At 69.6% G+C, this 57671-nt stretch carries 48 protein-coding genes and 6 pseudogenes; 27 read left to right on the plus strand and 27 right to left on the minus strand.

Annotation, left to right across the window (positions count from 1 at the left end; genetic code table 11):
* Positions 1-111: 111 nt before the first annotated feature.
* From mhpA to STRBO_RS0122905, 11 genes and pseudogenes are all read left to right on the plus strand, one after another.
* Positions 112-1668, plus strand: coding sequence for a bifunctional 3-(3-hydroxy-phenyl)propionate/3-hydroxycinnamic acid hydroxylase MhpA (gene mhpA, locus STRBO_RS0122840; protein ID WP_005473376.1), 1557 nt, complete (start codon positions 112-114; stop codon positions 1666-1668).
* Positions 1665-2753 carry an alpha/beta hydrolase family protein gene (locus tag STRBO_RS0122845; RefSeq protein ID WP_005473375.1) on the plus strand — a complete coding sequence of 363 codons (1089 nt, stop codon included), beginning with the start codon at positions 1665-1667 and terminating at the stop codon, positions 2751-2753. The genes mhpA and STRBO_RS0122845 overlap by 4 nt, the downstream gene beginning before the upstream one ends.
* Positions 2754-2762: 9 nt before the next feature.
* A complete protein-coding gene (locus STRBO_RS0122850; RefSeq protein ID WP_005473374.1) occupies positions 2763-3632 on the plus strand; it encodes a dioxygenase family protein in 870 nt (289 codons plus the stop codon).
* Positions 3629-4699: a maleylacetate reductase gene (locus tag STRBO_RS0122855; protein ID WP_005473373.1), complete on the plus strand. Its 1071-nt coding sequence runs from the start codon at positions 3629-3631 to the stop codon at positions 4697-4699. The genes STRBO_RS0122850 and STRBO_RS0122855 overlap by 4 nt, the downstream gene beginning before the upstream one ends.
* A gap of 316 nt (positions 4700-5015) precedes the next feature.
* The gene (locus STRBO_RS0122860; RefSeq protein WP_037627500.1) at positions 5016-5825 is read left to right on the plus strand and encodes an IclR family transcriptional regulator; all 810 of its coding nucleotides are present in this window, start codon (positions 5016-5018) and stop codon (positions 5823-5825) included.
* 100 nt (positions 5826-5925) lie between these two features.
* Positions 5926-6933: a PDR/VanB family oxidoreductase gene (locus tag STRBO_RS0122865; RefSeq protein WP_005473371.1), complete on the plus strand. Its 1008-nt coding sequence runs from the start codon at positions 5926-5928 to the stop codon at positions 6931-6933.
* A 61-nt stretch (positions 6934-6994) separates the two neighbouring features.
* Positions 6995-8206, plus strand: coding sequence for a cytochrome P450 (locus STRBO_RS0122870; RefSeq protein WP_005473370.1), 1212 nt, complete (start codon positions 6995-6997; stop codon positions 8204-8206).
* An 18-nt stretch (positions 8207-8224) separates the two neighbouring features.
* Positions 8225-9191 (plus strand): annotated as a pseudogene (locus STRBO_RS40365) (alcohol dehydrogenase catalytic domain-containing protein).
* A 619-nt stretch (positions 9192-9810) separates the two neighbouring features.
* The gene (locus tag STRBO_RS0122890; protein ID WP_245170602.1) at positions 9811-10536 is read left to right on the plus strand and encodes a TetR/AcrR family transcriptional regulator; all 726 of its coding nucleotides are present in this window, start codon (positions 9811-9813) and stop codon (positions 10534-10536) included.
* Between the two features lie 513 nt (positions 10537-11049).
* Entirely contained in the window at positions 11050-11796 is a 747-nt protein-coding gene (locus tag STRBO_RS0122895) for an SDR family NAD(P)-dependent oxidoreductase (protein ID WP_028796805.1), read from the plus strand.
* A 623-nt stretch (positions 11797-12419) separates the two neighbouring features.
* Positions 12420-13145 carry a TetR/AcrR family transcriptional regulator gene (locus STRBO_RS0122905; protein ID WP_245170602.1) on the plus strand — a complete coding sequence of 242 codons (726 nt, stop codon included), beginning with the start codon at positions 12420-12422 and terminating at the stop codon, positions 13143-13145.
* 253 nt (positions 13146-13398) lie between these two features.
* On the opposite strand, the gene STRBO_RS0122910 is transcribed toward STRBO_RS0122905, so the two are convergent.
* The 10 genes and pseudogenes from STRBO_RS0122910 to STRBO_RS0122960 form a co-directional block, all read right to left on the minus strand.
* Positions 13399-14349, minus strand: a complete 951-nt coding sequence (locus STRBO_RS0122910; protein WP_005476084.1) for a PDR/VanB family oxidoreductase — start codon at positions 14347-14349, stop codon at positions 13399-13401.
* A 13-nt stretch (positions 14350-14362) separates the two neighbouring features.
* A complete protein-coding gene (locus tag STRBO_RS0122915; RefSeq protein ID WP_020114825.1) occupies positions 14363-15655 on the minus strand; it encodes a Rieske 2Fe-2S domain-containing protein in 1293 nt (430 codons plus the stop codon).
* Between the two features lie 957 nt (positions 15656-16612).
* Positions 16613-17488 carry an oxidoreductase gene (locus tag STRBO_RS0122925; RefSeq protein ID WP_005476093.1) on the minus strand — a complete coding sequence of 292 codons (876 nt, stop codon included), beginning with the start codon at positions 17486-17488 and terminating at the stop codon, positions 16613-16615.
* 87 nt (positions 17489-17575) lie between these two features.
* Positions 17576-18334, minus strand: a complete 759-nt coding sequence (locus STRBO_RS0122930) for an IclR family transcriptional regulator (protein WP_237547631.1) — start codon at positions 18332-18334, stop codon at positions 17576-17578.
* A gap of 18 nt (positions 18335-18352) precedes the next feature.
* Positions 18353-18736 (minus strand): hypothetical protein, encoded by a 384-nt coding sequence (locus STRBO_RS0122935; protein WP_237547632.1) that lies wholly within the window; start codon positions 18734-18736, stop codon positions 18353-18355.
* 121 nt (positions 18737-18857) lie between these two features.
* Entirely contained in the window at positions 18858-20048 is a 1191-nt protein-coding gene (locus STRBO_RS0122940; protein WP_020114826.1) for a cytochrome P450, read from the minus strand.
* Between the two features lie 10 nt (positions 20049-20058).
* Positions 20059-21201: an NAD(P)/FAD-dependent oxidoreductase gene (locus tag STRBO_RS0122945; RefSeq protein ID WP_005476097.1), complete on the minus strand. Its 1143-nt coding sequence runs from the start codon at positions 21199-21201 to the stop codon at positions 20059-20061.
* Positions 21198-21392: a ferredoxin gene (locus tag STRBO_RS0122950; RefSeq protein WP_028796807.1), complete on the minus strand. Its 195-nt coding sequence runs from the start codon at positions 21390-21392 to the stop codon at positions 21198-21200. Before STRBO_RS0122950 ends, STRBO_RS0122945 begins: the two co-directional genes overlap by 4 nt.
* Before the next feature lie 767 nt (positions 21393-22159).
* Positions 22160-22352 (minus strand): annotated as a pseudogene (locus tag STRBO_RS45480) (hypothetical protein); the annotation flags it as partial.
* Positions 22339-22518: a hypothetical protein gene (locus STRBO_RS0122960; RefSeq protein WP_005476100.1), complete on the minus strand. Its 180-nt coding sequence runs from the start codon at positions 22516-22518 to the stop codon at positions 22339-22341. The pseudogene STRBO_RS45480 and the gene STRBO_RS0122960, both read right to left, overlap by 14 nt.
* 405 nt (positions 22519-22923) lie before the next feature.
* Between STRBO_RS0122960 and STRBO_RS0122965 the strand changes: the two genes are divergently transcribed.
* The 3 genes from STRBO_RS0122965 (at position 22924) to STRBO_RS0122975 (ending at position 25789) form a co-directional block, all read left to right on the plus strand.
* Positions 22924-23379 carry a GlcG/HbpS family heme-binding protein gene (locus STRBO_RS0122965; RefSeq protein ID WP_245170604.1) on the plus strand — a complete coding sequence of 152 codons (456 nt, stop codon included), beginning with the start codon at positions 22924-22926 and terminating at the stop codon, positions 23377-23379.
* Between the two features lie 102 nt (positions 23380-23481).
* The gene (locus STRBO_RS0122970; RefSeq protein ID WP_005476103.1) at positions 23482-24711 is read left to right on the plus strand and encodes an alpha-hydroxy acid oxidase; all 1230 of its coding nucleotides are present in this window, start codon (positions 23482-23484) and stop codon (positions 24709-24711) included.
* 325 nt (positions 24712-25036) lie between these two features.
* Complete coding sequence (locus STRBO_RS0122975) at positions 25037-25789, plus strand: dienelactone hydrolase family protein (protein ID WP_005476105.1); 753 nt, start codon at positions 25037-25039, stop codon at positions 25787-25789.
* Between the two features lie 274 nt (positions 25790-26063).
* Here the strand turns inward: STRBO_RS0122975 and STRBO_RS0122980 are convergent, their stop codons facing one another.
* The 5 genes from STRBO_RS0122980 to STRBO_RS0123005 form a co-directional block, all read right to left on the minus strand.
* Positions 26064-27230, minus strand: a complete 1167-nt coding sequence (locus tag STRBO_RS0122980) for a cytochrome P450 (RefSeq protein ID WP_245170605.1) — start codon at positions 27228-27230, stop codon at positions 26064-26066.
* Between the two features lie 463 nt (positions 27231-27693).
* Positions 27694-28470, minus strand: coding sequence for an SDR family NAD(P)-dependent oxidoreductase (locus STRBO_RS0122990; RefSeq protein ID WP_005476108.1), 777 nt, complete (start codon positions 28468-28470; stop codon positions 27694-27696).
* A 101-nt stretch (positions 28471-28571) separates the two neighbouring features.
* On the minus strand, positions 28572-29435 hold the full coding sequence (locus tag STRBO_RS0122995; protein ID WP_005476109.1) for a fumarylacetoacetate hydrolase family protein: 864 nt from the start codon (positions 29433-29435) through the stop codon (positions 28572-28574).
* The gene (locus STRBO_RS0123000) at positions 29432-30304 is read right to left on the minus strand and encodes a fumarylacetoacetate hydrolase family protein (protein ID WP_005476110.1); all 873 of its coding nucleotides are present in this window, start codon (positions 30302-30304) and stop codon (positions 29432-29434) included. Before STRBO_RS0123000 ends, STRBO_RS0122995 begins: the two co-directional genes overlap by 4 nt.
* 82 nt (positions 30305-30386) lie before the next feature.
* Positions 30387-31001, minus strand: coding sequence for a carboxymuconolactone decarboxylase family protein (locus STRBO_RS0123005; RefSeq protein ID WP_005476112.1), 615 nt, complete (start codon positions 30999-31001; stop codon positions 30387-30389).
* 118 nt (positions 31002-31119) lie between these two features.
* Between STRBO_RS0123005 and STRBO_RS0123010 the strand changes: the two genes are divergently transcribed.
* Positions 31120-31941 (plus strand): IclR family transcriptional regulator, encoded by an 822-nt coding sequence (locus tag STRBO_RS0123010; RefSeq protein ID WP_005476114.1) that lies wholly within the window; start codon positions 31120-31122, stop codon positions 31939-31941.
* Between the two features lie 46 nt (positions 31942-31987).
* On the opposite strand, the gene STRBO_RS0123015 is transcribed toward STRBO_RS0123010, so the two are convergent.
* Positions 31988-32743: an SDR family NAD(P)-dependent oxidoreductase gene (locus tag STRBO_RS0123015; RefSeq protein WP_237547633.1), complete on the minus strand. Its 756-nt coding sequence runs from the start codon at positions 32741-32743 to the stop codon at positions 31988-31990.
* 226 nt (positions 32744-32969) lie between these two features.
* A complete protein-coding gene (locus STRBO_RS0123020) occupies positions 32970-34331 on the minus strand; it encodes an FAD-binding oxidoreductase (RefSeq protein WP_005476118.1) in 1362 nt (453 codons plus the stop codon).
* Between the two features lie 616 nt (positions 34332-34947).
* On the opposite strand from STRBO_RS0123020, the gene STRBO_RS0123025 reads away from it, so the two are divergent.
* A complete protein-coding gene (locus tag STRBO_RS0123025) occupies positions 34948-35490 on the plus strand; it encodes a hypothetical protein (RefSeq protein ID WP_005476121.1) in 543 nt (180 codons plus the stop codon).
* Positions 35491-35526: 36 nt separating this feature from the next.
* On the opposite strand, the gene STRBO_RS0123030 is transcribed toward STRBO_RS0123025, so the two are convergent.
* The gene (locus STRBO_RS0123030; RefSeq protein WP_005476122.1) at positions 35527-35970 is read right to left on the minus strand and encodes a hypothetical protein; all 444 of its coding nucleotides are present in this window, start codon (positions 35968-35970) and stop codon (positions 35527-35529) included.
* A gap of 581 nt (positions 35971-36551) precedes the next feature.
* On the opposite strand from STRBO_RS0123030, the gene STRBO_RS0123040 reads away from it, so the two are divergent.
* Complete coding sequence (locus STRBO_RS0123040; RefSeq protein WP_005476127.1) at positions 36552-37634, plus strand: saccharopine dehydrogenase family protein; 1083 nt, start codon at positions 36552-36554, stop codon at positions 37632-37634.
* Positions 37631-38260, plus strand: coding sequence for a TetR/AcrR family transcriptional regulator (locus STRBO_RS0123045; RefSeq protein WP_005476128.1), 630 nt, complete (start codon positions 37631-37633; stop codon positions 38258-38260). The genes STRBO_RS0123040 and STRBO_RS0123045 overlap by 4 nt, the downstream gene beginning before the upstream one ends.
* A gap of 712 nt (positions 38261-38972) precedes the next feature.
* Here the strand turns inward: STRBO_RS0123045 and STRBO_RS0123050 are convergent.
* From STRBO_RS0123050 to STRBO_RS0123060, 3 genes are all read right to left on the minus strand, one after another.
* Positions 38973-39452 carry a MarR family winged helix-turn-helix transcriptional regulator gene (locus STRBO_RS0123050; RefSeq protein WP_005476129.1) on the minus strand — a complete coding sequence of 160 codons (480 nt, stop codon included), beginning with the start codon at positions 39450-39452 and terminating at the stop codon, positions 38973-38975.
* A gap of 11 nt (positions 39453-39463) precedes the next feature.
* Positions 39464-40525: an alkene reductase gene (locus tag STRBO_RS0123055; protein WP_005476130.1), complete on the minus strand. Its 1062-nt coding sequence runs from the start codon at positions 40523-40525 to the stop codon at positions 39464-39466.
* Positions 40526-40603: 78 nt separating this feature from the next.
* Entirely contained in the window at positions 40604-41509 is a 906-nt protein-coding gene (locus STRBO_RS0123060; protein WP_005476131.1) for an NADP-dependent oxidoreductase, read from the minus strand.
* Positions 41510-41752: 243 nt separating this feature from the next.
* On the opposite strand from STRBO_RS0123060, the pseudogene STRBO_RS41910 reads away from it, so the two are divergent.
* The 3 genes and pseudogenes from STRBO_RS41910 to STRBO_RS41915 all read left to right on the plus strand — a co-directional run.
* Positions 41753-42160: pseudogene (locus tag STRBO_RS41910) on the plus strand (helix-turn-helix domain-containing protein); the annotation flags it as partial.
* A gap of 203 nt (positions 42161-42363) precedes the next feature.
* Entirely contained in the window at positions 42364-42768 is a 405-nt protein-coding gene (locus tag STRBO_RS0123065) for a hypothetical protein (protein ID WP_245170606.1), read from the plus strand.
* A 52-nt stretch (positions 42769-42820) separates the two neighbouring features.
* Positions 42821-43787: pseudogene (locus tag STRBO_RS41915) on the plus strand (IS701 family transposase); the annotation flags it as partial.
* Between the two features lie 774 nt (positions 43788-44561).
* Here the strand turns inward: STRBO_RS41915 and STRBO_RS40375 are convergent.
* A complete protein-coding gene (locus STRBO_RS40375; protein WP_237547634.1) occupies positions 44562-45164 on the minus strand; it encodes an NUDIX hydrolase in 603 nt (200 codons plus the stop codon).
* Positions 45165-45824: 660 nt separating this feature from the next.
* Between STRBO_RS40375 and STRBO_RS0123080 the strand changes: the two genes are divergently transcribed.
* The 5 genes from STRBO_RS0123080 (at position 45825) to STRBO_RS0123100 (ending at position 49719) form a co-directional block, all read left to right on the plus strand.
* Positions 45825-46298 carry a carboxymuconolactone decarboxylase family protein gene (locus tag STRBO_RS0123080; protein ID WP_028796810.1) on the plus strand — a complete coding sequence of 158 codons (474 nt, stop codon included), beginning with the start codon at positions 45825-45827 and terminating at the stop codon, positions 46296-46298.
* A gap of 178 nt (positions 46299-46476) precedes the next feature.
* Positions 46477-47388, plus strand: a complete 912-nt coding sequence (locus tag STRBO_RS0123085) for an RNA polymerase sigma-70 factor (RefSeq protein ID WP_005476139.1) — start codon at positions 46477-46479, stop codon at positions 47386-47388.
* 176 nt (positions 47389-47564) lie between these two features.
* Complete coding sequence (locus STRBO_RS0123090; RefSeq protein WP_005476140.1) at positions 47565-48398, plus strand: NAD(P)H-binding protein; 834 nt, start codon at positions 47565-47567, stop codon at positions 48396-48398.
* Complete coding sequence (locus STRBO_RS0123095; protein ID WP_005476141.1) at positions 48395-49063, plus strand: NAD(P)-dependent oxidoreductase; 669 nt, start codon at positions 48395-48397, stop codon at positions 49061-49063. Before STRBO_RS0123090 ends, STRBO_RS0123095 begins: the two co-directional genes overlap by 4 nt.
* 146 nt (positions 49064-49209) lie before the next feature.
* Complete coding sequence (locus STRBO_RS0123100; RefSeq protein ID WP_202499914.1) at positions 49210-49719, plus strand: anthrone oxygenase family protein; 510 nt, start codon at positions 49210-49212, stop codon at positions 49717-49719.
* A gap of 801 nt (positions 49720-50520) precedes the next feature.
* On the opposite strand, the gene STRBO_RS0123110 is transcribed toward STRBO_RS0123100, so the two are convergent.
* From STRBO_RS0123110 to STRBO_RS0123130, 4 genes are all read right to left on the minus strand, one after another.
* Positions 50521-50991: a hypothetical protein gene (locus tag STRBO_RS0123110; protein ID WP_005476144.1), complete on the minus strand. Its 471-nt coding sequence runs from the start codon at positions 50989-50991 to the stop codon at positions 50521-50523.
* 320 nt (positions 50992-51311) lie between these two features.
* A complete protein-coding gene (locus STRBO_RS0123120) occupies positions 51312-52523 on the minus strand; it encodes an ROK family transcriptional regulator (protein ID WP_005476145.1) in 1212 nt (403 codons plus the stop codon).
* A gap of 269 nt (positions 52524-52792) precedes the next feature.
* Positions 52793-53266: a hypothetical protein gene (locus tag STRBO_RS0123125; RefSeq protein WP_005476147.1), complete on the minus strand. Its 474-nt coding sequence runs from the start codon at positions 53264-53266 to the stop codon at positions 52793-52795.
* Positions 53267-54031: 765 nt separating this feature from the next.
* Positions 54032-54928 carry an SGNH/GDSL hydrolase family protein gene (locus STRBO_RS0123130; RefSeq protein WP_237547635.1) on the minus strand — a complete coding sequence of 299 codons (897 nt, stop codon included), beginning with the start codon at positions 54926-54928 and terminating at the stop codon, positions 54032-54034.
* 144 nt (positions 54929-55072) lie between these two features.
* Between STRBO_RS0123130 and STRBO_RS40380 the strand changes: the two are divergent.
* Positions 55073-55347: pseudogene (locus STRBO_RS40380) on the plus strand (hypothetical protein); the annotation flags it as partial.
* Here the strand turns inward: STRBO_RS40380 and dacB are convergent.
* Positions 55271-56549, minus strand: a pseudogene (gene dacB / locus STRBO_RS0123140) (D-alanyl-D-alanine carboxypeptidase/D-alanyl-D-alanine endopeptidase). The pseudogenes STRBO_RS40380 and dacB overlap by 77 nt on opposite strands.
* Positions 56550-57671: the final 1122 nt, after the last annotated feature.

The raw sequence follows: 57671 nt of genomic DNA on the forward strand, positions 1-57671 counted from the left end.
TGAATCCTGATTCACGCAAGTTGCGGCGTGCACCGCACGGTCGAGCCGCACCTCCTTCCTTCCCGCCACGACCCCTCGCAACGACGCGGGGGCTGTTTCTGGAGGCGTCTGATGGCTCCCCTCTACGACATCGCCGTCGTCGGCTACGGACCGACCGGCCTCACCGCGGCGTCCCTGCTCGGCCGGCTCGGCCACCGGGTGGTGGTCTGCGAACGCTGGCCGGCCCTGTACGGACTGCCCCGGCTCACCCACATCGACGACGAGACCGCCCGCACCGTCCAGGCGGCGGGCGATGTCGACGAGGCGTTGCGCGACTCGTCGATGTGTCAGTACCTGTGGGTCAACGGCAAGGGTGAGACCCTGGTGAACATCCCGGCGAACCCCAGTGGCCCGATGGGGTACCCGGATCACATCTCCATGTACCAGCCGGATGTGGAGAGCTCGATCGACAAGCGGCTGCGCGGCTACGGCACGGTCGACCTGCGTCAGGGTTGGGCGGTCACCGGCCTCGATCAGGACGACGACGGCGTGACCTTGCGCCTGCGCGGCTGGAACGCCGACGCGTACGCCGCCGACGGACCGCACGCAGATGTCCGGGCCCGCTATGTGATCGCCGCCGACGGCAGCCGCAGCGGGGTACGCGAACTGCTCGGCGTGGAGCGCCAGGACTTCGGCTTCAACGAGCAGTGGGTCAACGTCGACGCCGAGTGGCTGCGCCCCCAGCCGCCGGAGTTCGCGTACGGCACCCAGTACTGCGATCCCGCCCGCGGGCACATGACCATCAACATCGGTCACACCCGTCAGCGCTTCGAATTCGCCCTGCTGCCGGGCGAGACCCGCGAGGAGATGATGGAACCGGAGGCCGCCTGGCGACTCCTACGGGACTACCACGACCTGGGTCCGGAGGACGTGCGGATCACCCGCCGGCTGGTCTACGGCTTCGAGGCGCGCATCGCCACTCGCTGGCGGACCGGCCGGGTCTTCCTGGCCGGCGACGCCGCCCACACCATGCCCCCCTACCTCGGCCAGGGAGCCTGCAGCGGCCTGCGCGACGCCACCAACCTCGCGTGGAAGCTGCACCTGGTACTCGGCGGCCTGGCACCGGACACGCTTCTGGACACCTACGAGAGCGAGCGCCGCCCGCACGTCACGATCCTCACCCACGCGGCGATCGGCCTCGGCAAGGTCGCCAATATGCATGACGTCGAGGCAGCGGCGGCCCGGGACGCGGCCTTCTTCGCCGGTAAGGTGCCCCCTCCGCCCCCATTCCCGCCCCTTGCCCACGGAGTGCTGCGGCCGGGCACGGACGCGCCGGTCGGCACCCTCACACCGCAGGGCCGCATCCGTCTGCCCGACGGGCGCACCGGGCGCTTCGACGACCTGACCGGATACGGCTTCGCCCTGGTCACGGCCGAGGATCCCACCGCCGCCCTCGGGCCGGAGCGGCTCGCCCTGCTGGAGCGCCTGGGTTGCGCCGTGGTCGTCCTCGACACGGTCGACGACCTCGACGGACGTCACCGGGAGTACCTCCAACTGCTCGGCGCGGTCGCGTATCTGGCGCGCCCGGACTTCGTCCTGTTCGGCACCGCCGTCGACAGCACCGGCATCGGCGCGCTCGTCGACGCCCTCGACACCGCGCTGACCGCGCCCGTGAAGGTGATGGCATGACCGAGAAGCAGGAAACGCCCACGCTGCCGCCTCTGGTCGCCGCCCAGCACCGGGCCATGCCCTTCACCCGGCTCACCGACTGCGGCATGGATCCCGCCGATGCCCGCCGCCTGCTCGCCGACACCGCGGCCGGGACACCGTGGCCGGACGCCGCTGCGACCCTTGCTGAGCAACAGCTCGAACGGGCCCGGCGCGCGCAGGAGTCGGGACACCGCACGACCGCCCGGCAGGCATACCGGTTCGCCGCCGCGGCCCTGATGTTCGCGCAGATGGCGTACCAGACCGACACCCCGGAGAAACGGGAGCTGTACGCCCGGCACACGGCCGTGGTCGCCGCTCTCGCACCCTGGGTGGAGCGTGTGGAGATCCCGCACCGCGACGGCGTTCTCGGCGGCTGGCTGTGCCTGCCGACCGGCACGCCCCGCGCCACCGTGATCGTGTGGGGTGGGCTCAGCAGCTGGGGGGCCGCGTATCTGCCGGTAGCCGAGGCCTACACCGCGCGCGGCCTGGCCTGTCTGCTGGTGGAAGGGCCTGGCCAGGGCGAGTCACGGCTGCGCCACGGGCTGTACGTCGATGCACGCGTCATCGACGGCTTCGCCGGCTTCGTCGACGTGGTCGAGGTCGATCCTCGCCTCGGCGGCCCCATCGGTGTCCAGGGCATCAGTTTCGGCGGTCTGTTCGCCGCCCATCTGGCCGCGGCGGACTCGCGCGTCGCCGCGGTGGTCGTCAACGGTGCTCCGGCGGCACCCGCCGTCCCCGAATTCCGTACCGCCCGCGAGCAGATGTCAGCCGTGGTCGGCACGGACGAGCCGGGCCAGGTGACCGAGGTCATGGACAGCCTGCGCTTCGACCCGGACAAGCACCGCATCACCTGCCCGCTGCTCCTGCTGCACGGCGGCCAGGACCCCCTGGTTCGCTACGAGGAGCAGGAGCCGTTCCTGCGAGCCGCCGACCCCGCCACCTCCACGGTGCGGATCTGGCCCGACGGCGAGCACACCCTCTACAACCACGCGGCCGAACGCGACGCGCTCACCGGAGACTGGTTGACCGACCATCTCGTCGGCCGGGGCACCCCCGAGAGTTAGGGACACCAGGTGGACTTCACCGTCGAGACCGCCACCGACGCCGTGGTGAGCAGCTTCCGGGAGACCAAGGACCAGCGCCTGCGGCAGGTCATGGAGAGCCTGACCCGCCACCTCCACGACTTCGTGCGGGACATCGAACCCACGATGGCGGAATGGGAAGCCGCGATCGAGTTCCTCACCGCCGTCGGCCACAAGTGCGACGACACCCGCCAGGAGTTCGTCCTGCTCTCCGACGTCCTGGGCGTCTCCATGCTCGTCGAGACCCTGAACGGAGCCGAACACGGAACCGAGAGCACCGTCCTGGGTCCCTTCCACATGACCGTCTCGCCGCACCGCGAACTCGGCGACACCATCGACCTGTTGGGCACCGGCCCCCCGTGCGTCATCTCCGGCCGGGTCACGAGCGCCGACGGCACATCCCTGCCCGATGCCGAACTCGACGTCTGGCAGTGCACCGAGGAAGGCTTCTACGACGTGCAGCAGCCCGACGTGCAGCCACCGGGCAACGGGCGCGGTCTGTTCCGTACGGACGAGGAGGGCCGCTTCTGGTTCCGCGGCGTCGTCCCCTCGCACTACCCGATCCCGACCGACGGCCCGGTCGGCGGCCTGCTCCGCGCCACCGGCCGGCATCCCTACCGGCCCGCCCATGTGCACTTCATCGCGCGTGCCGACGGCCATCGGCCTGTCACCACCCACGCGTTCGTGGCGGGCAGCCCGTACATCGATTCCGACGCGGTCTTCGCCGTGAAACACGGCCTCATCACCGACTTCACCGAGTCGCATGACGAGCGGGACGCCGAACGCTTCGCCGTGACGGCGCCCTTCACCCACGCCACGTTCGACGTCGTCCTGGCCACAGCACCGGAGGCCGCACCGTGACCACCCAGCAGCCGAGTTTCACCTACGAAGCCTTGCCCATGAGAGTGGTCTTCGGCGCCGGCAGCCTTGCCCGCATCCCGCAGGAGGCGGAGCAACTCGGCCTGCGCCGGCTGCTGGTGCTGTCCACCCCGGTGCAGGAGAAGCTCGCCGAGCAAGCCGAGACGCTGCTCGGAAAAGCCTGCGTCGGACGCTTCACCGAAGCCCGGATGCATGTGCCCGCCGACGTCGTCGCGGCGGCCGTCAAGGCCGCGCGTGAGGTCGGCGCGGACGGGTGTCTGGCCATCGGCGGCGGTTCCACGATCGGCTTGGGCAAGGCCATCGCCCTGGAGACGGGGCTGCCCGTGATCAGTGTCCCGACCACCTACGCGGGCTCCGAGATGACCCCCATCTGGGGCCTTACCGAGAACGGCCGCAAACGGACCGGCCGCGACCGCTCGGTCCTGCCGCGCAGCGTGGTCTACGACCCCGAACTCACCCTCGGTCTCCCCATCGGCATGTCGGTGACCAGCGGCTTCAACGCCGTCGCCCACGCCGTCGAAGCCCTGTACGCCCCCGACGTCTCACCGATCATCTCCTTGATGGCCGAGGAAGGTGTCCGTTCTCTGGCCACGGCCCTGCCTGTCATCGTCGAGGACCCGCTGGGCCTTCAGGCGCGGTCGGACGCACTGCGGGGGGCCTGGCTGTGCGGATCCTGCCTGGGGGCCACCACGATGTCGCTGCACCACAAGCTCTGCCACATCCTCGGCGGCACCTTCGACCTGCCCCACGCCGAAACCCACACGGTCCTGCTCCCGTACGTCGCCGCCTTCAACCTCCCGTCGGCACCGGCAGCCGAACGCGCGCTGAGCCGTGCCCTGTCCACCGACGACGTGCCGGGGTACCTGGCCCGGACGAGCGTCGAACTCGGTGCCCCACGCTCCCTCGCCGACATCGGCCTGACCCAGGACGACGTGGACGAGGTCATCGGCCAGGCAGTGGACCGGCCGTATGCCAACCCGCGCCCGGTCACGTCCGATGCCCTTCGCCCTCTGCTCACGGCAGCGTTGAACGGCGCCCTCGCGCGCTGAGGGAAGCTTCAGGTCCGTCTCCCGCACGGTGGCACCCCTGGCCGCACACGCACAGGCCGAAAGAACCGAGCACCACCTCCCGGGGTACGACCTGCCGTACGGCGGCCTCTGCGTCGTTTCGCCTGCTCAGGAGGCGGTCCCACGGGACCGGCAAGGCCCGGCGGAGACGCCGGGGCTGTTCACTCTGTTGTGGGGCCGTCGCTGCCATGACGATGATCGCGCCGAGTGTGACGTGCGGCTGCAGCGCCGGTGCAGGTCTGTTCATTCTATGAACCATGGGGTTACACCGGCCTGGAAGGAGCCCGATGATGGCCAGGTGAGGACACAAGACGGCGAGTCGGTTCTGGCGAGGGTCGTGCGGATCTTCGAGGCGTTCACGCCGGAGGAGCCCGCCCTGACCGTCTCGGAGGTCTCCCGGCGTGCGGGGCTGCACGTGGCGACTGCCTCGCGCCTGGTGGCCGAGCTGGTCTCCTACGGGTTCCTCACTCGGGACGCCGACCGCCGGGTGCGAAGCGGAGTGCGCCTGTGGGAACTGGCCACACGAGCCTCGCCCACCCTGTCGCTGCGCAACGCGGCCATGCCGTTCATGGAGGGCGTCCACGACGTCGTCGGCCACCATGTGCAGCTCGGGGTGCTGGACGGCGACGAGGCGCTGTTCCTGGAGCGGCTGACGGCGCCGCGCGCCGTCATCAACTACACCCGCATCGCGGGCCGCCTGCCGCTGCACGCCTCCTCCAGCGGCCTGGTCCTCCTCGCCCACGGACCTGCTGACCTCCGTCGACGCGTGCTCGATGGACGCCTGCACCGCTACACCCCGAACACCCCCGCCACCACCGCGCGGCTGCGGGCCGTTCTGGCCGGTGTGCGGCAGCAGGGGTACGTGTACTGCCCGGGATATGTGCATCAGGACGCCCTGGGCGTGGCAGCGCCGGTGCGTGACGCGAGCGGTGAGGTGGTGGCCGCACTGGCGGTGATCGTCCCCAACGAGGCGGGGGCCTCGTCCGTCGTGCCCGTGGTGCGGGCGGCGGCACGCGGTATCTCCCGTGCGCTCGGGGCACCGGATGCTCCGAGGTGGGGCGGCCGAGAGCCTGGTGACTCACCTGACGGTGGGGCAACGGCCGTATGACAGCCGGCGGATGTTCGTCTCTCACTGATTGAGAATGCCGTCGCGCCCGCCCGTCGTCGCCGCGCATCCTGCGTGCAATCCAACGACGGGAGGCGGCAACATGGTCGGAACCAGCGTGGTCACGGATGCCGGAAGCGGCGGCGGTCCGGGACGGCCGGCGCCGAGGAGCGCGGCGACTCTGACCGTCTCCGCCAAGGAGGCCATCGCCGAGGGCGTCGTGTCACTCACCCTCACCCACGCGGACGGTTCCCGGCTCCCGGACTGGACACCGGGGTCCCACATCGACCTGCTGCTGCCCGAGGGGACGACCCGGCAGTACTCCCTGTGCGGCGACCGATGGGACCCGGGCACTTACAGGATCGCCGTGCTGCGGGAGCCCGCGGGCCGGGGAGGCTCCGCTTACATACACGACCGGTTGTGCCCGGGGGACCGCGTCGGGGTCGGCGGCCCACGCAATCACTTCCCCCTCGTACCGTCGGAGAAATACCTCTTCATCGCAGGCGGCATCGGCATCACGCCGTTGCTGCCCATGGTCCGGCAGGCCGAACTGCTCGGGGCGGACTGGCAGTTGCTCTACGGAGGGCGTACGCGGTCGTCCATGGCCTTTGGCGAGGAGCTGACGGCCGCCCACAGCGAACGGGTGCACATCGTGCCGCAGGACGAACTCGGGATGCTGGACCTGGCGGCCTGGCTGGGCACCCCGCGGCCGGACACCAAGGTGTACTCCTGCGGCCCGGCCCCGCTGCTCGCCGCCGTCGAAGCGGCCTGCGTGGCGTGGCCGCCGTACGCCCTGCGCACCGAGCGTTTCACCACCGCCGCGCGGACCCCGCCGGTCCGCAAGGCGTCCTTCGAGGTGGAACTGCGGCGCACCGGACGCACGACCACGGTCACCCCGGACGTGTCCGTGCTGGAGGCGGTGCGCCGGACAGGGGCGGACGTGCTGTCCTCCTGCGAGCAGGGCACCTGTGGCACGTGTCTGACACCGGTGCTGGAGGGACAGCCGGACCACCGGGACTCGATTCTCGCCGACCACGAAAGGGCCGCGAACGACTGCATGTTCGTGTGCGTGTCGCGGTCCTGCGGCGACCGTCTCGTCCTCGATCTCTGAGGCCGCTGGCCGCTGGCCGCTCTCTGACCTCTGAGACCTCTCCACTTCCCAAGGAGCCCTGATGACCGAGGCACTGGAGCGGGCCGTCGTGCCGCCTGTCAGTGACGTCGACCCGTTCGCCCACGAGGTCCTGGTGGACCCCGAACCGCTGCACCGGGCGCTGCGCGAGGCCGGTCCGGTGGTCTACCTCTCCCGCCATGACGCGTACGCGCTGGCCCGCTACGAGCAGGTGCGTGCCGCACTGGTGGACTGGCAGCACTTCGAGTCGGGCTCGGGTGTGGGTCTGGCCAACTTCCGGCACGAGGAGCCGTGGCGCCCGCCGAGCCTGTTGCTGGAGGCGGACCCGCCCCGCCATGACGCTCCGCGCCGGGTGCTGCGGGAGATCCTCGCCCCACCCGCCCTGCGTCGCCTGCGGGAGAACTGGCAATCCGTGGCGGAGGAAGTCGTCACGCAAGTCCTCGCACAGGGAGACGAGTTCGACGGTTTCACGGCGCTGGCAGAGGCGTTCCCCCTGCGGGCCTTCCCGGACGCGGTGGGCCTCGGGCCGGACGGCCGGGAGAACCTCCTGCCGTACGGCAACATGGTCTTCAATGCCTTCGGCCCTCGCAACGACCTCGTCAAGCGGGACGCGCACCAGCTGGCCGAACTGTCGGCATGGGTCAACGCCCAGTGCCGGCGCGAGGCGTTGAGCGAGGACGGTTTCGGGGCTGCCATCTGGGCGGCCGTCGACCGTGGAGATCTCACGCACGAGCAGGCGCCGCTGGTGGTGCGCTCCCTGCTCTCGGCCGGTGTCGACACTACCGTGCACGGACTCGCGGCCTGCCTGTACGCCTTCGCCACCCACCCCGGGGAATGGCAACGGCTCCGGGAAAGGCCGGAGTTGGCGCGAGCCGCGTTCGACGAGGCGGTGCGCTGGCAGTCGCCGGTGCAGACCTTCTTCCGCACCGCCACCACCGACGTCACCGTCGCCGGCACGGTCATCCCCGCGGACACGAAGATCCTCATGTTCCTCGGCGCGGCCAACCGGGACCCGGACCGCTGGAACGACCCCGACCGCTTCGACCCGACCCGGGATCCCTCGGGCCACGTCGGCTTCGGCATGGGCATCCATCAGTGCATCGGCCAGCACGTGGCCCGGCTGGAGGCCGAAGCGCTGCTGACCGCGCTGGCCCGACGCGTCGAGCGGTTCGAGCTGACCGGCACTCCGCGCCGCCACCCCAACAACACCCTGCGCTCATGGGCGTCCCTGCCCCTGCGCGTCCAGCCCGTGTGAGCAGGAGGGGATCCAGCAATGTCCCAGCAGGTACGAGGCGTCGTCGCGAGGGCGCAGGGCGAGCCGGTCGCCATCGAGACGATCGTGATCCCCGATCCGGGGCCGGCGGAGGCGGTGGTAAGCATCCAGGCGTGCGGGGTGTGTCACACCGACCTCCACTACCGGGAGGGCGGCATCAACGACGAGTTCCCGTTCCTGCTCGGCCACGAGGCGGCCGGGATCGTCGAGTCGATCGGTGAGGGCGTCACGGACGTGACGCCCGGCGACTTCGTGATCCTCAACTGGCGTGCCGTGTGCGGCCAGTGCCGGGCGTGTCTGCGCGGCAGGCCCTGGTACTGCTTCGACACCCACAACGCCGGGCAGAAGATGACTCTGCTGGACGGCACGGAGCTGTCTGCGGCGCTGGGCATCGGCGCGTTCGCGGAGAAGACGCTGGTGGCGGCCGGGCAGTGCACCAAGGTCGACCCGGCCGCGTCGCCGGCCGCAGCAGGCCTGCTGGGCTGTGGCGTGATGGCGGGCATCGGCGCGGCGATCAACACCGGCGACGTCGGGCGTGGTGACAGCGTGGCGGTCATCGGCTGCGGCGGCGTCGGTGACGCTGCGATCGCCGGGTCCCGGCTGGCGGGCGGCGCGAAGATCATCGCGGTGGACATCGACTCATCGAGGCGGTCGGCAGCCCGGAGACGTACCGGCCTTCTACGCCCGCGACCTGGCCGGGACGGTCGTCCTCGTCGGCGTACCCACGCCCGAAATGGCACTCGAACTGCCGCTGCTGGAAGTCTTCGGCCGCGGCGGGGTGCTGAAGTCCTCCTGGTACGGCGACTGCCTGCCCGGCCGCGACTTCCCCATGCTCATCGACCTCTATCTGCAGGGCCGTCTCGACCTGGACGCCTTCGTCACCGAGACCATCGCACTGGACGATGTGGAGAAGGCCGTGGAGCGGATGCACGGTGGCGAGGTGCTGCGCTCGGTGGTGGTGCTGTGATGGCCGGTGCCCGCGTCGAACGTCTCGTCACCTCGGGGACGTTTCCCTGGACGGCGGTACCTGGGACGTCGACGACAACGTCTGGATCGCACGCCGAGGCCGGCCGGGAGCGGCTACGGGCCCGGGGCGGAGGAGGCCGGGGAACCGTGGCGGGACCGGGGTCCCCAGCTGCTCAGGACGGCGTCCTTCGCAAGTGCGCGAGCCCGGCTGCGGCTCACGCCCGGGCCCGCGACGAAGCGGTGCCGGGCGTCGCCCTGATCGTGCTGCACCGGCTGACCCCGGCTCCCTGCCACCGCCCGGCAGCCATCCGGACGCCTTCATGCGCCTTCCATCCCCGTGCGCCGGCCTCAGGCAGCCGGGGAGGATCGGTGTGGAAACACACGCGGAGCGCACCGGAGGCTGTCCGCGCGGCGCACGCGGCTGAGCCCAGTTCGGATACTGCAAAGCGACGGCCCTCGGTCCATCGTCGTGACGTTCGTGCTCCTGCGGCAGCGGGCCACGGCCGCCAGATGACCCGGCAGTCGAGGGCGATTGGGCCCGTGCGGGACCGGGCGCCCGCTGTCTGCCCATGTCGTGGTGGGCGGGTCGGGGGATCGGGGTGGGCGGTTATATTCGGAGGGTGATCGACAGGGATGGGCATGGTTCTGGGTCGGCGGGGCGGCGGCGTCATCGGCGCTCGGCTGATCCCAGTCGTCGACATGATCCGGAGCTGACGCGTCAGAGCATCATGGATGCGGCGAACGAGGAGTTCGGGGAGCACGGTTTCAAGGGGGCCCGTGTGGAGCGGATCGCTGCGGCGGCTGGTGTGAACCATTCGTTGATCACTTACCACTTCGGTGGCAAGCAGGGTCTTTATGATGCTGTGGCCGAGCGGTGGATCACCAGGGGCGCGACGATGATGAGCGGTGCGGAGCCGTTCGCTGAGATCGTCCGGGATTTCGTGCGCTGGGAGCATGAGGAGAAGGTGTCGATCATCCGCACGCTGGTCCGTGGGGAGCTCGACGGCGGGCCTCCGCCTCCCGAGGCGTGGGCGGCCCGGCTGCTCGATGTCGTCGACGAAACCCGCAGACGGCAGGCTCGGGGTGAGATCCGGGCCGATCTGGATGTCGGCGCGTTGACGCTGGCGTTCTTCACCGCGGCGATGGCGCCGGAGATCCTGCCGCAGTTGGCCGCGACCGTCACGGGTGCGGATCCGGCCTCCGCGGAGTTCATCGACCGTTACGCCGAACAGCTGGCCCGCCTGGTCCACATACTCGCCGAAGTTCCCCAGGACGGACCGGGGAGCCGGACGGTGCCCCGGCCGGGTGCCGGCGAGACCCAGGACGAGGATCACCCCGACAACTGACGGCGCCCCAGCTCAGCGGGTGTCACAAGCGCGCACCGCACTGGTCCGCAAGGGGTCTCTGCTCTCCAGGGGGTCACTGCTCCGCAGGGGTTCGCATCGCCGTAGACCAGCACCCGGCTCGGCCGGCGCTTCCCGCCAGATGGTTCGCCTCACTTGCGCCTTGGTTCAGGCATCCTCGCTCCCTCTGATGCGTCCTTTCTTGAAGGGACGGCGACAGGGACAGCGCCTGGCGTGGGCGTCATCCGAACGGGTCGTACGAAACGCTTTCCGTTGAACGGAATCCGCCGTGTCGCCGCCAGCGGAAGCCACGCATCATGACTGCAAGGGGCTGCGTCGCCCGTCTGGCGGCCGGGGTGAGGTGCGTCGTTCGTCGAGGACACGGCGCTCGGGCTCTTCTCTCCCGCCGATCGAGCCGGGGACTGCACGCAGGGCCACTGTTCTTGAGGGGCCGCGCGGATGGCTGTGTGGGCAACGCTCACGGAACCTCCGGCCCCACGGAAAGGGAGTTGTGTCATGGCGGGACGTCTGGCGGGAAGAATTGCCGTGGTGACCGGCGGCAGCGCCGGGATCGGTCAGGAGATCGCCCGGAAGCTGTCGCTCGAAGGCGCCGACATCGCGGTCGCCGATGTCGACGCGACGGACGATACGCAGGGGTCTGTCGAGGGGAACGGCCGGCGGTTCTTCAGCGCGAAGGTCGATGTCTCCGACGAGGCCCAGGTGAACGCCTTCGCCGCAGAGGTCCGGGACGCGCTCGGCCCAGTCGACATCCTCGTGAACAACGCGGGCATCGTGCCCTTCGCCGGCATCGACGACGTGACGCTCGAGCAGTGGAGCCGGACCTTCGCGGTCAACGTGACCGGAGCCTTCTTGACGGCCAAGGCGTTCCTCGAGGACCTCAAGCAGTCCAGCGCCGGTCGAGTGATCAACATAACGTCCGGAAGCTACTGGGTGAGCCCGCCACCGTTTGTCGCGTACATCTCCTCCAAGGGTGCCCTCAACGGGTTCACCAACGTGCTGGCGGCCAACCTGGCGGAACACGATGTCACGGTCAACGCGGTCTCTCCCAGCCTGGTCCCCACAGCCGCAGCGCTCCGGAGCGCGGGCGAGGCGTTCTTCGACATGACCGTACAGATGCAGGATCTGAAACGACGACAGAGTCCGACGGACGTCGCCAACACGGTGGCGTTTCTCGCCTCCGACGAAGCCGCGTTCATCACCGGCCAGATCCTCGCCGTCGACGGAGGGCTCACGCGTCGCTGACAGCGCGCCGTCGTAGCGCGCGTCTCCGCTGTCGGCACCGGCCTGGTCCGCTGCGGCACGAGCGCGGTCGGCCAGATCGGCCGGCACATGGATCGAGACCTCTCCGAACCGGTGGGCGATCGGCAGCGGTGCGGTGGCTGAGTCGGTCAGTCGGCGGAGCTGCGGCTCGCGATGAGGAAGGCCCACGTGGCACCGGTGCGGTCGACCGTGGCGGCCGGAGTCGTGCGGACAGTTGCCCGTGGAGCAACGACACGTGTGGTGCAAGCGTCCGATGGCGCCGTGAGATGGTGTCCGCGGCTCGTCGCACGGCGGGTGCCAGCCGGTCCACCTGTTCCGCTTCCGGTGCGAGAACGCCGAGTGCCGCGACGAACCGGTGCTCGGCGTCGAGGACCGGAGCGGCGACCGATGCCCTTCCGGCTGTGAGTTCACCTTGTGAGCAGCCGATCCGTGCGTCCAGCACCTTGGTCAGCTCGGCTTCCGGTCTGCCGGGGCCGGCGAAACGTCCACATGGTGTACCGGCGAGCGACGCGGACCGCGGGAGGCCGCGGACGCCGGGGCCGTGGGCACGTCCTGGGCGCCGTAGCCCTGGATCCAGCTGCTGCTCGGGCGGTTATATTCGGAGGGTGATCGACAGGGATGGGCATGGTTCTGGGTCGGCGGGGCGGCGGCGTCATCGGCGCTCGGCTGATCCCAGTCGTCGACATGATCCGGAGCTGACGCGTCAGAGCATCATGGATGCGGCGAACGAGGAGTTCGGGGAGCACGGTTTCAAGGGGGCCCGTGTGGAGCGGATCGCTGCGGCGGCTGGTGTGAACCATTCGTTGATCACTTACCACTTCGGTGGCAAGCAGGGTCTTTATGATGCTGTGGCCGAGCGGTGGATCACCAGGGGCGCGACGATGATGAGCGGTGCGGAGCCGTTCGCTGAGATCGTCCGGGATTTCGTGCGCTGGGAGCATGAGGAGAAGGTGTCGATCATCCGCACGCTGGTCCGTGGGGAGCTCGACGGCGGGCCTCCGCCTCCCGAGGCGTGGGCGGCCCGGCTGCTCGATGTCGTCGACGAAACCCGCAGACGGCAGGCTCGGGGTGAGATCCGGGCCGATCTGGATGTCGGCGCGTTGACGCTGGCGTTCTTCACCGCGGCGATGGCGCCGGAGATCCTGCCGCAGTTGGCCGCGACCGTCACGGGTGCGGATCCGGCCTCCGCGGAGTTCATCGACCGTTACGCCGAACAGCTGGCCCGCCTGGTCCACATACTCGCCGAAGTTCCCCAGGACGGACCGGGGAGCCGGACGGTGCCCCGGCCGGGTGCCGGCGAGACCCAGGACGAGGATCACCCCGACAACTGACGGCGCCCCAACCGCACTTGGACCAGCTCCTGCCCGGCCTCGTTGAGCACGCAGACCCGCGTAGTGGCGTCCTGGACGGCGAACGCCGCGCGCTCGGGGAAGCAGGCGATGCCGCAGAACGGCCTGCTGCGGCGTGCATCAGACGGCGCAGCAGGGCATATCGGCGCTCACGGCTGCGAGTGACGCGGCTTCAGTCCGTTCGACGGCGGCGACACTCTGTCCGATGCGGTCGGCGGGATGATGGGTGACTCGTTCACAGGTCCAGCTCCAGGATGGGCGAGAGCGCCCGGGACGAGCAGGTCGCGAACATGCCTTCGGCCTGCTCGTCGGCGGTGAGCACGTCGTCGCGGTGGTCGGGGTCGCCCGCCAGCACCCGCACGACGCAATCCCCGCAGATGCCCTGCTGGCATGAGTACGGCGCGTCCACGCCCTTCTCCAGCAGCACATCGAGCACGCTGCGCCCCTCGGGGACGAGGTACTCGGCCCCCGTCGAGGCCAGGCGTACGGTGAAGCCGCCCGAGCCGGCTGCACCGGGTTCCGAGACGGGCCGGGCGCTGCTGAACCGCTCCTTGTGCAGGACATGCGGTGGCCAGCCCAGCGCTTCGGCCTTGGCCAGCACGTAATCCATGAACCCTGCCGGGCCACAGACGTAGGCCGCCGTGTCCTGGTGGGGATCGCCGAGGTCACGCTCCATGTCCAGCATCTGCTCCGGGCGCTCGTCATCGAAGTGAAAGGCGACACGGGGGTTGCCTGTCAGCTCCGAAACGAAGGCCGCGCGAGTGCGGCTGCGCGCACAGTAGTGCAGCGCGTAGTCGCCGCCGGCCTGTTCGAGGTGGCGCACCATCGCCAGCAGCGGGGTGATGCCGATGCCACCTGCGATCAGCAGATGCCGTTGGGCCGTGACGAGGGGGAAGCGGTTGCGCGGCGCCGAGATCCGCAGCCGGTCGCCCACCCTGAGCGCGTGCATGGCCCGCGAACCACCGCGGGACCGGGGCTCGTTCAACACTGCCAGGCGGTACCGTCCGGTCCCGGGCGGCCCGCACAGCGAGTACTGGCGGACCAGTCCGGAGTCGGTCAGCACATCGATGTGCGCGCCCGCGGTGTAGGCCGGGAACTCGGCCTCCTCGCCCGGGGCGAGGTCGATCACCGCGACATCCTGGGTCGCGAGGAAGTGGGAGACCACCACCGCTTCCGTCCACGTCACAGCCAGTCTCTCCTCAGGCTCCGGCCACGGGCACAGCCGCCGCGGTGTCTTCCCCTGTCCCCGTGGGCACCGTGTACACCCCGGAGTCGACATGGCGCGGCGGCTCCTCGGCCATGCTCACGTTCAGCGGGTCGCGTCCGGCCTCCACGTCGTCGATCATGGTCTTCAGCATCCTGCGGAGCATCACCACGCCGCGGTCGGTTGTCGCCAGGGTCTCCTCGGAATGCATCGGGATCGCTCCCTGAGAGCCCTGTGCCTCACCGTCGCCGGGGAACCGCTGGCGTTCCTCCTCGGTCAGTTCCCACGGGTTCTTGCCGTTCTGCGTGAGGCCGAAGGCGAACCGGACCACTCGCTCCGGATCGCTGGACCGGATGGAGAAGAACACCCGGTGGTGGGTGTCGTCCATCGGGACGACCCACATGATGTGGTCGGGTCGCTTGTCGGTGGGCAGGTCCACGTAGTCCGGCAGCCCGAAGACGTTCGGCATGTGAAGTTCCACGCGGAAGGTCCGCAGTCGCGGGTCGCCGTTCTCCGCCTTGTCCCGGATGAGCTCGTCGTACTTGGCTCCGTACTGGGTCCTGGTGTACGTGATGCTGTCCTGGAAGGCGTCGGGCTCGTAGAAGTTCTCGGGGAGGCCGGTGGTGCCCGTCCCCAGGGCCTGGTAGCCGCTGTGCGTGGAGTGCAGCCAGCTGACGTGCGACGGATCGAGCGCGTTCTCGTACATGTTCAGCCAGCTGAAGTCGGACACCAGGCCGGTCGGGGACAGCCCGGGAATCGGCCACGCGGCGTAGTACTGATCGCCCTCTTCCAGGGGTTCCAGGGCGGTGTATCGGGGGAGGGCGGGCTTGCGCTCGGGCGGTCCCATGTAGACGAACACGAGGCCGTACCGCTCCTCGACCGGGTACCACGGCTGGCGCGCGGCGTCGCGGCGGCGGCCACGGTCGGGTTCGAGGGCCTGCTCCAGGCAGTTCCCCCGGACGTCGAACTTCCATCCGTGGTAACAGCAGCGGATGCCGTCCTGCTCGACACGGCCGTAGAACAGGCTGCTGCCGCGGTGCGCGCACCGCTCGAAGACGACGCCGGGGCGGCCCTGCCCGTCACGGAAGACGACCAGGTCCTCGCCCAGGACGCGCGTACGGTGCGGAACGTCGCTGGTGAGCGTCGCCGACGTCGCGATCGGGTGCCAGTACCGCCGCAGCAGCTCACCCATCGGCGTGCCCGGACCGACTTCGGCCAGTCGTGCGTCGTATGACGGTGTCGTGCGGCCGTAACCGGTACCGGTGTCCGCAGGGGTTGTCTCAGTCATGTCGATCTCCTCGACGTTGAGGGCAGCGAAATAGCCGACGGAATGTCGTCACCGTCGCCTTCGAGGGCCACGGTGAGTAGTCCTCTGGCGAGTGCGAGGTTCTTCAGGTGTTCCGCCCGTCGGTGTGCACGTCGACGAGCCGGGTTCGGATGGGGATCGGTCGCCGGCACGATGCCCCCGCTCAGACGTACGCGCTTCGGGGAAGGTGAGGCATACCAGCGGTCTTTGCGCAGGTGCCGGTCGGAGAACAGGCCGGGAGTACGGGCAACGCCCCGTCCCACGGCGGCCGTTGCATCACGCGACGACCACGTGCGCGCGATGTCGTGACTGAGCGGTTCCCTCATGGCGTTACCTCTCCTCGGGCGGAATCGCGGAGTCCCGGCCGGGTCGCACTCGCGTGCTGCTGATCAGGCTCACTTGGGGTTTCGGGCCTTGCGCGGCTCCACGCTGTCGAACTCGCGACACCTGTGACCACAGGGGGATGGACAGCGGCGACGCGGCGCTGTCGGGCAGGTCCTGGACGACAGCCCTACCTCTGCTCGAACGGCAACGTAGCACCGCGAAGCTCCTGTGATTAATACTTCTGACAAAAGTTTGTCAGAAAATCCGACATGGCGTGCGGCACGCGTCCGCAGAGCGATGGGACGCCGCTGACGCCACCCACGTGGAGGGTGACCTCATGCAGATTCGCGGTCGAAGCCGTGTGTGTGCGGACCGGGCCCGTGCTCCCGCTTCAGCCGCTCCCAGCGGGCAGGGGTCAGCCGTTATGCCGACGCCCGCACTGCCGAGCGCGACGCGTCCGCTACTCCAGACGCACGCGCTCCCGAGACGACGCACTTCCGCTTCTCCTCCCGGGGCGTCAGTGCGTCCCTGCGTGGATACGGCTCGACGACGTCCTACCGCACGTATCGAGAACCGTCGTTCCCTGACTGACAGACAGCGGCCGCGAGTTCGACTTCAGCGACGACTCATGACGAAGCTCGTACCGGTCAGTTCCTCGGACAGCGCCCAGAGGCGCTTCGCCGCCGCCGGATCGCTGGCGGCCGCGGTCGGGCTGACCAGTGCCGGGCCGCCGCGCATCCCGGAGATGCCGTCCGGCCCGACGTAACTCGCACCGGGAAGGTCCTCGGTCGCGGCGAAGAGCGTCGGCAGGGCACCGGCCGAGGCATCTTGCGCGATCACCCGGATGAACATGCGCAGCATCGGGTTCGGGGTGCGCAGCAGATCTGTCGCCGCGAGGCCGGGATGCGCGGCGAGCGCACGCACGGGTGATCCGATCTCGCTGAGCCGTCGCTGCAGTTCCAGCGTGAAGAGCAGGTTTGCCAGCTTGGACTGGCCGTACGCCTTCCGGGCGTTGTAGGCGCCGGTGAGGTTCGGGTTGTCGAAGTCGATTCCGCTCACCCACCGGTGCGCGGCGGCGGAGACCGTCACGACGCGGTCGGTGATGTGCGGCAGCAGCAGATTGGTGAGCGCGAAGTGGCCGAGATGGTTGGTGCCGAGGTGCGTCTCGAAGCCGTCCTCGGTGCGCCCCTCCGGCGCCATCATCACGCCCGCGTTGTTGATCAGCAGGTCGAGGTCGCCGTCCCAGGAGGCGGCGAACTGCCGCACTGACGCGAGGTCGGCGAGATCGAGGCGGCGGACCTCGTGGCTGCCTGGGACCGCGGCTGCGGCCTCCCTGCCCTTGTCGAGGTCGCGCACGGCGAGGACCACGTGCGCGCCGGCTCTGCCCAGCGCCTGCGCCGTAGGTATGCCCAGGCCACTGTTCGCGCCGGTGACGACCGCGGTGCGGCCGGTCAGGTCAGGCATGTCGCTGATCTTCCAAGTGGCGGACATGGACTGCTCTTTTCGCTTCGGTGGTGGGGGCTCGCGGGCTGACGCCGGTGAGCCATTCGCTCATGGGAATCAGACTCAAGGAATGCGTCAGGGGCTGGTGGGAAGGCGCCGTGATATGGCGTCCGCGGCTCGTCGCACGGCGGGTGCCAGCCGGTCCACCTGCTCCGCTTCCGGTGCCAGCACGCCGAGTGCCGCGACGAACCGGCCCTCGGCGTCGAAGACCGGAGCGGCGACCGACGCTGTCCCCGCTGTGAGTTCGCCTTGTGAGTATCCGATCCGTGCGTCCCGCACCTTGACCAGCTCGGCTTCCAGTCTGCCGCAGCCGGCGATCGTCCGCGTGGTGTACCGGCGCAGCGATGCGGACTGCAGGACGGCGCGGACGCCTGGGTCGTCGGAGTAGGCCAGGATCACCTTTCCCACCCCGGTCGCGTGCAGGGGGAGTCCGCGAGCCACCTCCGCGACGTTGGCGACCGCCCGGGGACCAGTGACCTTGTCGACGCACACGGCCTGGTGGTGGCCTGCGACGGCAAGGTGAACGACGGTGTGGGTACGGCCTGCGAGTGACTGCATGACGGGGTGTGCCGCGTGGCGCAGGCCACGCTGTCGTGGTGCCGCGGAGCCGAGTTCCCACAGTGCGGTTCCGATCTGGAGGGTGCCGTCGTCGTTCCGCTCCAGGGCGCCTTCGGCTATCAGTTCGCGCGTCAGCCGGTGGGCGGTCGCCACCGGGATCCGTGACCGGCGTGCGAGGTCCGTGAGCGTCACCGGGGCGTTTCCGTGCCGACAGGCGTGCAGAATCGCGAAGACACGGCTTGTGCTGCTACGACCCGGCTCATTGGAGATGGGCATCGTTGCGCCGATGACGGCTCAGAGGACCGCTCGAAGGCGGAGGAGGCGCTGATCGGCCTTGGAGGTCACAGTCGCGACGGTGGCCCGAATACGCCTCTCAGGATCACCGGGGTGTCTCCAGCCGAGGGTGACCTCGGTGCGGGGCTCGGCGTACCGGGCGAACACGCCGGGTACTTCTCGTCCCACGAACTCGTGCCTGGAACGGCTCACCTCGCCCAACCCGGCCTCGACCGGGCAGCGGTGGTAACCGGAGATCGCGGTCCGGACACCCATCTTGCGCATCCCGAACTCGGCGTCGGCGTCGAGGATCGCGGCATGGACCTCGCCCGCGATCGTTCGGGGCTTTTGGATCTCACAGCAGATTTCGCCCGACATGTTCTGCCGCAGCGTAGTTTCAGTCATGTCCATCTCCTCGACGTTGAGGGAGAGTGAAATGCAGGCGGATGTCACAGCCTTCGGAGTTCTTCGAAGAAGTTCGTCAGCGGAGTCCGTCAGGAGCGGAGCCGGGGCGCTGCGGTGAACCTCAGAGCACGACGTCGAGTCGAGCCGGGCGGCGGACCATGACCAGGCCAGGAGCGGGCTCACGGCGATAGCCGGGAGCGAGCCGCAGTTCGGGGAAGCGCTCCAGCAACTGCTCCAGGACGACGCGGGACTGCAACCGGGCCAGTGGAGCGCCGAGGCAGGTGTGGATGCCGTAGCCGAAGGCCATGGGAGTGGCCTGCCCCGCCGGGCGGTCGAGTGAGTAGTCCGCGGCGTCGGCGCCCCAGGCCCGGTCGTCCCAGTTGGCCGACTGGAGGCTGGCGGCCAGGCGGTCGCCGGGTTTGACGGGGCAGCCGGAGATCTCCCGCTCCTGCGTCGCGGTGCGCAACACGTACTGCAGGGGCGCGTCGTGGCGCAGTGACTCCTCGATCGCCGTGGGGATGAGGGACCGGTCGGCGAGCAGCCGTTCCCAGTGGCTGCGGTCTGCCAGTAGCTCGTGGAGGAGGTTGGTGATCAGACTGGCAGTGGTGTCCGTGGCGGCCACGATCAGCTGGAAGGCGTGAATGACGGCTTCGGCCGGCGTGAGCGGCGGCTGGCCGTCAGCGGGGTGCGCGAGACCGTCCAGGACGCCATCTCCGGTGGCCGGGGCGGCAGCCTGGGCGGCAAACTGCTCTCCGAGGTAGCGGCAGAGTGCCACGAACTCCGGCATGTCGATCGGCACTATGGGGACGACGTCGTCGATTGCGTCGGCCCACTGGTGCAGGCGGTCCCAGTCCTCCTCCGGCAGACCGAGGAAGGCATACACCACCCGGGTCGGTACCTGACGGGCCAGGTCGTGGTAGATCTCGGCCCTCTGGCCCGGCTGCCACGCGTCGAGGACATCGGTGACGATGTCGCGGACGCGTGGTTCCTGCTTGCGGATCACGGCGGGAGCGAACCAGCGCCTGAGACGAGCGCGCAGTGCCGTGTGGTCGGGCGGGTCCAGCATAGTGATCGGTGCCGCCGGCAGGTCGGCTGTCTTGGCACCGCCTTCCAGGGCGAAGTTGTCGACGGACGAGTACACCTCATGGGTGGTGAGGACGTCCCGTACGTCGTCGTGGAGGGTGAGGAAGTGCACTCCGGGGCGCGGCTGGGACACCGGGCAGCGGTCGCGGGCCTCGGCGAGCCGGGCCGCTGGATCGGCGTTGTGGGCGGGGTCGAGCGGATCGTAGGGGGCGAGGTGCCGGAGAGTCATGGTCACGTCCTCATATACGGGGTGTCGTACGGGCGGGGGCTGGGATCGGTGCTCCGGCTCCGAGGCGCTTGAGTTTGATGACGGGGAGGCGGTGATTGACGGCTACGGCGGTTGCCGTACCCCCGTCATGGCGCCATCTCAGCAGCGCACTACGGTCGTCCACCGAGCCGGCAAGGACTTCGGGGGTTCCGGTGAGGGGGAGTTCGCCGCTGATCTTGATATCGAGTCCGGACTGCTCGGTCCAGAAATAGAGGTCGGGCCGGTAGGGCCGCACCGACTCCCCGTGCAGCAGGCTCGCCGCGGCCGCCCTTCCCTGCTCGACGGCGTTGGTCCAGTGGGGAGTTCGGCGTCCCTGGCGTGATACGACGTCTCCGGCGGCGACGATTCCGGGGGCGACGCGGCAGCACGCGTCGGCGACGAGGCCGCCGCCCGCGTCGAGGGTCAGGCCGGAGTCCTCCAACCAGTCGGTGTTGGGCACATCACCGGCCGCGCAGACGATCACGTCGGCCGTCAGGACCGACTCCCCGCAGCGCACGCGGTGTTCGTCGAGCACTTCGACGCCGTCCGGCGCGACCCGGACCCGTACGCCATGGTCACGGGCGGCCGCGACGGCGAGATCGGCCAGCCACGGCCCGAGCAGTCTGAGCAGCGGCGGGAGGAGGTCGACGACAGTGACCTCCAGGCCGAGTGCGCGGCAGGTGCCGGCGATCTCCATGCCCAGGAAGCCGCCTCCCAGCACGATCGCACTGCGGGCTGCGGCCAGCCTGGCGGCGAGTGCCGAGGAGTCGTCCAGGGTGCGCACCACCAGGTCACCGTCGCCGGTGAGGCGGCGTGCCCGGGCGCCGGTGGCGATCACCAACCCGTCGTACGGTATGCCCGTGCCGTCGGCCGTCGTCACCAGACGGCGGTGCGTGTCGAGCCGCACGGCCCGCGATCCGGTGCGGAACTCGATGTCCTCGCTCGGGAGCGGCAGCAAGGCCGACTCCACGGTCTCCCGGCCTGCCAGCACGCCCTTCGAGAGGGGAACGCGCGAGTAGGGCGGATGAGGTTCCTCGGAAAGGACGGTCACTTGGCCGTTGTAGCCCTCTGTCCGCAGACTCTGCGCCGCCGTGACGGCGGCGATGGACCCACCGACCACGACGATCCGTCTCACGGCCGGACCTGCAACGCCGCGACGGGACACACCCGAACGGCGGCCGCGACGACACTCTCGTGCTCCGCGGCCACCTCATCCTGGGTCAGGTGCAGCTCGCCCTCGTCGTCGAGCCGGAACACCTCGGGCGCGGTCTGCTCGCACAGCCCATGGCCCTCGCAGCGGTCGAAGTCGACCACGATGCGGGTCATCTCCATGTCCTTTCACGCGTACGGTCACAGGGAGCGGAGCCGCGCCGTCGGGCTGGTTCCAGGCTTGCCGACCTCCGCCGGCTTCTTCCGGCCAACGGCGGCCGAGGTGACTCCCGGGCCCTCCGCGCAGGTGTCGGTCGAAGAACTTCTCGATCAGGCGAGGATGGGGCGACATGTCTTTGGGAACCGCGGTCGGCGCCATGGACCAGATGGTGCGTCTACGTGCTCGCGGTGACCAGCGAGTCGAACATCCTGCGGCGCTGCGCGCTATGTCGTGACTCGGGGAGGCCTTCATGACATTGCCCTTTCGCCGGGCGGCATCGTGGATTCTCGGCCGGCGGGCACTGGCGTGCCGCTGACGAGGTCCGGCTGGGTGTCTGCGCCTCGTGCACCTGCGTGGTGTGGTGTGCCCGACGACGCTCTGTCCGCAGGGGTGACAGCCGGACATGCGGGTCTGTCGAGCGGGCGTACCGGTCGCCCCACCTCTGCTTGACCGGCAACGTAGCACCGAGATGGCGCTTTGATTAATACCTTCGACAAAAGTTTGTCAGAGAGGTGTGCTGCGGGTCGGAGGGTTGGGAGATCGCATCCGGTGCGGCACCGAACGGAGTCGAATCCGAAGGGCCGGGGCCTGGACCGGAGCGGAACCTGTCGCCGCGTACCCAACTTCGTCCACGATCAGGACCTCCGAAAGGCCAGGGTCGGCACGTGCGGGCCGATCCTGACGTCGTGATCGGCACGGTCGGACGAGGCGAACCGGTCGAGGCGAACCGGTCGAGGTTCATGACCTTGTCCCAGGCCGCGACGAAGTCCTTCACGAACTTCTCCTTCACAAACTTCTCCTTCGCGTCGTCGCTCGCGTAGACCTCCGCGAGCGCGCGCAGTTCGGAGTGGGAGCCGAAAACGAGATGGGCACGTTCCGGACCACTTGACGGCACCCGAGGCGTCAATGCCCTCGAAGGGTGCCGGTGTTCAACTCCTGCTGGACGTTCTCCAGGGCGGGACCGGTCGCGAGCTGCTCGGGGCCGTTGACCTCCCAGCCGCGCCGCGGCTCCAGCCGGATGCGCGCGCCGTCGGCGCCGCCGCGGTACGTCGAGGGGGCCGCGATGCCCGCGGCGCCGACCATCGACAGCAATCGTAGCGGTCCTGACAAAAGTTTGTCAGAACTGTTCAGTGAGGCGAGTCGCGGTGCTACGTTGTTCGCGAAGCGGAAGCGGAAGCGGGGCGGTTGGTGCCCCCTCGTCCCGCGGTGCCGGGTCCTCGGGTACGTAAGCCTCTGAGCGAGCGTCAGATTGCGGAACCTCGCCGTGAGCAGGGGCACGACTACGTCTTGGTCGGTGCGGTAGCGGATGGGTTCGTGCTGCTACGCGGCTTCCGGCCGGTTCTGGCCCTGATCCTGTCGCCCGATGGAGGTCGGCCGAGCGACGCACCGATGTCCCGGCCGGCTCCGGCAGCCGACGACAACGCCTCCGTCATCGTCGGCTGCCGGGAGACATGCGGTCCTACCGCTCTTGAGCGAACGAAACCGGTCGTGAGTCCGGTAACACGCAGGGAAGGGAACGATATGAGGGAACCGTTGAGCTATGAGATCGCGCGCCGGGCTGCGGAGGCGGTCCTCGCGGCGGCACGCGCCGAGGGTGAGCGGGTTTGCGTCGCTGTCACCAACCGGAGCGGTATCACGAAGGTCATACTCGCTGACGACGGCGCTGGACCGATCGCGGTCGAGACGTCTCGCCTCAAGGCCTACACGGCCGCGGTGATGGGCGTATCGACCGCCGAGTTCGCCAAGTTCGCCGCGGAGCCGATACTGCAGGCGTGTCCGCCTCATCTGGTGGACAGCCAACTGCACCCGGTGCCGGGGGGATACCCGATCGTCACGGACGACGGCGAAGTCATCGGCGGCATCGGGGTGGGCGGGGCCCATGGAGAGGTCGACGCCCGCGTCGTCGGTGAGGGGCTGAAGAGCGTCGCCGACCTGCTGACCTGAGGGACGACCGCAGCCGGAGAAAAGGGTGATCGGGGGCGTCCTCGTGGGCAGGGTACGCCACCCGGTATGCCCAGGACGTGTCGGCAGAAGGGATGAATCACATTGACCGACAAGGTGCACCGTCGGCTGCTGCGCCCAGCCGAGCTTCGTGAGTTGTTGCGCCCCGCTCCGGTCCAACTCGGCGGCCTGGAGAGACGGTTGGCGCGAGCGGCTTCCATCGCCGACCTCCGCGCGCTCGCGCGACGACGGGCGCCCAGGGCGGTCTTCGATTTCGCCGACGGCGGGGCCGGCGTGGGTGAACTCGCGCTGCGTCGAGCTCGTGAGACGTTCCGGCGCATCGAGTTCCATCCTTCGGCACTGCGGGACGTCTCCCATGTGAGCGCGGAGACGATGATCCTCGGCAAGCTCTCCGCCCAGCCGTTCGCGTTCGCGCCCACCGGGCTGACGCGCATGATGCACACCGGAGGGGAACGAGCGGTCGTCGCCGTCGCGGAGCAGGCCGGCATTCCGTACGCCCTCTCCATGATGGGCAGTACCACGGTCGAGGAAACAGCGAGGGCGGGCCCTCAGGCGCGCAAGTGGTTCCAGCTGTTCCTGTGGCGGGATCGGGGCAGGGTCAAGGATCTGGTCGACCGTGCGGCAGCGGCCGGGTACGACACGTTGATACTCACCGTGGACACCCCGGTCGCCGGGACTCGGCTGCGCGATGTCCGCAACGGGCTCACCGTGCCGCAGCAGCTCACGTTGCGCACCTTCGTCAATGGAGCCCTTCACCCGCGCTACTGGTTCGATCTGCTGACCACCGAGCCACTCACGTTCGCCAACGTGGCTGCTTCCGAGGGCACGGTCGCCGACCAGATCGACCGCGTCTTCGATCCCGCGATCACGATCGCCGACCTCGAATGGCTCCGCGGCCACTGGCAGGGCAGTCTCGTGGTCAAGGGTATTCAGTCGGTGTCCGATGCCCAGCGGGTGGTGGACGCCGGAGCGGACGGCGTCGTGCTCTCCAGCCACGGCGGGCGGCAGCTGGACCGCGCCCCCGTACCGGTCGAGTTGGTCCCGGCGGTGCGCGAACGGTTGGACGGGCGGGCCGAGATCCTGGTCGACACGGGTATGACGACCGGTGCTGACATCGTGGCCGCCCTTGCGCTGGGCGCCGACGCCGCGCTGGTGGGGCGTGCCTTTCTCTACGGCCTGATGGCCGGCGGTCGGCGCGGGGTCGCTCGGGCCGTGGAGATCCTGGGCCGTGAGGTCGTCCAGACCATGGCACTGCTCGGGGTCAACAACGTCACCGAGCTGCGCCCCGAGCACGTCTCGATCCGCTTTCCCTGACCACTGGTGCGAGCACGCCGGGCGCGTAGGGCGAGACGTTCGAGCCGGACCCTGGGCCTCTCGCACAGTGCCGACCACGCAGGGGCTGTGTCTGCCTGCTCCCGGTTCGGTCGAACCCGGCTGCCTCCGCCGGTCACCGCGACCGCCTCGTTCGTACACCCGGTTGGCCCGGAGCGTCACCCGCCGGGCCCTGGCGGTCTCGTCACCGCGTGGCCCTCGGCAGAGGCCGGGTCGTCTGCGCCGTGGCAGGGCGACTGCCTTCGGGCCTGAGGGTGACCCACTTGCTGACAACTGTCCATGAAGCTCGGTAGAGAGTAGTGAGAGTATGGCCGACGAGATCAGTATCCCCAGCGCTGCCGGCGTCCCGTTCGCCGGTGAGAACGTCACTGTGGCCGGGCTGAACGCGTATCAGTCCCGCCCACTGGGAGACTCCACAGGCGGCATGTTGCTGTTGCCCAGTGTCAGCGGGATCTCTCCGCAGTTGCGCGAGTTCGCCGACGGCCTGGCCGCCGCCGGAGTCACCGCGCTGTCCTGGGACCTCTGGCGCGGTCGGCCCGGCAGCGATGACCTGTCCCAGCTGGAGACCCAGTTGCAGTGGGTGTCGGAGCTGAACGACGAGTCCAGTCTGACCGAAATGGGCCAGCTGCTCGACCACATGTTTGACGAGCTCGGTTGCCGACAGGTCGGTGTGATGGGCTGGTGCGTGGGCGGTCGGTTCGCGTTGCTGCTCGGTGGACGGGACAGCCGGTTGGCGAACGTGGTCGCCTATCACCCCACCGTGCCGGACACCCCGGCACCGAACCACACCCTGGATGCCACGGAGTTCACCGCCCGGATCGCCGCACCTGCCATGATCCTCTATCCAGGGGCCGACGAGGTGGTGTCGGTGGAGAGCTTCCGCCGGCTGCAGGCCGCTCTGGACTCGCGGACCACCGGGCCGAGCATCACGCATGTCTACCCCGGAGCCGGCCACGGCTTCACGGGCCGGGCACAGCAAGGCGATCCGATCAACAAGGCGGCCACCGACCTCTCCTGGCCCCAGGTCATCGCGTTCATCCGGGCCACCACCCTTGTCTGAACGGACTCGTTCCCGCGCTTCGTCGGTGTCTTCGGCAGTGACCACCCGGTCGTGAGGACGGTCGGAATGCTGGGTGTTCGGCGATCGCGAACGCGGAACCGACGCAGCCGGTGGCGGGCCGCCCCCTGGGCCATGCGCCTTCGAGCGGGACATCCACGATCGCTCCGACGACCGAGCCCCCTTCCGCGGATCCGCGGAAGGGGGCTCGGTCCTGCGGTCAAGGCTCCGTAGGACTCGTGGCCGCACGGCGCGCGGGCGGCCACGATGTCGTCCGCTACATGGATGCTCCCGACGTCGTCACGGTCACCGGGAGGCTCTCCAGTCCCCGGATGACGTTGTTGAGGTGCCGCCGTGGCGGGCCGGCCGGCTGGATCACCTCCACGCGATCCAGCAGTGCCGACAGGATCGCGTTGCCCTCCACCCGTGCCAGTCCCTGGCCGGCACAGGCGTGCACGCCGGAGCCGAACCCGACGTGGTCCATCGGCGCTCTGCCGATGTCGAACCTGTCCGGCTCCGGCCACTTGCGCGGATCCCGGTTGGCCGAACCGAACAACATCGCCACCTGAGCCCGCGGCGGGATCGTGACACCGTCGATCTCGACCGCCCGCGTCGTGCGGCGGAAGAACGTCTGCACCGGTGACTCGAAACGCACGACCTCCTCGAAGGCGGAACGCAGCAACGTCCGGTCGGCGCGCAGGGCCGTCCAGGCGGTCGGATGCTCGGCGAACAACCACAGGGCATTGCTGATCGCGTTGATCGTCGTGTCCATGCTCGCCACCAGGTACGCGCGCAACAACCGTCCCACCTGGTGCTCCCCGATAGCGCCCCGGTCGGCCGCCTGATACAGCGCCTCGCCCCAGCCACCTGGCGCAAGGCGGTCGCGGTTCATCATCGAGATGAGCTTGTCGAGCAGCCGTTCGGAGACCTGCACCGACGCTCTCGTCCGCTCGTTGAGGGGGCCGAAGGTGTTGAAGAACGCGTCGGCGAACACGAGCACCTCGTCGCGCGCGCGGAGGGGCATCCCGACGAGATCCGCCACCACCGTCAGCGGGAACACGCGCGCCAGATCACCCACGACGTCGAATGCACCGCGGGCCACCACGGACTCGACCAGTTCGCTCGCGCGCCGGCCGATGTCGTCCTTCAGGCTCGCCAACGCACGCGGGGACAGGCTCTCCGACAGCACCGAACGCAGCACGTCGTGTTCCGGCGGGTCGGTCGCCAGCACGCCACCCCGGCGGCTTTCGTTCAGCGACGGCTCATAGCCCACGCTGTCCACGGAGGAGAACCGCTCGTGGTCGCGCAGCGCCGCCCGTACGTCTTCGTACCGGGGCAGGGCCCAGCAGTCGTAGCGCTCCAGGTACACGGCGGCGCCCGTCTCCCGCAACGCCGCGTAGGCAGGGTAGGGATCGGTCAGGACATCGTCGGCGAAGATGTCCACGTCGGACACCGGAGTAGCGGCCGTTGTCATAGTTGACTCCCATCAGTCATCGCGGTGAATCGCACCCGCTCGTGTGCGAAGCTTCAATTCGGGCCGCCCGCCTGCAGAGGTGCCCCCGGTCCGCGCCGCGGCGTGTTCGCAGGTGACGCCGGGTGGCGTTCGACCAGGAGGGGTCCGTCGGGGGTGACGTCGAGGAGACCGAGGTCGGTGATGATGCGGTGGACGCAGCATTCGCCGGTGGGGGGAAGGCCGCACTGCGAAGCCGCCGACGGCGAGTGGCGTCCCGTCCGGGATGTCGGCGATCGCCTCCGCGGCGCTGGTGCCGACTTTGTCCACGAGGAGTCCTACTGAAAGCTTCGTTGCCGCCATGAGCGCCGGCAGCGCGATCGACCGGCCGTGGTCCGCCGACGTGGCAGGCCTGCGCGGTGCTGCTTCCGGCGAGCGGGAATTGGACGCGGCCCTCTCAGGCACCGATCATGTTGAAGCCGCCGTCGGCGTTTAGGTACACGCCGGTCATGTGGGATGCGTCGTCGGTGGCGAGGAAGAGGGCGGTGCCCGCGAGTTGGGCCGGGCCGGGGATGCGGCCCATCGGGGTTTTGGCGATCATGTCGTCGCGGCGGCCCGACTTCCAGTCCGCCCGGCCGAGCAGCGTCTCGGTCTCGATGAAGCCGGGTGCGAAGGTGTTGACCCGCACGAAGGGCGCGAATGCCTGGGCGTAGGACTTGGTGATGCCGAGGATGCCGTACTTCGCGGCGGCGTACTGCGGCGCCCGCGCGCTGCCGCGCACGATCACGGTGGAGCCGATGTTGACGATCGCGCCGTGGCCCTGGTCCAGCATCCGGGAGCCGAACTCGTGCGTGCAGAGCATGGTTCCCTTGATGTCCACGGCGAGTACGTGATCGACGGACTCCTCGGTGAGGTCCCGCCAGGACATCTGGTCGCCCGCCACGTCACCGACGTTGTTGACCAGCACGTCGAGGCCGCCGAACCGGATGAAGACCTCATCGGCCATACGGATGACGTCGGTGTGGACGGCGATGTCGGCCTGCACGGTGAACGCCTCGCCACCCACGTCCTTGATGCGGGCGAGGGTCTTCTCGGCTCCGGCGGCGGAGCTGCGGTAGTGGACGGCGACGCGGGCGCCCTCCTGGGCGGCGCGGACGGCGATCTCTGCGCCGTAGCCGGTGCCCGCGCCGGTGACCAGGACCGTTCGGCCTTCGAAACGGCGGGGGATGGGCATGGGGGGCGGAGTGTGGTCGGACATGCGGGTCCTTGTCTGCGATGGTCGGAGGGGTTCTGGGGGCGGGGTGACAGAGACAACGCAGCGGGCTGCCGTGGCTCTCAGCTCCCTGCCGGCTGCTGGGCGCCGGCGGTGAAATGCTGGCGGATCTCGCCGATGCCCTCGATGCGGCTGACGAGTTCGTCGCCGTCGGTGAGGTAGCGCGGCGGGTTCATGCGGTTGCCGACGCCCGCCGGGGTGCCGGTGAAGACCAGGTCACCGGGGAAGAGGGGGAGCACGGCCGAGAGCCGGGCGATGAGCTCCGGCACCGGGAAGATCATGGACTTGGTGCGGTCCTGCTGGACGACCTCGCCGTTCAGCAGCCCGGTGATCTCCAGATCGTCGGGGTCGTCGAGTTCGTCGGGGGTGACGAGGACAGGGCCGATGGGGCCGAAGCCGGGGAAGGACTTGCCCAGACTGAACTGGGCCGGCTTTCCCTGGAGTTGGGTGACACGTTCGGAGAGGTCCTGGCCCACGGCCAGGGCGGCCACCGCCTTCCAGGCGTGGTCCTCGCTCACCCGGTACGTTTCGGCGCCGATCACCGCGACGAGTTCGACCTCCCAGTCGACCTTGCCCGGGGGGAGGGCGACGTTGGTGTGCGGGCCGGTGACGCAGGCCGGGAACTTGGTGAAGACGAGCGGTTCCTCGGGTGGACTGAAGCCGGCTTCCGCGGCGTGCGGCGGGTAGTTGAGGGCGACGGCGAACACCTGCCGGGGCCGGGGCACCGGCGCCTGCAGAGCGGCCGGGTCCACATCGATGTCGTAGGCGTGGTCGGGCAGGCTCGGTGCCCACGCGCGCAGGTCGTCCCACCTCTGCAGCAGGACCATCGGGTCGGGGTGCAGCCGACCCCTCGACGCCCAGCGAACGTCCGCGGCCCGGTCGCCGCGGACCAGGACGGCCCGACCGTCCAGGACGCCGACCCTCACCAGTCCACCTTCTTCGGTACGGGGGTGCCGTGCCCCTCCTGCCAGCTGACGATCGGGGAGCGCAGGACACCCAGGCGTTCGACCTCCGCCTCGACGACGTCGCCCGGCTTGAGGTACATGTCCGGGTCGCCGCTGAAGCCGGCCACGCCCTGGACGGTGCCGGTCGTGATCAGGTCGCCGGCGCTGTAGCCCTGCGGGGAGTGGTAGGCGACCAGGTGTGGGATGGAGACCGACATGCGGTTGGTGTTGGACTTCTGCCGGACCACGCCGTTGACGCGCAGCTCCATGTCGAGGTTCTGCGCGTCGGGGATCTCGTCGGCGGTGACGATGTAGGGGCCGACGGGGCAGAAGGTGTCGATGGCCTTGCAGAAGGAGAAGACGCCGGACTCCATCTCGCGGCGCTGTATGTCGCGGGCGGTGATGTCGTTGAAGACGACGTATCCGGCGATGTGGTCCGGCGCGTCGTCGACGCCGAAGAACTTGCCCGGCTTGCCGATGACCACGGCGATCTCCAGCTCGTAGTCCAACTCGCCGGTCAGGTGCTCCGGGTAGATGACCGGCTCCTCCGGGCCGACGATCGCGTCGACGTTCTGGAAGAAGACGATGCCCTTGTGCATGGGATGGGACCAGTCGACGTTCTTCGACTCGTCCTCGTGCTCACGGAAGTTGCCGGACGTGTGGAAGAACTTCTTCGGCACGATCGGCGCGCGCAGCGTCACGTCGTCCAGCCGCAACCGCTCACCCGTCTCCAGGACCTTGCCGTCGCGCTCGAAATACCCCCGGGTGCTGTGGACTTCGAGTGGCAGCACGAGCCGTTCCTCGAGTTCCAGCCTCCCGACCCGCCCGTTGTCGAAGGTGATCAGCTTCACGGATTCCTGCTTTCTTTCGAAGGGTGAAAGCTACGTTCACTGTGTGAATTTCAATTGAGTATTGAAGGGTCGCTGTGGGCTGTCAAGCCGTTGCCCAGGGACGGGGAGCGGGGGCATCGGAACCGGATGTGCTTCCCTCGCCCAGAAACACCCGCAGTTGGAGAGCGAGCATCGAGTAGTAGCCGACCAGCGTCGTCAGTTCGAACACGCCTCGCTCCCCGGTCGCTGTCACGGCGTCGGCGTACTCGTCGTCGTTCAATGTGCCGTGGCGCAGCAGTGCTGTCGTCGTCCGCAGGGCAGTGCGCTCGGCCGAATCGGCGAGTTCCGGCATCCGGCCGACGCGCAGTGCGGCCATCTCCGATTCGGCCAGACCGGCGCCGGTGCGGCCGACTGCTTCGTGAGCTTCCCGCTCGAAGGCGCTGTCCCAGTGGGCGGCCACGGCGAGGATCGCCATCTCCCGCACGCGGTCGCTCAGGGCGGAGCCGTAGCGCACAGCCGCGCCGAGGGCCTGGGTCGCGAGACCGATCGGGGGGCTCAGCAGCATGGCGTTGAAGGGGCCGCGCAACCGCCCCTCCGGGTCGGTCAGCGCGAACGCCTGCGGTCCCGTGGCGCGGACGCCGCCGGTGATGGCCCGGTAGACCTCGGCCTGCTCCTCGTCCAGCTCACCGGGAAGCAGCCCGGCCAGTCGTACTCCCATTTCCGTCCTCCCTGCCGCCCGCACGGCGGGCGATCCCGATGCCGACTTCCATAGAATGAAAGTGCGGTGTTCCGTCACAGCGTCCACCGCGTCCGGCAGACAGAAAGCGAGACCTTTGATGCCGCCACGTGAAGAACCGGCCGGCTCCCTGCCCGCCGACGGATCCGCGGCGTCCAGACGCAGCTACCACGTCGAGGCGCTGGCCAAGGGGCTGCGGCTGCTCGGGCAGTTCTCCGAACAGCGGGCGTCGATGAAGCTGACAGACATGGCCGCCGGGGCCGGTGTGCCGTTGCCGACCGCCTTCCGGATGGCCGCCACCCTGGTGACCGAGGGGTTTCTGGAGCAGCTGCCGGACGGCGCCTATCGTCCGGCACCCAAGGTCCTCACCCTGGGCTTCGCGGCCTTGCGCGGCATGGACGTGGTGGAACTCGCCGACGGGCCGCTGCGCCGGCTCGCCGCGGCGACGGGCCAGACGGTCAACCTGGGCACCCTGTCCGACGACCTGGTGCTGTACCTGATCCGGCTGCGCAACAACGACCTGGTCACCGCGAACATCCAGGTGGGCTCGCGACTTCCGGCGGTCAACACCTCCATCGGAAAAGTCCTGTTGAGCAGCCTGGGCGACGCCGAACTGGACAAGCGCCTCACCGAGCAGTCCTTCGCCGGGGCGACCGGCCCCAACGCCATCCGCTCGTTGAAGGAGCTGCGGCCGGTGCTGGCGCAGATTCGCGAGCGGGGCTGGGCGGTGCAGGACGAGGAACTCGCCTACGGGCTGCGCTCGGTGGCCGCGCCCCTGCGTGACGCCTCTGGTTCGGTGGTGGCGGCGGCCAATGTGGCGGTACCCGCGATGGGGTTCCCCGTCACCCGCCTGCTCGACGAACTGCGCCCGCGCCTGCTGAACACATGTCAGGAGATCACCCGACTGCTCGGCGGGAGTTGACGGACGAGGTGGCTGGCGGTGCTGTCCCGTCCGGTCGGCTCTTGTCTCAGACGAGTGTGCGGCCACCGTCCACATACAGCACCTGCCCCGTGATGAAGGACGCCCTCGCCGAGGCGAGGAACAGCACTGCGCCGACCACGTCCTGCGGGGTGCCCAGGCGCCCTGCCGGGACCAGGCTGACCATCTCCTCGCGCATCCCCGGCCTGTCCAGGTACTCGCGAGTGAGTTCGGTCTCCGTGTAGCCAGGTCCCACCGCGTTGACGGTCACACCGTCGGCGGCCCATTCCCGGGCCATCACCTTCGCCAGCTGGTCCAGTCCGCCCTTGGTCGCCGCGTAGGGGGCGTGGTGCGGGTGGGCGAGCCGGGAGGAGACCGAGGAGAAGAACACCATGCTGCCGCGCCCGGCCTCGCGCATCAGACGTCCCGCCGCCCGCCCGGCATAGAACGCGCTCGACAGGTTCAGCGTGAGGATCCGTTCCCACGTCTCGTCCGGTGTGTCGACCACCGCCCGGCGGTCGTTGGTCCCCACCGCGTGCACCAGCACGTCCAGCCCGCCGAGCGCGTCCGCCGCCGCCCGGACGGCTTCCTCGCAGGCCGCCGACGCCGTGACATCGGCCGGGAACACGTGCACGTCGACGTCCGCGAGCGCCGGATCGTCCCGCAGCGCCTTGAGCTTCGCCTCGTCCACGTCCACGACGGCCAGGTGTGCCCCCGCCTCCGCGAGCCCTCGGGCGCAGGCGGCCCCCAGGCCGCCGGCCCCTATGACGAGCGCCCGGCTGCCCTCCAACCCCAACCAAGCCATGACACACTCCCTCCTAGCTTTCATCTGACAAAACTGGCTTTCATTAGTGACGATAGGCCCGCGGTGATGCGATGTCCATCGCGCCTGTCATCCGGTGGCCGCCTTGCTGTGGCCGGCGTGAACGCCGTCTCTCCCAAGAGCCGGCGTGAACCGCCCCGCTGGGATCGGCCCATGTGCCCGCCGCTGGTCGGCTCGGCGGATACGCGGAACGTGGCACGGGGCAGGGTCAGACGGTGTCTGAGCCGAGCAGGAACGACACGAAGCGGTGGGCTGGATCCCATCGATCGCGGATGATCTTGAGACGGGACAGCGCGGCGGCGGAGAAGTAGGAATCCGGCCCCAAGCCGCGGGACGCCATGGAGTCGGCGCCGATCTGGCTTCCGATGGCCACTGGTTCCAGCTGCCGGGCATGGTCGGTGACCCACGCCTGCAGTTGCGCGTCCTGCTTCGGATCGTCGCCCACCGCGACCACCTCGATGAGGGTGTCGCCGAGCAGGGAGAAGGCCATGTCCGGCAGTTCGGGGACCCCGGCGAGGTTCTGCCAGTTGACGTGTGACCGGGGGGTGGGGAGCGAGGTGAGGGCTGCTTCGAGGGCCGGCACCAGGGCGGATGCCGTCGCGCTCGACATGATGTTGTCGTGCGCGTACCGGAGGCCGGCCGGGTACAGGTCATCGACGCCCGTGAGGTGCTGCACGCTCCCGACCGTGGTGCCGTCATCGCCCCAGATCGCCTTCTCCCGCAGGGGAGAGTTCGCGAAGAGCGCGAGCGCGTCGTCGGCCTCGCGTTCGGAGTCGGCGAAGGCAACCGTGCCAAGCAGCATCGTCGGCCCGTCCGGCGAGTGAGTCACGTGCTGGGTGACACAGAGAGCCTGGTCCACGGTCGGCGCCATCTCGTGGCGGATCTCGTGCAGCCAATTGAGGAGTTCACCACGCGCCGCGAGCGGGTAGTTGTGCGCGGCGGCCTTGATCACGGCCGGCTTCGGCTGCATCTCCAGGTGGAAGGCGGTCACGACGCCGAAGAACCCAGGACCTGCGCCGCGGGCCGCCCAGTAGAGGTCGCTGTTCTGCGACTCGTCGGCCCGCACCACTTCACCGTCCGCCGTGACCACCTCGACAGCCCGGACCAGACCACAGCCGGGGCCGTACGCACGCCAGTTCCACCCCAGGCCTCCGCCCAACAGGAAGCCCCCTACCGCCACCGTCGAACAGTGGCCGTGGGGGAAGAACAGCCCCAGCGGATCCAGCGTCAGGTCGAGGTCCTGGCCGAGGACCCCGGGGCCGACGACCGCGGTCCCGGCCCGGGCCTCGACGTCGATGCTCGTAAGGCGGGACACGTCGATGAGGAGCGCGCCCTCACGGACACCCGCGGCGGAGGTGCTGTGCCCGCCGGCGCGGACGGAGACCTGGAGCCCCCGTTCCCTGGCCAGCCGTACGGCAGCCGCGACGTCGGCGGTGTCCTGGGCCAGCACGATTCCGGCCGGACGCCTTGGGGGCTTGCGGCCGTTCCATACGGCGTCGCGGCGAGCCCGCTCATAGCCCTGGTCGTCCGACCAGAGCAGTCTCCGCTCCAGTTTTCCCTCGATTGTCACGTTCTTTCCTTTTCGACGCGGGATGGCGGGCGCTCAGGTGCCGGTGAGGGACCGTCGGTTGGGAGCGGGGCGCCGCCGATCGACATCGAGCGCGTCGTCGAGCCGCGTCCGTTTCACCGGGCCGGGAGTCATCTGCACGTGAACACCGGCCGGGGTTGAGCTGTCTCCGAGCGCGATGTCGGGGGTGTTGATCCGTAAGCGCGTGCCTCCGTCCCGCAGGCGTCCGTGCCGAGGGTGGTGACGGCGCGAGGCCTCGGGCTCGTCCCGGCGCTCGTGTCTTCGCTGGACATGGCGTCCTCCCTGTCCGCGCGGCGGCCCGGCGCGGATCGGCTGCGGTCGGCCGGTCCGGGCATGCGTAATGCTGCGTGGCGCCGGCGCCGGGAGGAACAGCACCTTCCGATGATTGGAAACGAGGTACGTCGAAGCCTGGGGCGGCAGGCGCCGACACCCACCTGCAGCGCCTCCCGGAGGAGCCGGGCTGTCCGGCTGCCCTGACGAGCGCTTCCCGCTCAGGTGCTCCTGTGGGCCGGAGCCCTTTCCGCCTCTCTCATGCGCCTGACCCCACCGCCTGGGCGGCACCCGCCCCGCCACAACGGCCTTCCGATACGGTTCCGGCATGTCCGATCTCGACGCTGAGCAACCGTTGTCCTCCGGCTCCCCCGAACCTTCTGTCCAGAATCTCGAAGCCCTGGGCGAGCGGCTCAAGGAACGGATCTACGCGGTGATCACCATGCTCGCCGTGATGGTCGGCCTGGCGCAGCACGTGCATACCCGGCACAGCACGGCGGCGCTGTACGTCACGGGCACTGCGGTGGGCTTGTGGCTGGCGACGTTGGTGGCCGACACGCAGGCCCACCGAGTCGTTCACCAACGGTTGGTGAATCGCCGCGAGGTACGGCACCTGCTGTTCGTCAGCAGCCCGCTGCTCAGCTGCGCCGCGGGCCCGCTCCTGATGATCGCCCTGTCGGCGGGTGGCGCACTCGGCCTGTCCACCGCGCTGTGGATCGCGGTCGGCGTGGACGTCGCCTCGATGGCCGTCTGGGGCTTCGCGGGCGGGCGGCGGATGGGTGGTGGGGTACTGCTTTCCGGCGTGGCGGGGCTGATGGACGCGGCGATCGGCTCGGGCGTGGTGATGGTCAAGGTGATCACTGGGCACTGAGCGGTGGCAGGGATGTCCCTGTTCCGAGCGTCGGCTTCAGTCGTCGATGGTGCGCCACTGGGGGATGACGCCGGACGCGACTGTGGGGAGTCGGTGTGCCGGTCGACCGCTGCTCGAACCGTTCGGTAGGACTGCGTGCGGCTGTCGTGTATGCGGCTGCCAGGTCGCGAGGGCGGCGTCGACCGTGTCGGCCACCGTCTCCCTGTCCGGCTGAGCGCCCGGCATGAGCCGCTGGAAGAGCAGGGGGCCGACGATCCGGGGGGCCAGGTCCCCGGGTGTGTTCCTTGACGCCGGCGCGTAGTTCACCGCGTGCGACGGCGGGGCGAGCGCGTCGGTGAGGTGCTCGCCGGCGCGGCCGAACATCTCGTCGCGCAGGCGGCGCATGTCAGGGTCCCGCTCCGCGCGCTCCATGACGGTGGCGATGACGGAAGGGGAGACCGGCCGGTTGAGCCAGTCGGCCTGCTGCTGCGGGTGAGTCACCAGCCCGTCGCGGACCGGGCCGTGGCACTTCTCCCGACCGAAGTCGGCCCGCTCGCCATGCTCGTGGCCAAGGTGGGCGGTGAGCTCGCCCTCCAGTGCGGACCGGACAGGCCCACTCCGCTGGTTCGGGCCCGCTTCATCAGCTCGCTCAGCAGCGCGTCGTCCACAGCATCGACGGCATCCACGGCGGTCTCACCGGTTTCGGCGTCACTCGTCACGTCACTTGCCACGTCAGTCGTCGTGTCAGTCGTCAACTGCATCTTCCGACTCGGGAGTTACACCGCTCACCGTGGAGACCCGCACGTAGACGTCTGACGCCAAGCGGCGACACCACGCCCCCTCGCTCGTGCCTGCCCGACCGCGGCGCACATCGACTTCGACCCCCGACCGCCGCGCACATCGACTCCGACCCCCGGCCGGCTCGGCCCCGGAACCTGAACCCGCTGAATGTCTGCTCCAGAGGTTCCAGAGCCGTTTCCGAGGCCGCGGGCATCATGCCGCGTGCCTCGAGACGCCTCGGCCCCGAAGCGCATCGCCGGCACCGCGATTCGATTATAGGTCGCCTGACCTATAATCGGAGTATGACTGATGAACTACGTCACGACCCGTCCGGCCCCGTCCTCATCACCGGCGGCTACGGAACGGTCGGCGCAGAGATCGCTCGCATGGTCGCCGCGGACCTTCCCACCCTGCTCGCCGGCCGCTCACACGAACGGGGCCGCGCCCTGGCGGCGGAACTCGGAGGTGAGGCTCGCGCCTGGGACCTCTCCGCCCCGGCCCCCTTCCACGCGGACGTACGAGCCGTGATCAGTGCAGTGAACGACCCCGAGGATCGGGTGCTTCGAGGAGCGGTGGCGGGCGGCGTCCCGTACGTGGACATCACGCGGTGGACTACGCGGCTCCAGCGCGCGGTCACAGTCGCCGCGCTGCTCGGCCCCACCGCCCCGGTCCTGCTGTCATCGGCCTGGATGGGCGGGGTGAGCAGTCTGACGGCCGCATCGCTGGCGGTCGGCCTGGGCGGTGCCGAGCATGTCGACATCGCCGTGCGGTGGGACATGGCCGACCGGGCCGGCGCGGACTCGGTGGAGTTCATGGACCGGTTGGGCATCGCCTTCGAAGTGGTCGACGGCGGTCGGCGGCGGCTCGCGTCACCCCTGACGGACGCCAGAACGCTCCGCATCGGTGACCATGCCGTGCGCGTCGCCCGGATGGACACCCCGGAGCAGTTCACCCTTCCACTTACACTCGGCACCACGACCGCGGCGACCCGTATCGGGTTCAGCTCCCTCGCCGCCACCCGCGCCCTCCTCGCGCTGCGGAGCACCGGCTTCTTCCGCTGGGCCGGCGGAGAGCGGTGGGCACCGGCACGGCGGGCGCTGCTCCATTCCCCCGGCGAGGGCGGCACCGCCCGGCTCCGGGTCGAGGTCTCCCACGAAGGACGCAGCATCGCCGCCACCGTCAGCGACCCGAACGGGCAGGGCCACTTGACCGCAGTCGGGGCGCTCCTCGGACTGCACCGGGTGCTGGGTACCGACGGGGCCCCGCCGCCGCAGGGCGTGGTGTTCCCCGAGCAGCATCCCGACCCCTCGGCGGCGATCCGACGGATGGCCGCCCACGGTGTGACCGTCGACCTCGACCGGGCCGGGGTCCCGGCCGCCGCATGACCGGCGCGTCCCCGGCCGCACCGACCCCCAAGGGGCACCAGCGCCGCACCGCGCTCCTGGACGCCGCGGAACGGATCCTGGTCTCCTCGGGCAGCGCTGAACTGACCATGCGGGCGGTGGCCACGGAGGCCGGTGTGCGGCTGGGCCACCTCCAGTACTACTTCCCGGCCCGTTCGGACCTGCTGGCCGCTCTGCTCGACCGTGTCCTCGTTGCATCCCTGGGACGGGTCTCCGGGCTCACGGACACGGACGACGGCGGAATCGACGTCACGTCCGTCCTGGACAGCGTCCTCTCCGACCACGACGACGTGCGCCTCGTACGGCTGTTCACCGAAGTGTGGTCGATGGCCGCGCACGACGAGTCGGCGGCCGCCGCTGTCCGCTCGTTCTACGCCCAATACATGGACCGCGTGGCCGAGTTCATCCGGAACCAGTCGCCCGGGCTGCCCGACGGCGCAGTGCAGTCCCGCGCCGAGGTCTTTGTGATGCTGATGGAAGGATCGGCCCTCTTCCGCTCCGGCGTCATCGGCAGCTGTTCCTCGAAGACCGACTCCCGCCTGCGCGGCGTCCTGCTCGGCCTCCTCGGCGGGCGCGCCGGCCGTGCGGAAGGATGCGACGAGTCGTAGGCGCATGGTGAGTGTGGTGAGTGCCGGCGGTGCGGATGGCGGTCACTTGCAGTGAGAGACGGAAGGCCGTCTCCCATGCCGCACCGGTTGGACCGCTCCCACTGTTCTCGCCGACCGGACGAGCGGATTCGAGGGCGGTGTCGGTGGCTCAAAGCCACCGAGACCTGGTCCGGAAACCGCTGCAGGGTGACCGGTCGCCGTCCGATCCGGGTGGGGCGAGCCCGGATCCGTCGCCCGGAGCGCCAGTCGCTCGCGCCGTCGGCCTGGGTCGCTCAAGGGGCGGGCCTGGGGGGCGGATCCGCGGCGCCGGTCACCGTCGGCCTGCAGGAATCTGCCGAGGTCTCAGGTGACCCGGACGCGGGTGCCTCCTCGGTGTGCGGCCGGTCGGCGACGGGGAAGGGCTCGCCGTCCCTGCGGGGGTGTTGCCGGCCCCCCGGTGACTTCCCCTCCTGCTTCCACCGGGACAGCTCGCCCTTGCCCCTGACGCTGAGGCCCCCGCTTACCGCCGTTCTCCGACGTACGGGGATGAGCGGGCGGGTTCCGCCACATCGGTCGGCACGGCTCACCGGGCTCCTTCCGACAGCCGGGGAGCCTGGCTCCGTTCAGCGCGGGCCTTCGTGAGCCGAGTGCGCCGCAGCACCGTCCACTTCGCAGGAACGCCGGAAACGATGCGCACTCCAGACCGGAACAAGGGTGCAGGCCGAGGGGGGAGTTACTCGGACTCCTCCCGCGGAAGAGCGCGGCTGTTGATGGCGTCGGCGATGGCGTAGGCGGTGCGGACGAAGGACTCTGCCTGCTGCGCCGACAGGCTCCGCGCGGAGGTCTCCTCCAGGGTGCGCCACATGGCTGCCAGGGGCTCGCGCATGGCACGGCCCTTGTCGGTGAGGTGGACCACCATGACGCGCCGGTCGTGTTCGGCCGGCTCGCGGACGAGCAGGCCGGCGTCCTGCATGCGGCGCAGGGACTTGGAGACGGTGGAGTGGTCCAGGCCGACGCTTTCGAGCAGCTCGGACTGGGTCTGGCCGTCCCGGTCCAGCAGTTGCATCAGCAGCAGCTCCTGTCCGGGATGCAGGTCCATCTCGCGGAGCATGGCGGCGGCGCGGGCCCGGTGAGCACGGGCGAGCTGGAAGATCGCGTAGCTCATCGGCCCTTCGCTGGCCGTGCTGGGCGGGCGGGGTGTGGGGGCGGGCATGATGCGGTTCCTCAGACGGTGTAGGTGGGGTAGTCGGTGTAGCCGGCCGCTCCGCCGCCGTAGAAGGTCGCCGGATCGGGGGTGTTCAGCGGCGCGTCAGAGCGTAGCCGCTCGACCAGGTCCGGGTTGGCGAGCGCGAGGGCGCCGACGGAGACAAGGTCGGCCGTGCCGTTGTCGACGTCCTTGGCGCGGGTGGGCATATCGGTGCCGGCCCGGTTGAGGATCAGCGTGGTCGGCCATAGCGCGCGCAGGGTGCCCAGCAGTTCCTCCTCGCCCGCGTGCATCACGTGGAGGTAGGCGAGGCCGAGCGGGCTGAGGGCGCGCAGGAGAGCCGGATACAGCTCCGCGGTGTCGGACTCGGCCATGTCGTTGTACGGATTGCCGGGGGAGATGCGCAGGCCGGTGCGCTCGGCCCCGATCTCATCGGCCACGGCAGCGGCGACCTCGACGGCGAAGCGGATGCGGCCTTCGAGGGAACCGCCGTAGCGGTCGGTGCGCTGGTTGGTGTTGTCGGACAGGAACTGGTGCACCAGGTAGCCGTTGGCGCCGTGGATCTCCACGCCGTCGGCGCCTGCTGTGACGGCGGCCGCCGCGGCGCGGCGGAAGTCGACGACGGTCGCGGCGACCTCCTGTGTCGTCAGGGCACGGGGTGTCGGCATCTCCTGGGGCCCGGACGCGGTGAACATCGTGCCCTGCGGCCGGATCGCCGAAGGGGCGACCGGCCGGCGCCCGTGGGGGGTGTTGTCGGGGTGGGCGATGCGTCCGGTGTGCATCAGCTGAACGACGATCCGGCCGTCGGCCGCGTGCACGGCGTCGGTGACCTTGCGCCACCCGGCGATCTGCTCGTCAGTGTGGATGCCGGGGGTGAGGAGGTAGCCCTGGCCGTCGGCGGAGGGCTGGGTTCCCTCGGTGATGATGAGCGCGTGCGAGGCCCGCTGGGCGTAGTACTCGGCGTTCAGCTCGGTCGGGACGCCTTCGGGTGTGGAGCGGTCACGGGTCATGGGGGCCATGACCAGGCGGTGCGGGAGGGAGGTGTCACCGACGGTGGTCGGCGTCCACAGGGCGTTCAGCATGGCTGGTCCTTCGGTGCGGTGATGAACGGGTGGTGATCGGTAAGCGGGTGGGCGTGGCGGACGGGGAGGCGGGCGTGATCAGTCGAGGGTGAGGACGAGCTTGCCCCGGACATGCCCGGCGTCGCTGACCTGTTGGGCCGTGGCGGCCTGGTCGAGCGGGTAGGCGGTGACGGTGGTGACGAGCTTGCCGGTCGCGGCGTCCTGCGCGAGAGCGGCCAGGCGGGCGGCCGAGCGTTCCTGGCCACCGTTGGAGAATGTGATGCCGAGCCGGTGCGCGCGGAAGTCGGCGATGGTGACGATGCGCCCGGTGCCGCCGCGCAGGGTGATGGAGTCCTCCAGGGCTCCCTTCCCGGCCAGGTCGAAGACCGCGTCCACGCCGTCGGGGGCGAGCGCCCGGACCCGCTCGACCAGGCCCTCGCCGTAGAGGGTCGCGGTGGCGCCGAGCGAGGTGAGGTAGTCCTGGTTGGCGGCGCCGGCGGTGGCGATGACACGCGCTCCGCGGGCCGTGGCGAGCTGGACCGCCAGGGTGCCGACCGCTCCGGCCGCGCCGTGCATCAGTACGGTCTCCCCGGCGGTGACGCCGAGCAGGTTCAGGACCCGCTCGGCCGTTTCGCCCGCCACCGGCAGCGCGACCGCGTGCTGCCAGTCGAGGCCGACGGGCTTGGGGGCCACGGTGGTGGCCAGCGCGTACTGGGCGTATGAGCCGGTGTCCGACCAGCCCAGCACCTCATCGCCCACCTGTATGTCCTGCACGCCCTCGCCCAGGGCGTCCACCACGCCGGCGAGCTCGGCACCGGGGACGGAGGGGAGCGGTGTGGGGAACACGGCCTCCAGTGCCCCGGCGCGGATCTTGCCGTCCAGCGCGTTCAGCCCGGCTGCCTTGACGCGGACGCGGATCTGCCCGGGGCCGGGCTGCGGGACCTCGATGTCCGCCTCGTGCAGCACTTCCGTGCCTCCGAAACGGTCGAACAGGATGGCTTTCATGACGACTCCTCTCGCGTCCCCACCCATTTAGGTGGCTGGACACATAACTAACGTAACAGCAAACATGTGGCTAGCCAAGTAATTGCTGCCGCTCGGGCTGCGCAAGATCGGTAGCGGCCGCGTCGGTCCCCTTGGGGCGGTGGTCGAGGCGGAGGTGCCCGCCGGAGCGCGCCTTGCGCGGCCAAAGGCTTACCTCGATCGGAAGCCTGACGACCGGGCCGGCCGGACCCTAGCGGTCCGGGGCTCCCTTCCAGCAGGGGCAACCGGGTCCCGGTGATCGCCCAGCTGGTGCAGGCCGACGAGGGCACCGTTCGGGATGTTGTCCACCGGTTCAACGGGATCGGCCTGGCCTGTCTGGACCCTCGGTGGGTGGGAGGCCGCCCCCGCCTGCCCAGTCCTGACGACGAGGACTTCGTCGTCCAGACGGCCACCACCCGCCCGACTCAGCTCGGCCGGCCCTTCACTCGCTGGTCCATCCGCAAACTGCCGGCCCACCTGCGGAAAGTCCGTGGGCGGGTCATCCGCATCGGCCGCGAGGCGTTATGCACCGTCTGCTCGCCCGCCGCGGCATCACCTTCCAGCGCGCCAGGACGTGGAAGGAGTTCACCGGACCTCGACCGCGAGGTAAAGCTGGACCGGATCGAGGAGGTCCGTCAAACATCCGCGGTACCGCGGAAGTTGCAGGAACCGCGCGCCTACCACGCTGGTCTGCAAGGGAGTTCAACCCCGCGTGGGACGCGCGTCGTACGCGGCGGACCGTACGTTCTGGGATCACAAGTCCGCGTCCGTCGGCCATCACTTGCTCTTGAGGTCTCCCGGACCCCTGCCATGCCTTTCAGAGAAGGAGCTGCCCTGTGTCGGGTTCTGCATCACAACGTGGCCTGATTCGATCCATCGTGAATGCGCTGCTCGCGGCCTTCATGGTGTTCGGAGCCGGCGCCGCACTCGCGCCGTCTGCGAACGCCGCCGCCCAGGCGGAATGCTGGACCCCCAGCGCCAACGGCGAGGGGCGTGGGTACATGAAGGGGGGATTCAATCTCAAGAGCGGTCCCTACCAGTCCGGGTGCAACAACACCGGATGGGCTCCTCAGGGCAGCACGGTCTACTTCCAGTGCTGGACCACCAACTCCCACAGAAACGACTGGTGGTACGTCCGGCTCGCGGGAACTCAGACCTACGGCTGGACGTCGGCGGCCAATATCCTGTTCGACCCGGTGGACGAGAACGGCGACGGGTTCATCAAGTTCAGTCAGTGCTAGCTAGTAGGACTCCGTTATGTCTGCTGGCCGTGTTCAGAGGCATGAGGAGTGCGTGGACGCACATGAGTGAACCGTGCGCGGGCGAAGTTGGCGTTGTTCGTCGCTGATGTGTTCGCGTCGGTGCCGCGTAAGGACCAGCGGGCCAAGAGCGACTGCTATCTGCGGGGACTGATGGTGGACGGCCGCCGCAAGTCCATCCAGGCCATGGCTGCGCGGCTGCCGGACGGAAACGAGCAGAACCTGCAGCAGTTCGTGAACCAGTCGACGTGGGGTCCGGTGCCGGTGCGGCGCCGGATCGCCGAGCGGATGGTGCCGGTGATCGGCCTGGATGCCTGGGCGGTCGACGATGTGTCGTTCCCCAAGGACGGGAAGATGTCGGTCGCCGTCGCGCGCCAGTACTGCGGAGCCTTGGGCAAGCAGGCCAACTGCCAGGTCGCGGTGAGCGTGCACGCGGTCTCCGACACCGCATCCTGTCCGCTGCAGTGGCGCCTGTTCGTGCCCCAGGAGTGGGCGGACGATCCGGTCCGCCGACGCAGGACGGGGCCCTTGAGGAGATCAGGCACCGGGAGAAGTGGCGCCTGGCCCTGGATGTCCTGGATGTCCTGGATGTCCTGGACGAGCTGGCCAGTCGGGGTCTCGTGCCGCCGGTGGTGGTCGACGCCGACTACGGGCAGAACGCCGACTTCCGCGACGGGCTGGAACGTCGGGGCATCGGTTACGTGGTGGCGATCCGCTCGGACGTGACCGTCCACCCGCACGATGCCGTGCCCACCGCCCCGCCCTGGTCCGGCAATGGCCGCAAGCCTCAGCCCCGCTACCGCGACAAGCCGTCCCCGGTGGCCGCGCTCGTGGCGCGCCAAGGGCGGCAGGCCTTCACCGAGGTGACCTGGCGCTAAGGCTCCCGCGGGCCGATGCGTTCGCATTTCCTGTCCCTGCGGGTGCGGCCGGCCGGGGTCAAATCCCGACGCCTGGCCCAGGCCGCCGCCACAGTCGACCCGCAGCTGGACGGCGGGGAGCCGGGTGGAGGTGGCCCGGCAGTGTGTTTCGGGGGTGAGCGGGAGGCTTGCGTGAACCGAACAGGCCAGGACGATGTCCCCGGCGCGCAGGGGCGTGCCCAGGACGGGCAGCCGGTGTGTCGGCCAGACCAGGGCCTTCAGCGGGTCGCCGAGAACGTCGCGTCCCTCCCCGGTCGCGACGGCCACCCCGTCCGCCTCCACTCGGATCTTCTCGGCGGTCAGATCCCGGGCCGGGTCGAACGGGACGGCTGGGCCGGTGATGACGCCGGCGCAGGCGGCGTTGTCAGCGATGCTGTCGACGAGCGTGATGTCCCAGCTCGGGAAGACGGTGTAGAGGACCTCGAACGCGAGGAACACCTCCACCACGGCCGAACGGACGGTGCCCATGTCCGCGGCTCTGGCAGGTCGCGCCCCAGCCGGAAGGCGATCTCGGTCTCGATCCGGGGGTTCATGAAGCCCGCCCGCACCAGGCATCCGCCCGGTGCGACCATGCTCGGGACGATGACCCCGGAGCCGGGCTCGTCCATGCCCATCTGTTCCTGCATGGCGACCGAGGTGAGGTCGATCTTGTGACCGGCGGTCCGGGCTCCCGCCGCGACCCGGGCTTCCGCATTGATCCGCTGGAGGCGGTAGGCATCCTGCACCGTCATGCCCGGGAACCGCTCTGACAGCAGCCGGACCGGGACACGGGCGCGGGCAGCGTCAGCAAGTTCCTTCGCCGGCCCGGCGAGAACCTCCTCATCCATTTCGGCGCCGGATCGTTGTCCGTCCGAATGCCTACGGGCGCCTGCGGGCCTGGCCGACATCTACTGCCTCCCGTACGTAGGCCTGACCAGTCGTGCCCGTTGCTGCGTGGCGGGCAGCGAGGACCGAGAGGAAGTCGGCGATGCGGCCGCCGAGTCCGGCCACGTCGGCGTTTGACCGGATGAACGCGATGCGGTCCAGCTCCGGGGTGCGGCCCTGGGCGCTCTCCGCACACACGAGCGCGGTGTACTGCTCGGTGAGCGTGTCGGCCGGGCAGGGCCGCGTGCGGAAGTGGAGGCCCACGTTGCCCTTGTCGCCGCGGGTCACCATCCACAGCTCTGGATCTTCGGCCGGAACGTCCCGGCCGACCTCCTCGGCGAGCTCCTTCGCGGCATGGCGGCGCAGCTCGTCCATGTCCAGGGTGGTGCCGCTGCGTTGGGTCGGTTCGATCGTCCCGCCGGGCAGCTGCCAGCGCCCGGGAGCGGCAGTGGACGGCGCCATGCGGCCTACCAGCAGCCGGCCGTCGTCCGTGGGCTGCGCCACGGTCACGAACACCGACGGCGCCGGCACCGCGTGGACCGGGTCCAACCTGAGGAGGTACAGGCGGTAGGTCGCCCGATACCAGGTCAGCAACAAGGTCCTCCGGGTCCTTCCGCTCCAGACCCGCACACACGACCGTCGGCCCGTCGAACAACGATGGATTGGCCGCGACAGCCTCATCCCACCTGCGCGTCATGGCCGCCGTCTGCTCACCGGTCAGCGGAGGCGGGTCCGTCTCCACCAGCAGCAGCCGGCGGACACCGGGGATCTCAACTGCGGAATTCTGCGGTTGGTCGGACAACGTAACCTCCTGGTGGATGAGCTGTTCGTGCACGCGGTGCTGGTGTGATCCCGGCCGCGAGCCCCACCCCGTAGCGGCCGTCGCAGGCATCGCGGCCCGGTGCGCGTCCGCGGGTGAAGCTGCCCGGCCAAGCAATCCCTGCGCAGGGAACACCAAGTAGCGACATATCGACTTTCAAGCAAGTAGGCGAGGACTTCGTCGCGCTCCTGAAGGCCCCCGGCGCAGGAATTACCGGTCCGGCCCCCGAGGAGCACCAGCACGCGTCCGCGCTGCTGGACTCCTGCCTGTCCACCGTGACCGACCTGCTCACCCACCGCCGTCGAGACAGCGAGTTGGCCTGTGACATCCCGACCCCGGTCAGCGGAGAGACGTGGCTCACACCGCGTCGTGTCACAGACGTGAGGGCCGGTCTCGTCTCGGAGATGAAGGCATTGACGAACGTGGAGGAGCACACGATGGACACGCGACTGAACTACTTCGCCAGCCCGACCGCCGGCAAGGCGCTCAAGCACTTCATGTCGGTCGGCCGGGAGCTGAAGGAATCGCCGCTGCCGGCCACGACGCAGGAACTGGTGGCGCTGCGCGTGAGCCAGATCAACGGCTGCGCGGCCTGCATCGACATGCACACCAAGGAAGCCGCCGCGGCCGGCGAGAGCCCCGTGCGGCTGAACCTGATCGCGGCCTGGCGGGAAGCAACGGTCTTCACCGCGGCCGAGCGCGCCGCACTGGAGCTGGCGGAGCAGGGAACCCGGGTCGCGGACGCGGCCACCGGGGTCAGCGACGACGTGTGGGCGCGCGCCGCCCAGCACTACGACGAGGAGCAGCTCACGGCCCTCGTGCTGCTGGTCTCGTTCATGAACACGGTGAACCGGCTGAACATCATCACCCAGCAGCCGGCCGGCGACTACCAGGTCGGCCAGTTCCACTGAACCGCCACCGCAGCTGGCCCAGGTCAGGCCCACCGGGGCCAGGACGCCGTGGTCGAGGCGGGCAGGGCGGTCGCGGTACGAGCGTTGTCTGCTTCGCCCGCACATCGGGTGATCTTCGAAGGCGCCTCACCGGCGCGGGTCCGGACGGGCACACAGACCGCAATGGGGGGATGACCGCATGGGCGAGGTCGAGGAGCTGCGGCCGCTGCTGTTCTCGGTCGCGTACCGGATCCTGGGCAGCGTGGGCGAGGCGGAGGACGCGGTGCAGGAGACCTGGCTCCGCTACGACGCCTCGAGAACCCGGCCCGAGTCGACCAAGGCGTTCTTGTCAGCCACGGTGACCCGGATCGCGATCGACGTGCTTCGCTCCGCCCGGGTACGGCGGGAGAAGTACGTCGGACCGTGGTTGCCCGAGCCGCTGCTGGATGATCCGTACCAGGACCCGGCCCGCGCGGCGGAGCTGGCCGACTCGGTGTCGATGGTGGCGCTGCTGCTCCTGGAGCGACTCAGCCCGCTGGAGCGGTCGGTGTTCGTGCTGCGGGAGGTCTTCGCCTTCGGCTTCGACGAGATCGCCGCCGCGGTGGGGCGCTCAGAGGCGGCGTGCCGGCAACTGCTCGTACGGGCACGCCGCCACATGCACGAGGGACGGCCCCGGTTCGAAGCGGACCGCCAGGACCGGCAGGAACTGGCGAGGCGGTTCTTCGAGGCACTGACGCAGGGAGACGTGGACGGACTGCGGAATCTGCTGTCGGCCGACGTCCAGCTCGTCGGGGACGGCGGTGGCAAGGCACCGCAGCTGGCCAGGGCCGTCGCCGGCGCCGAGAACGTGGCCAGGCTGCTCGCCGCCGTCTACCCGCTCATGGCCCGGATCGACATCACGTTCGAAGCGCACGAGGTCAACGGGCAGCCGGGGGCGCTCTTCCGCGACCGCGACGGCAAGATCCTCCACATCCTCGCCCTCGACACACTCGACGGGCAGGTCCAGACGATCCGCGCGGTCATCAACCCCGACAAGCTCAGCCATCTCGGCCCGGTCGCCGACGCATGGGCCGTCGACCAGGAAGTGAAGCAGATCCGTAGAGCCCAGTGATCTCCCGACCAGCCTGATAGGGGCCTGATAGGGCAGGACCGGAGGTTTCAGCGCCGCATGCCGATGTCCTGGCGCACGGCTCGTCCGTGACGTCCTTCCAGATTCGAACCGCGGTACGAACCGTGGTCATCCGCCGCGCGAGATCGACCATCGACACACCCACGAGGGGTTCAGTCATGATCCTGATTACCGGAGCCACCGGCGTCGTCGGCCGGGAAACCATCCGCCTCCTGGCCGAGGGGGGAACGAAAGTCGCCGCTGTCACCCGCGACCCGCACGCCGAATTCCCCGCAGGCACACAGCTCGTCCACCCCGCGAAGGTTCCCGCCATCGACGGCGTGGAGGCCATCCTGCTCAGCCCACGTGCCGCCGGATCCACCGCTGTCGACCTGCTGGCCCACGCCCGCGAAACCGGCGCGGCAAGAGTGGTCGTCCTGTCCTCCGTGACCGTGCAGTACCCGGCCGGGCACGCCCGCTTCCGGCAGCAGTTCCACGCGGTCGAGGAAATCGCCAGGGGAAGCGGCCTGGACTGGACGATCCTGCGCTGCGCCGACTTCGCCGCCAACACCCTGGCCTGGGCCGGGCAGATCCAGGCGACCGGGACCGTGCGGGGGGCGTACCCGCACGCGAGGACCTCGACCGTCGACGAGCGTGACATCGCCGCGGTGGCCGCCCTCGCCCTGACCCACCCGCAGCACCGTGGTCGGACGTACCTGCTCACCGGAGAACAGTCGCTGAGCCAGCCGGAGAAGGTCGCCGCGCTCGGCACGGCGCTCGACCGGACACTGTCCTTCGCCGAGGCCGCACCGGACGAGATCCGCCGCGGCATGCTTGCCGTCGGCCTGCCCGACGAGGTACCCGACCGGCTGCTCGGCTCGCTGGCCGACTACGCCCGAGAAGCCGGGCCCACCACCGACACCGTGCGGCGGCTGCTGGCCCGCCCGGCACGCACGTACGCCACCTGGGCGCAAGACCACCGCGCCGCCTTCACCGCGGGAGGACCCCGATGAAACTCACGATCGTCGCCGCCACCGGCGGTATCGGACGGCACCTGGTCGAGCAGGCGGTAGCCGGCGGGCATGACGTCACCGCCGTGGCCCGCCGCCCACGTGACCTGCCGGACGGCGTCAGGGCGGTCGCCGTCGACCTCACCCGACCCGACATGCCGACGCTCACCGCGGCGGTACGCGGTGCCGACGCCGTACTGTCCGCGCTCGGCCCGCGAAACCCGCGCACGGACGCGGGCATCACCTCGCGTGGCACCCGCGCGATCGTCGCGGCGATGCAGGCCGAGCACGTGCGGCGGATCATCATCGTCAGCGCCGCACCCGTCGGACCGGTGCCGGTGCCTGGCCGGCCGACGCCACCCAGGCACGATCCCGGCGACGGCTTCTTCATGCGCCACCTGGGAGTCCGGTTGACCCATGCGATGTTCGGCCGGCACTACGCCGACCTCGCCGTCACCGAGCAGACCCTGCGCGACAGCGGACTGGACTGGACGGTGTCGCGCCCGCCCAAGCTCACCGACAAGCCCCTGACCGGCAGGTACCGGACCGCGTGGAACCGCAACATCCAGGGCGGATTCTCCGTGCCACGCGCCGACGTCGCCCACCACATGCTCGCCATGGTGACCGAGCCGGAGACCGTCGAGCAGGTCGTCGGAATCGCTACCTGACGCATACCAGCCACGCACACGACCCGGGCTGCGGGAGGAAAAGCGGGCGCCGACCCGCGACGGTCACCAACAGTGTCAGGAAGACGCCTCGGCCGTCCCGCCCGCCCCCTCGCCGCCCGGGTCACCCATCACGAAAGAGCGTGATCATGACGAAGTACGCCCGTTTCATTAGCCTCGTGTGCGCGGGTCTGTTCGCCGGATTCCTCACGTCAGTCCTCGTCCTGGAACTCTCGCTGCGCGGCTTCGACAGCACCGTCTACACCCAGGTCCGGCTGGTAGAACTCGACTCCCTCGACAAACTCGCCGTCGCCACACTCCTGCCGGCGCTGATCGCTACAGCAGTACTGGCCTACCAGACCTACCGAACGAACACCCGATGGTGGACCGTGGCCGCACTCGCCCTCCTGGTCTTCGTTCTCGGCCTCACGCTCATCGTCAACCTGCCCATCAACTCCGACCAGCTGCACTGGAACGCCCAGTCCCCGCCCTCCGACTGGACCGACGTACGGGACCGCTGGCAGATCGCCCACGCCGTTCGGACGGTGGCCGCGGTCCTCGCCTTCGCGGTCCTCGCCCTTGCGGTGGCGTTGCCTCGTACACGTCGTTCAAGCTCGCCGAACACCTCAGCGCGGAGCGCGGCTGCGCGCATGAGGTGAGGGAGTCCAACGCCAGTGTGTGAGGACAGAGTTGGACTCCCTCGCGACCGCACTCCACGCCGCCTCCTCCGCCATGGTCACGTGGATCAGTTCACCAGTGTCGTGGTCGATGATCCGGACGGTCGGCTCGGCCAGGATCTTTGCCCGGCGGCGGTCCTCGCGGGAGTTGGTGCGTGGGTAGCGGCGTCCTTGGTGTTCGAAGGACTCGCCGAGCGGGATGGGGTGTGGCGGCTTTCAGCATGCGGGAGCCACCCACTGGGCCCACCCTTCGGGCTCGGCCACGGCCCAACTGTGGCCAGATCCGAATGCCACAGGGCCGCGCGGACCTGGGCGAGGGTGAGGTTGGGGTCGCTCGCCAGGGTTCGCGGCAGTGTGCCGTAGGTCGTGCGGGGTCCAGCGGGCTGGCGGGGACGGCCTCGCGGTCGTCGGTGCCCTTGGTCACCACGTAGATCAGTTGCTTGGCCCCGTCAACGTCACCCCGGGTGACGCCGAGCAGCTCGCTGGCCCGGGGCCCGCTGGAGACATAGAGCAGGACGGCCGCCCGGTCCCGGTCGCGGGTCATGGCCGCGAAGAGCTCGTCCCACATCGCGTCGGGAATCGACCTCGGGTCGGTCTGCCGGACACGTGGTCGCAGCCGGGCCCGCCGAGACTGCGGAACCTCGCCGTCCGGCGCCCTGTTCGGGAGGCTTGACGCGCTGGCATCGTGAGGTGTCTGCCGCTATGCCCCGACCAACGAGAGATCAGTCGAACAGGAACCCTGTTCGACTGATCAAGCCTGCCGAACGGTAAGCGGATGGCGTCTCAGCTCTGACGGCACGCGGCGGGATCGTTGTCGACCCAACCGTCAGTGGTGCAGGCAAACAGGGTACTGCGGGCGATGGCAACTTCGATCTTGGAGAACTGCCCGTTCTTCGGGTTGGGGCCGCTGTACGAGGCAGTGATGAAAGCTCTGTCGATCACGGTCCCCTGGCACGCAGAGTCCCTGAAGTAGGTGAACGTCATCCCGTCACCCTCCAAGATCGCGATGCCCGTGTTGACCGTGCTGCCGCTGACGGCCTTGCAGGAACTGGCGCCGGCTACTTCGAGCTTGACGCTATTCGTTCCGCTGAGCAGGTTGGCCGAGCCGGTCTGGAAAAAGACCGGGGTCGACGAACCGTCGGAGTTCCGCAGTGCGGCGGAGGTCGAGCCGGTCGTCGCAGCGAACATTCCGATCCCGGCTCCAGCGGCGAGCAGCAGGGCAAGGAGACGGCTCGGGCGTGTCTTGATCGGCATAGTGCTTCCTAACGGGGAGGCCAGTAGTGCGTGTCCAGAACTTTGCGGAGCCCCGCATGGGCATAGAGGCAGATACCCCCGACGTGGGACCCATGCGCATGAGGAAGTAGCTCCTGGTAGCCGGACCGCACGGGAACGATCCAGGTCTTGCCCAGCCGGCGGGCTGCCGACCGGGAGGGACGGCTCAGCGCACCAACCGCTTCGCTGAAGACCTGACGGAGTGAGGTACCGACAGCTTGGGCAGGTCACGTTCGCCCCGGGTGACGAGGCCGCCATCCGCGACGACTTCCTCTGCGGGGCCGGTGGGCTGAGGGTATGACTCAGCGGGAGGTGTCGAAGACTTCGTCGCGGGTGGCCGAGAGCGCACTCTCCAACGCGCCGCGCAGCACGGGGTGTTCACGGACGCCGCCGACGACGAGCCGGGGCTGTGGTGCGGCCAGCTCCTCCAGTTCGGCCTGGACCAGGGCGCGCAGCGGTTCCCCGCCCGAGGTGAGCGAGGCGCCGCTGAGGACGACGAGTTCGGGGTCGAGGACGGAGACGAGGGAGGCGAGACCGGTGGCGAGGTGGGTCGCGTACGTCTCCAGCAGTCGCCGGTGAGGGCCGTCGTCCGCCTCCGCGGCCCGTGCGACGAGGGCGGCGGCGACCTCGGCGTACGGGCCTGACGGAATGTCCTGGACGCCGAGGTCACGGGCCAGCTTGGGGATCGCCTGCGAACCGGCCAGCTCTTGGTAGCCACCGCTGCCGGCCTTGCTCACCTGCCGGACCAGAGGGGTGCCCGGCACCGGCAGGAAGCCGACCTCGCCGGCGCCGCCGGTCCAGCCGCGGTGCAGCCGCCCGCCGAGGACCAGCGCGGCACCGAGGCCGCCCTCGTTCCACAGCAGCACGAAGTCGCCGTGCCCGCGGGCCGCGCCGAGCCGCTGCTCGGCCACGGCGACGAGGTTGACGTCGTTCTCGTACCCGACCGGCATCGGCAGGGCGGCGGCGAGATCGTCGAGCAGCGTGGGAGAGTGCCAGCCGGGCGGGTGGGAGGCGTAGCGCAGCCGGCCGTTGTTCGGGTCGAAGGCGCCGGGGGTGCCGATGACGAGCCGGTGGACGTCGTCACGGGCGAGTCCCGCCGCCTTCACCGCGCCGTCCAGGGCGGCGGTGACCTGCTGGACGACGGGCTGGGCGAGACGTCTGCCCGTGGTCGGGAACTCGTACGAACCCACCGTGCGGCCGGTGACGTCGGCGACGGCGGCCCGGACCCGCTCGGGGGTGACATCGAGCCCAGCGGCGTACGCGGCGGCTGGGTTGACCTCGTACAACTGGGCGCTGGGGCCCGGGCGGCCCTCGCTGGTACTGGTCGCCAGGACCAGCCCGGATGCCTCCAGGCGGGCCAGCAGCTGGGACGCGGTCGGCTTCGAAAGGCCGGTGAGCTTCCCGATCCGTGTGCGGGACAGCGGACCGTGCTCCAGGAGGAGGTCCAGGGCGGCACGGTCGTTCATGGTACGCAGCACGCTCGGGGTGCCGGGCGTACCGGCGGTTACTGCCATGGGGTCGACACCTGCCTTTCAATTGTCCAGATTCGCAGTGAACGCTCAGTGCTCGCCTTCCTCGTGGGCTTGGTGCCGTTCGTGGTTGGCGCAGGGTTCTCCTGCTTCGGCGTCGCACTGGCCGGGTGTGGGGCGGCCGGGGGCCGGCGTCTGGGTGTCCGTGCGGGGCTGCGCCTCAAGGATCAGGCATGGCTGGGCATGGATGCTGATGGGGGATAGGGCCGGCGTGCTGGGGGTCGGCCAGGAGAAGCGGGCTTCGGGGACTGGGTTCAGTCGTAGAGGGCCACTCTGGGTGCGACCGTGGTCTTGGCATGTGGGGTGATGACGGTGAGGCGGTAGACCTCGGTCAGGGTCTGGCCCGGGTGCAGGGTGCGTCGGGCGGTCGAGAGGTCGGTGAACAGGGTGCCGGTCTGGGTGCCGACCTTGACGGTTTCCCAGCAGCCGTCCGTCTGGCGATGCTCCAGAGTGATGTCCGAGGGGGACAGGAACGGGCCCGTGTCCGGCGAGACCACCAGGAGCTGTGGGGCTACCGTCCGGTCCGTGGCGGCGTCGTTGCGGTAGGTGACCGTGAATGTGTGCTGCCTGGTGTCGGCCGGGAGGGGTCTCGTACGCAGGTCGACGAAGCCGGTGGGTGAGACGGGCGGCTGCACCTGCACCTGTGTCCGCGTCTGCGTCTGCGTCTGCGAAGAGACTGACGCGGCTCCCGCCGTGGCCAGGCCGGAGACGCCTACGAGGAGGGTCACGGAAGCGAGCTTGCGACGAGAGTTCTTCGACGGCACGATCGTTGATCCTTCGGGTTCGCTGGGGTAGCGCTGCGCACGGGCAGCCTAGGAGGCGACGGGTGGTCGGCGGATCGGCCAACCGCCCGCCCCTTCCGCACGCTCGTGCGGAAACATGGGGGCTCCTGCTGGGCAACAGAGTCGCCGAAGAGGCCGGTGCGATGCCATCGGTGGTTTTACGGATCCGCTTACGGATCCCCTGACCTGGAGGCTCCCCTGGCGCCGAGCGGCATCTCGTTCCGTGGTACACGCCGACTCGCCTGCCGGCCCAGAAGGAGGCGCAGGGAGTCCCATGAGCGGGTGCTGGCGATAGGAGTCCGGCCGCAGGCAGCACTGACTGCGTCCCGGCGTTGCGGAGTGCAGGAGGCGACAAACCACCCCGCGGTCTGCCGTGATAACACAGGGAACGCCCGGCGAGTCGTTCCGGGAGACCGGCATAGTATCCCCAGCCGTAGCTGGTCCACTGCCGCACCTTTTCATCGCCGGGATGGACGGACGTGTATGAGTTGCGACGGTTCCGGATCCGGGCAGGCCGAGTCGATGTCCTCGCAGTGGCGCTGCAGGACACCGATCAGGGAGGACGGCACGCGAGAACGCGACCCCTGTTCGTGATCGAAGGCTTCGACAACCTTGATCATCAGGGGCCGCGTCTCTCGTTGCCGAACCGGGCGAGCCACCCACGGTGGCGCGTACGCAGGCGGTCAGTTCATCTCGCCGGCTGAGAACGCATCAGCCCTGAGGCAGGTGACCGCCTCGGGTGGCCGAAGGTGCGGCCGACGAGTCAGCCCCAGGCTTTGTTGAGCTGGTTCCCCAAGCCTTGTTGAGCTGGTTGGTGTAACCCCGGTAACCCGCCCGGTTCGGGTGGAAGGCCTCGGACAGGTTGTTCAGGTCATGGATCCACGGGTTGGAGCCGCACGCCCCGTGGTCCTCAAACGTGTCGCGCATGTCGACGAACGTGACCGACTGCCGCTCTGCCGCGGCTTTGGTGCCCTCGGCCAGCGCGTCGGCGAAACCGTTCAGATAGGTGCGCTTGGCGGCGCTGAAATCAGTCACCGGGCACTTCCCTGTCGAGGAGAGCCCCTGCGGGTAGCCGAGTACGATGATCTTGGCCCGCGGCGCCCGGGTCTTGATGTCCTTGTACAAACCGGCGAGGTCGGTCACCATCTGCTTCGTGGCGTAGGACGACATCGACGACGTGGACTTCTTGCAGTGGCTGTCCGTGTTCGCAAGGCAGTCCAGAACCACGGTGCTGAACTGGGCATCATTGCCGCCCACCGTGATGGTGACGATGTCGGTGCCGCCGTTCACGGCGGACAACTGCTTCTTGCGCACGTCCGCGATGGTCGCGCCGCTGCAGGAGACGTCCTTGAGCGCGTACTTCGAGTGTGCGGCCTGCCACAGGGCCGGGTAGTTGAGCCTGCTGCGCTTGCACTTACCGCTGGTGGTCTTGTAGGAACCCGCGCCGACCCCGGAGGCGTACGAATCTCCGAGAGCCACGTACTGCATCTCTCCCGCGGCCTGGGCGGGAGCGCTCGCCATCGCCGTCAGTCCGCCGAATACCATCACGGCACTCGCGGCAATCGACGTCAGTATCGGGGTTCTGTTCTTCGTCGTCAGGCTGGTCATGCTGGTCTCCGACTTCTGTGTGGGGGTGGGTTGCGCGGTCATGTTGAAGCGGACCATCGGCCTCGTCGCCGACCTGATACGTCGGCGACGAGGCCAGATGCATTCTGTCTGGCGGAAGGCCGGACCTGGCCGGCCTGTCGGCATCGTGCTCGGCTGGAGATCGTCCTGGTGGAGGACGGCGCCCGAGGAGTGGAATCCGTCCCCGGCGTCCGGGTGGACGAGGCGCCGGGCAGCGGTGACGACGGGATCGTGGGCCTCGTGGCGGATTCGCCCTACCGCACCCGCCTGGTCGTCACGGCCGACCCCGAACTGCGAGGCTGATGACCGAACTGGGCGCGGAGGTCACCGGCCCACGGACCGGGGGCCACCGGCCCAGCAGCCGTTCACGGTCGCGGCGAGGCCGTCCATCGCGTCCCTGATGGCGCTGTTGCTGGCCGTGGAGCCGTTCTCCACGAAGGAGAAGACCTTCCACCGGCCGTCCTTGCCCTGGGTCAGGCCGCTCAGTGCGATGGCGCCGGTGAGGGTGCCGGTCTTCGCGTGCACCTTGCCCACGGCGCACTTCGAGTTCGCGTCGTCGAAGCGGCCGAACTCCGTGCCGAGCGTGCTGCCAGTCTCCCCCGAGACCGGGAGGCCTTCACGGATCGAGATCAGCTGGTGCTCGTAGCGCTTCTCCGTCAACAGGTCGAGGATCTCCGCCAGAGTCCGGGCCGGGATGCGGGTGTCACGGGAGAGGCCGCTCCCGTCGTACATCTCGAAGTTCTCCAGCGACACCCCGTACTGCCGGCTCAGCACATCGCGTACGACCGCCGTGCCGCCCTCGAACGTGGCGGGCTGCCCGGCGCGCAGCGCGGTCATCCGCAGCAGGGTCTCGGCGGTGTTGCTGTCGCTGGGCTTGAGCATGTGGTGGACGATGTCCGACGGCTTGGCGGACATGTGGCGGGTCACCAGTACGTCGGTGATCTTCGCCGTCCGGCGTGTGATCTCGGCGTCCACGGTGATGCCGTAGGTGGCGAGTTGCTCGGCGAAGGCCTGTCCGGCGTCGACGGAGGTGTCGTTGACGGCGTGTCCGTCGACGACGAGGGCGCGGACCGGAGCGATGTCGCCGGGGAGGTAATCGGCCTTCCAGCCGCGCGCCAGGGTCGGTTCGGGCAAGAGGCTGTCGTCCACGGCGACCTTCACCCTGGTGCCCGCGGCCTTCAGCCTGACCGCCGCGTCCTTGGCCATCGCGGCGAGGTCCGCGCTGGTCAGGGTCCGGTCGCCGCCGCCGACGACGAGGGTGAGGGTGCCGTGGCCGTAGACAACCCGCGTCTCGAACTGGTGGTCCGGGCCGAGCACCGTCAGGGCTGCGGTCGCGGTGGCGAGCTTGGTGTTGGATGCCGGCATCAGCCTCGGCGTCCAGCACCACGCCGCTGACGTTGGCGCCCAGGCGCTCGTCGATGACGCGGGTGTCGAGGTTCGCGGCGATCGCCCGGTCGGCGGAGTCGAGGCCTTCGTCAGTGTCCGTGGTTCGGACGGCTCTGGCCGTACCACCGCGCTCGTGAGGGGGTGTCGCGATGGTGTTCCCGTCGGCGGCGAAGGCCGACGGGCCGACGAGCGCCGCCGACGCGACGGACACGGCCATGGCCAGTGTCAGGGCGCGGCGGGCGCCCACACCGAATTCTCGTACCGGGTGGCTGTCCGGGGCCGGGTCGGGCGCGCTCACAAGCAGTCCTGCGCGGCGTTTCGATGTTACGAGGGGTATCACAGTTCTCCTGGTGAGATGCCGGTATCAGAACCTGATTCCGCCATGTCCCTGCCAGCGGACGGGACCGCTTTGCTCGGATCTTCTCGTTGGGTTCTTGATCTTGCTGGGCAACACAGTCGCCGCAGGGGTCTGTGCGGCGCCATCGGGGGTTTTACGGACCGGGTACGGATCCCCTCGTGGCCCGGCGGCTCGGCCGGGCGCTGACGCCCCAGGTCCTCACTCGTTGTCGTCCCCGCTCGGCGACGCGGCTGCCGGCCCAGAAAGACGGGCTGTCTCAATCCGCGGGAGCGGTACGTCAGGGGATCCGTACCCGGTCCGTAGAACCACCGATGGCATCGCGTCGGCCCCCGCGGCGACTCTGTTGCCCAGCAGGAGCCCGCATACCTCCGCACACGGGCGGATCGCCCTTGCGGTGGACGTGAGCAGGGCGCCTTCGCGACGCGGAGCAGATGGTCCCAGGCGAGTCCGTCGGGCGTGCGGAAGGTTCGGCCCCGGCCAGGGCCGGACCGGCGGGCGGCTACCACCGCGAGCGAACGCCCCGCACTGCGAGCTGAGGCGACCGCATACGAGCCCTTGAGGGCCATGCGGTCACCGCCTCGCTCCTGCGAGCGGTCGGTGGTCTGGCCATCCGTACGAGCACGAGAGAGCAGCCGGATCCCCGGCAGCCATTCGACCCCAGGAAAGGACCGTGGTGGTGGACACCGTCACGACAGCCGGGCCTCAGGACGGCCCGACCGACCGCCCGTCATCCAGCGCCTGCGAGGTGCGCGGCGCGGAGGACGGCGGCCGTGCATCTGCCTGACGTTCGACGGCACGCCCTCCCTGAGTCTTCCCTTCCCCCGCCACCACTGGAGTCGTCATGCCACAGCGGTTGAACCCCGCGCTCCCAGATCCAGTAAATACGGCGGCGGAGACCGAAGTTGTCGCCGTTGCGTATCCGGTCTCAGACGCGATGCCGCGTGCCGACGTACCGAGGAGCGCCCTGTGGTTGCGGTGCTC

It is taken from the genome of Streptomyces bottropensis ATCC 25435 (assembly GCF_000383595.1).
Classification (GTDB): Bacteria; Actinomycetota; Actinomycetes; order Streptomycetales; family Streptomycetaceae; genus Streptomyces; species Streptomyces bottropensis.

Bases quoted from the DNA above. Each gene is read 5' to 3' on its own strand.
- mhpA (WP_005473376.1), top strand. From the start codon at position 112: ATGGCTCCCCTCTACGACATCGCCGTCGTCGGCTACGGACCGACCGGC.
- STRBO_RS0122845 (WP_005473375.1), top strand. From the start codon at position 1,665: ATGACCGAGAAGCAGGAAACGCCCACGCTGCCGCCTCTGGTCGCCGCC.
- STRBO_RS0122865 (WP_005473371.1), top strand. From the start codon at position 5,926: ATGGTCGGAACCAGCGTGGTCACGGATGCCGGAAGCGGCGGCGGTCCG.
- STRBO_RS0122870 (WP_005473370.1), top strand. From the start codon at position 6,995: ATGACCGAGGCACTGGAGCGGGCCGTCGTGCCGCCTGTCAGTGACGTC.
- STRBO_RS0122895 (WP_028796805.1), top strand. From the start codon at position 11,050: ATGGCGGGACGTCTGGCGGGAAGAATTGCCGTGGTGACCGGCGGCAGC.
- STRBO_RS0122915 (WP_020114825.1), bottom strand. From the start codon at position 15,655: ATGACTGAGACAACCCCTGCGGACACCGGTACCGGTTACGGCCGCACG.
- STRBO_RS0122925 (WP_005476093.1), bottom strand. From the start codon at position 17,488: ATGTCCGCCACTTGGAAGATCAGCGACATGCCTGACCTGACCGGCCGC.
- STRBO_RS0122930 (WP_237547631.1), bottom strand. From the start codon at position 18,334: ATGCCCATCTCCAATGAGCCGGGTCGTAGCAGCACAAGCCGTGTCTTC.
- STRBO_RS0122935 (WP_237547632.1), bottom strand. From the start codon at position 18,736: ATGACTGAAACTACGCTGCGGCAGAACATGTCGGGCGAAATCTGCTGT.
- STRBO_RS0122940 (WP_020114826.1), bottom strand. From the start codon at position 20,048: ATGACTCTCCGGCACCTCGCCCCCTACGATCCGCTCGACCCCGCCCAC.
- STRBO_RS0122950 (WP_028796807.1), bottom strand. From the start codon at position 21,392: ATGACCCGCATCGTGGTCGACTTCGACCGCTGCGAGGGCCATGGGCTG.
- STRBO_RS0122960 (WP_005476100.1), bottom strand. From the start codon at position 22,518: ATGGTCGGCGCCGCGGGCATCGCGGCCCCCTCGACGTACCGCGGCGGC.
- STRBO_RS0122975 (WP_005476105.1), top strand. From the start codon at position 25,037: ATGGCCGACGAGATCAGTATCCCCAGCGCTGCCGGCGTCCCGTTCGCC.
- STRBO_RS0122990 (WP_005476108.1), bottom strand. From the start codon at position 28,470: ATGCCCATCCCCCGCCGTTTCGAAGGCCGAACGGTCCTGGTCACCGGC.
- STRBO_RS0123005 (WP_005476112.1), bottom strand. From the start codon at position 31,001: ATGGGAGTACGACTGGCCGGGCTGCTTCCCGGTGAGCTGGACGAGGAG.
- STRBO_RS0123010 (WP_005476114.1), top strand. From the start codon at position 31,120: ATGCCGCCACGTGAAGAACCGGCCGGCTCCCTGCCCGCCGACGGATCC.
- STRBO_RS0123015 (WP_237547633.1), bottom strand. From the start codon at position 32,743: ATGGCTTGGTTGGGGTTGGAGGGCAGCCGGGCGCTCGTCATAGGGGCC.
- STRBO_RS0123025 (WP_005476121.1), top strand. From the start codon at position 34,948: ATGTCCGATCTCGACGCTGAGCAACCGTTGTCCTCCGGCTCCCCCGAA.
- STRBO_RS0123040 (WP_005476127.1), top strand. From the start codon at position 36,552: ATGACTGATGAACTACGTCACGACCCGTCCGGCCCCGTCCTCATCACC.
- STRBO_RS0123045 (WP_005476128.1), top strand. From the start codon at position 37,631: ATGACCGGCGCGTCCCCGGCCGCACCGACCCCCAAGGGGCACCAGCGC.
- STRBO_RS0123050 (WP_005476129.1), bottom strand. From the start codon at position 39,452: ATGCCCGCCCCCACACCCCGCCCGCCCAGCACGGCCAGCGAAGGGCCG.
- STRBO_RS0123055 (WP_005476130.1), bottom strand. From the start codon at position 40,525: ATGCTGAACGCCCTGTGGACGCCGACCACCGTCGGTGACACCTCCCTC.
- STRBO_RS0123060 (WP_005476131.1), bottom strand. From the start codon at position 41,509: ATGAAAGCCATCCTGTTCGACCGTTTCGGAGGCACGGAAGTGCTGCAC.
- STRBO_RS0123080 (WP_028796810.1), top strand. From the start codon at position 45,825: ATGGACACGCGACTGAACTACTTCGCCAGCCCGACCGCCGGCAAGGCG.
- STRBO_RS0123085 (WP_005476139.1), top strand. From the start codon at position 46,477: ATGGGCGAGGTCGAGGAGCTGCGGCCGCTGCTGTTCTCGGTCGCGTAC.
- STRBO_RS0123090 (WP_005476140.1), top strand. From the start codon at position 47,565: ATGATCCTGATTACCGGAGCCACCGGCGTCGTCGGCCGGGAAACCATC.
- STRBO_RS0123095 (WP_005476141.1), top strand. From the start codon at position 48,395: ATGAAACTCACGATCGTCGCCGCCACCGGCGGTATCGGACGGCACCTG.
- STRBO_RS0123100 (WP_202499914.1), top strand. From the start codon at position 49,210: ATGACGAAGTACGCCCGTTTCATTAGCCTCGTGTGCGCGGGTCTGTTC.
- STRBO_RS0123110 (WP_005476144.1), bottom strand. From the start codon at position 50,991: ATGCCGATCAAGACACGCCCGAGCCGTCTCCTTGCCCTGCTGCTCGCC.
- STRBO_RS0123120 (WP_005476145.1), bottom strand. From the start codon at position 52,523: ATGGCAGTAACCGCCGGTACGCCCGGCACCCCGAGCGTGCTGCGTACC.
- STRBO_RS0123130 (WP_237547635.1), bottom strand. From the start codon at position 54,928: ATGACCAGCCTGACGACGAAGAACAGAACCCCGATACTGACGTCGATT.